Raw genomic sequence first — 54,851 nt, 5'->3', positions numbered from 1 at the left:
CGCCGCAACGAAGGCAATCAAAGCAACTTTCGGCAATGTGAGTTTCATGGAAATTCTCCAGCCTCGGTTCGGCGAGACCAGAACGGCCCGCACGGTTCTTCGACGGAGGCTGGTTGAAACCGGTTCGAGCGGGTGGGTTCACGCCCGCGTGAGCCGCGAGCGGGGAGGACGTCACGTTGCAGCGAGATCGCGCTGGGATCAATCCAGCTTCGGATATTCCAGCTGCATCGCCACGAAGTCGGCGGTGCGCGATCCGTAGCGTGCATCGATCGCACGCAGCGTTTCATCCAGCGCCTGTGCCGGCGGCGAGGTGCCGGCTGCCGGCAGCGTCTGCTGCGCAGGCCAATCGTCCGCGATCCGGTCCGGCAGGATGCCAAGGCCTCCGCGGCTCGTGCGCGCCTCTGCCGTGGCGGCGAAGGTGAGGGCGCGTGAGCGATAGGTCCGCGACCATGCATCGGCGACCAGTGCGAGCGAGACCTCGTCGACACCTGGCGTCAGTGCGATACCGAGCTGCTCGCGCTTCCAGAAGGCGAGCGTGTTCGCGATCGCCGTCAGTGCGAACGGGCGCGTGAAGCTGAACGCGTCGCTGCGGTGGCGCGCATCCCAGGCCGCAAGGCCGATGTCGCGGGCGACCGCCTCGGCCTTGGCGCGACCGGCAATGGCCTCGATCAAGGTGAGGGCCATCGGCATGGATGCGGTGATGCCGGTGGTCGTTGCGACGCCCCGGTCGACGACCAGCCTGCGGTCCGCCGTATAGCGGATCGTCGAATGCTTCTGCAGATCGCGCACCGAATACCAATGCGTCGTGGCTCTCTTGCCGTCGAGCAGCCCGGTGTTGGCAACGACCGTGGCGCCGACGCAGACGCCGATCACGATCGCGCCCTTGCCGGCCTGGCTCCTGATCCACTGCAGGACGACTGTGTCGTCGTCGCGGCTCATCGCGGGCACGATGACGTAATCGGCGCCGTCGGGATTCGCGGCGTCGAACTCGGCGATGGTCGCATGGGGCTGCACCCTGAGTGCGGGATAGAGCGTGACCGGTCTCGGCTGCGTCGCCAGGGTGAGGACGTCGGCGATGTCCGCCCGCGCGAGGATGCCGTAGGGCATCAGATAGTCGGTGGTCTCGCTCATGTCGTTGATGCCGACGATGGCGATCAGGGGGCGCTGTCGCTTCGGCGGTTTCAGCGCGGCCAGCGTCGCCTCGGCTTCGTCTTTGGAGATCGCAGGCGCGGTTCCCGATGCCGGCGCGCCTGGCAGCAGGAGCAGCCACGTTCCGCCGATCGCCACGAGCAATGCCACGCTGCCAAGGAGGGTCCATGCCAGAATGCGCCAGCTCATGATGATGTCACCCGCTCGTCATCTCACGCGGCGCGGAAACTATCCGGTCGGGACGACTTCGGGAATGACGCAAATCCGGCAAAAACGGTCATGCCGCGCGCGACGATCCATCGCGCGATCGGCACCTGCGCAGGAGCTTTCGAAGTCTACCGCAGCCCCTCATACACCATCAGCCCGCGAGCGATCTGCAATTTGCGGATCGCGCGCGGCAGCAGTTTCTCCGGCTGATGCAGATAGCGCCAGGAGGTGAGGGTGAAGGCACCGAGCACGCCGCATTCATCGTCGAACGGTGCGAGCACGCCGATCACGCTGACAGGCGTATGCGGGCGGGCATTGAAGGGCAGCAGCAGCAGCTCGAGATGCGCCTTGCTGCCGTTTTCGCGTTGAGCCGTGACACCGGCAATCGCACCCAACGTCTCGTCGGCGACGATCGTGGTGATCTCCTCGATCTCGCCGCGGCTGGCTTGCGTGAACAGCGCCGCAAAGCTCCGGTCCTTGAGATCGCCCCCGGCGAGCGCACAGACGCGCGTGCCGGCGACGCGGAACGGGAAGCCGAGCTTCTGCTCGCAGGACAGCACGAAGATGTCGCCGAGCAGGTCGCGGACGGCGGCCGGATCGATGTCGGCCCGATCGGGGGCCCGTGCTGCGCCGCGCTTGTTGTCCCAATACGCGAAGAACTCGCGGCTCGACGGATGTTTCATGACTGACGCTTATCCGGGGCGCAACCTCCCGGGACAAACCTGTCCCGCTTCAGTGCACCCGCGATCCCTTTCGTTGTTGTGCAGGAGGGGATCTGCAGCGTCCATGCCGCGGCGGTGTTTTCAGCTCCTCGGCGGCAGTCTTTGCGTTGTTAACGTTAAATTAACTATGCGCTTTCCACCGCCAGCCTGCCTGCTAAGGTGATCGCGGTCGCAAGCCTCGCCGCTTTCTCCAGGTTCTCGGCGAGGCTTGTACACAGGGCGTCAAACAGTTTGGTCGCGGGCCGCCGGGAGGGGTGGGGACACACCTTATTCCCGGAAGGTACCGGAAGGCCGACAGCACGGACAGGGAGGGCTTTCCCAGGGCCCTCCCATTTCCTTTTGTGCACTTGCGCAAGGCCGGCAAAGGCGACTATCTCCAAGCACCGCTCCGATCGCGCTGAAAGCGAAGCTGCCTTGGATTCCCCGCAAGATTTTCCGCAAGGTTCTCAACCGGACGTGCCGGCCGCCGTTGAGGAGGCTTCGCGCGAGCCGATCCTGACGCTGCCCGCGGCGCTGACCGGCTATATCGCCCTGCTGGCGCTGATCCATCTGCGGGTGCTGCTGCCGCCGGAGATCGAAAACTGGACCATCGACGTCTTCGGCTTCATCCCGAAGCGCTACGATTCCTCGCTGCTCAATCTGCAGATTCCGGGCGGGGCGGGTGCGAAGGTCTGGACCTTCGTCACCTATTCGCTGCTGCACGCCAATTTGACCCATCTCGGCTTCAACGTGCTGTGGCTGCTGCCGTTCGGCAGCGCGCTGGCGCGGCGCTTTGGCGCCATCAGGTTCTTCGTGTTCATGGCAGTGACGGCGGCGGCCGGCGCGCTCGCCCATCTCGTCACCCATGAGCATGCGGTGGCGCCGATGATCGGCGCGTCGGCCTCGGTGTCGGGGGCGATGGCGGCGGCGATCCGCTTCGCGTTCGCCCGCGGCAGTTTCCTGTCGTTCAGCCGTTCGGACGCCGATACCGCCGCAAAGGTTCCGGCGCTGCCGCTGTCGCGCGCGTTGCGCGACGGACGGGTGGTCGGTTTCCTCAGCGTTTGGTTCGGCGTCAACATCATCTTCGGCGTTGGCGCAATTGGCATCGATGCCGAGACCACGAGCGTGGCCTGGCAGGCCCATATCGGCGGTTTCTTCGCGGGACTGCTGCTGTTTGCGCTGTTCGATCCGGTGCCGCGCATGCGAAGCGATGCTGCGGATGCGTCATCACGGGACGTCTCAGACCGTATTTGAAGCGGCGCTTGCGGCGCGGCCCGAATTCATCCATCATTCCCGAGAAGAATGTTCCGAAGCTGCAAGCTGATCGAGCATGATCCGGAAAAGCGTTAGCGGTTTCCGGCGAGATCATGCTCAGACGGTAATAAGGCAATGCTTCGCAAGGCGCCCGAGCGTGAAACCGGAGCTGAAACTGTTAGTTGAAGACTCGCGAACAAGTTCCGGATCGCCAAAGGGCGGACGGCTCCGATTCAGGGAGGCGACAATGACGGTACGTTCCATTCTCAATACCAAGGGCCACCAGATCGTGAGCGTCGAGCCCGACGCCAAGCTGTCGGCCGCGATCAAGCTGCTCGGTGAGAAGAAGATCGGCGCGGTGCTGGTGATGAACCAGAGCCGGCTCGAAGGCATCCTGTCCGAGCGCGACATCGTGCGCGTGCTCGGCGAACGCGGCGCCGGCGTGCTGGATGAGCCGGTCGCTCAGGTCATGACCCGCAAGGTGGTCACCTGCAAGGAGACCGACACAGTCGCCGAACTCATGGAGATAATGACCACAGGCAAGTTCCGCCATCTGCCCGTGATCGACAATGGCAAGGTGGTGGGCCTGATCTCGATCGGCGACATCGTCAAGCGCCGCGTCCAGGAATACGAGGCCGAGCAAGAAGCCCTGCGCGACTACATCAAGACGGCTTGAGCGGCTTTACTCGCTGATCTTGGGCGCCGCGCCTTCGGGCGGCGGCGCCAGCACGTGGATCGCTTCCTGAATGGAGTCCAACGCACGCTCGGCGGCGCGGGTGCCCAAGGCGATGAGGTCATCGGCACGGTGGAAGTCGAACCAGCCGAAATGGCCGACCCGCGGCGTGATCAGCATATCAGGTGGATCGCCGGCGAGGCGGGCGCGGGTGATGCGGTCCTGCATGATGTTGAAGGCGTCGACCATCACCGACGAAAGGCCGGGGCGGCTGCTGCTTGCGCCGAAAAACTCGCGCTTCACCGTTTTCTCAGGCGAGAAGAATCGCGGGAAGCGCCGTTTTGACGTTGTCTCCTCAGGCACGGGCACGACCGGTTCGGGCATCGCGCCGTGGGAATAGACCGTCGTCGAATAGGTGAAGATATCGCTGGAAAGATTTGCCGCGATAACGATTTCGGCGCCGAGCGCCCGTGCCGCCGAGACCGGAACCGGATTCACCAGCGCGCCGTCGACCAGCCAGCGGTCGCCGATCAGGACGGGAGAGAAGATGCCGGGCAGCGCATAGGAGGCGCGCATCGCGTCGACCACGCGGCCGCGCGTCAGCCAGATCTCGTGGCCGGTGCGGACCTCGGTGGCGACCGCCGCGAACTTGATCGGGAGATCCTCGATCAGGGTCCGACCGCACGCTTCCTCGAGCCGGGTCGCCAGCTTCTCGCCGCCGATCAGGCCTGAGCCGTTGAGGCGGATGTCGAGATAGCCGAGGATGTTGCGCATGCCTTGCAGGCTGCGGCCCCATTCTTCCAGCGTATCGAGCTGGCCGGCCGCATAGAGGCCACCGACCACCGCGCCGATCGAGGTGCCGACCACGACGTCAGGCGCGATGCCGTTGGCGAGCAGAGTCCGGATGATGCCGATATGGGCGAAGCCGCGCGCCGCGCCGCCGCCGAGGGCAAGGCCGATGACCGGCCGGCGGATGCTGCCCAAGCCGACTTTCTCGCTATTCGAGCCGTTCGCACCCCGGCCCTTCAAGATGTCCAGCACTGAAAAACTCCCCTACGCCGGGGCCAGGCCCGTATCACTAGACTAAGCACCGCACTGGCGCTCCGCCAGAACCGGGGCAGAGCATGGTTTATGCCGCTTTGGGAAGGGCACAGGGCAGGAGTATGGCGATGGACGGTTGCTGCGAGACTAATCACGCAGGCGTCAACCGGGTTCCAAATGACCGTATTCCAGCGGGTTCCTGAGGCTTGAATTTGCCGCGTTTTCAGTGAAAAGCAGGGGCATGACACGCGGGGGTGACGGCATCATCAGATGGCGGCGCAGCGATCGGCTGCTGCCGGCGCTGACCCTTGCGGCGTGCCTTGCGTCCTTCGGCCCGGTCTCGCTTGGCCAAAACGCGGCGCAAGCGCAGCTTTTTTCCGATCGTCCGCCGCCGGTGCCCCCTGCGTCGGTGCCGGACCCCGGCGGCGCCATCAATCTGGCACCGCCCTCGGGGGCAGGCGCCGGGCCGCTGAGCCTGCCGCCGACCCTGATGCAGCCGGCTTCGCCCAGCATGCCGCCGCCCGCGGTCACGACCGTGCCGCCGGCGGCGCCGCTGAATGCCGCCGTGCCCGGCCAGGGCGTGCTGTCGCTGACCGCGAAATACGGCAAGGATGCTCCTCCGATCACCAGCGGCCTGGTCTGGCGCGTATTTGCCGACCGTCCCGACGAGAACGGCACCTTCAAGCTGATCCGCGAGGACCGCAACGCCACGCCCAACATCGTGCTGCCGCCGGGCAATTACGTCGTGCACGTCGCCTTCGGCCTCGTCAGTGCGGTGCGCACCGTCAGCCTGAAAGCGGAGACCGACCGTGAATCCTTCGTGCTGCCGGCCGGGGGCTTGCGCATCGAGGGCCGCGTCGGCACCAGCCGCATTCCGCAGAACCAGATCTCGTTCGCGATCTACAAGGGCAGCCAGTTCGAATCCGGCGAGCGGGCCTCCCTGGTGCCGAACGTCGCCGCCGGCGACGTCGTGCTGATACCGGAGGGCACCTACTACATCGTCTCCAACTATGGTGATGCCAACTCTGTGGTGCGCTCCGACATCCGCGTCCAGGCCGGCAAGCTCACCGACGTCACCATCACCCACCGCGCTGCCGTGATCACGCTCAAGCTCGTCAGCGACAGGGGCGGGGAAGCGCTGGCCAACACCGCCTGGTCGGTGCTGACCCCGGGCGGCGACGTCATCAAGGAATCGATCGGCGCCTTCCCGCGCGTCGTGCTCTCCGAAGGCGAATACCGCGCCATCGCCAAGAACGAGGGCAAGGTCTACGAGCGCGGCTTCAACGTCGTGAACGGCGTCGACGGCGAAGTCGAGGTCGTCGCGCGGTGATGCTGGCGGCGATGCCCCGCCGGTGGTGGTCTGGTCCGGATGCTGGGCTTCGCGCCTCGAAGATCCTCCGCTTCTCACATGGCGCACAAGCGCACCATCTTCCGTTACCTCTGCGATAGGTGAGCAGACGCTCACTGTTGCCGCTCCTGTGTTTTGAATCCATGGGCCTGCGCGGCCAAGCAGCGTCTCGAGGCGCGAAGCAACACCGCCATCAGCGCCTTATTCCCGAAGCGCGAGTTCACCGCACCGGTGGACGATGCTCAATTCCGATCATCAATTTTTATTCTCTTTCCATCCTGCTGGGTTATATGTCGCAGTCGGATGCGCAGATCATCGACGCCTGCGCCATCCGTAATGAGCAGGGGGCCCGGCCCGTCGGCATGTTCGAAGTGGTCCTAACAAGGCGCAAGCGGTTTGGCTGGCGATGGCAAGTGTGCGACCAGTCCGGCAAGATATTTGCGGACGGGTTCGAGCGCACGCGCCCGTCCGCCAAGTATCAAGGCGAACGCGCGCTGTTCTTCCTGCTGTCGCAGGCCCATTTGAACGACCGCTCCGCCGCCTCGAGCGAGGACTAGCGGCACACCTGCGCTTTGCACTGAATTCGTAACCGGGTGAGCGGCTTGTCCGCACTAGCTCGGCGAGCGAAGTCGGAAGCGACACTCGGGATGCACGGCAAGATTCCCGGATCTCGCTTCGCTCATTCGGATTACGAGACCTTGCGTTGCCCGCCGGGCGAAACGCCAAGCCGTGGGTCAACGTGCGCCATCCAAAATATGGCGGTCCGTGGGAGCCAACCGGCTCCCGGTCTTCCCTGCGCCCTCTTTCATGAGAGGGCAAGGCATCGAAGCAGAGCTCGGGCGAACAAGCCGCGAGGATGCGAAGGTGTGTCTGCGATTGAGCTGGGCGTTAGAGGTCGCAATGCCGACGTTGATGCAGTTGCGCGACGCCGCGTCCACGTCTCAGCATGCGTAGAAGCGCAACCGTCATAGTCTCTAACGCCCACTAACCAACACCTGACTTAAAACTGTCATAATCACCGAACGGAACCTGCGCCTGTGCGCTCTTTACACGCCGTTAAGCGCACCTGCATTGGATGCGCCCGGATAGTGCGTTGGGGACTGCCATGAGTGCCGCAAAGAAAGTGCCGGGAAAACCGGCCGTCGAAATGTTCGATGACATCCCGGTGCTTCAACGCAAATGGCGTGCCGCGTTGAAGCCGGGCGAACGGCTGCCGCGTTACGAGGACGCGATGCTCGGCAGCCTCGGACGACTCGCCGACCATATCGCGCTGCTGAAAGGTGACGGCGCGCTCGAACTGTCGCGCAGCGGACGTTACGTGCAGAAATGGCTCTGCGAGGAGCGCTGGGGCATTCCCGTCGCGGAGCTGTCGCCCGACTGCGCCACGGCGCTGACGGAAGCGGCCGCGATCGCGCTCGCAACGGGGCGGCCGCATCACGCGAGCGCGCATTGCGTGCGCGACGGCATGGTCAGGACCTACGATCTACTGGCGCTGCCGACCGCCTCGCGCTGGAGCGCGACGCTGGTCGGCACCTACATCAACGAGCGCGGGAGGGCAATATAATCTCCTCGACGCAATTTTTTCCGCGACCGATGACGCGGTCGTCTCGCTGACGACGCTGCGCGACGCAAGCGACAAGCCGTTCGATCTCCAGATCGTGCACCACAACAAGAGTGCGAGCGCGCTGCTGAAGGCCGCGACCGGAAGCCTGCTATGGCGGCGGGTCAGTGAGGCAGGCACGCTGCTGGCCGCGCCCGAGATTATGGACTTCCTGCTCAAGGCCGTCTCGGGCGGCCGCTGCGAGCAGCTCGAGATCGAGAGCGACGGACGACACCTGCGCCTCGGCACCACCGCCTTCGCCGACGTGGTCTCGTTGACGATCTCCGACGTCACCGCGTTGAAGCGGCGCGACGCCTCGTTCCGACTGCTGTTCGACAACAACCCGATGCCGATGTGGGTGTTCGACGCAAAGACTAAGCAATTCCTTGGCGTCAATGACGCCGCGGTCCAGCATTACGGTTACAGCCGCGCCACCTTCCTGCGCATGAAGCTGCACGAGATCTGGCCCGAGGACGAGTGGAAGAGCCACGCCGAGGCGCTCGAGCGCGTCGGCGATGCCTATCATTCCTCGCGCAACTGGCGGCACTTACGCGCCGACGGCAGCGAGATCGAGGTGCTCACCTTCGGCCGGCGCGTCGCCTTCGACGATCGCGACGGCTATCTGGTCGCGGTGGTCGACATCACCGAACGGCGCAAGGCCGAGGCGCGGATCGCCCACATGGCCCATCACGACGGGCTCACGGACCTGCCGAACCGCGAATATTTCCAGGAGCGGCTGAAGCAGGCGCTCGACCAGGCCGGCGGAAAGCGGGTCGGCGTGCTCTACATCGATCTCGACCTGTTCAAGAACATCAACGATTCCTTCGGGCATCCGGCGGGCGACCGCCTGCTCAAGCAAGTTGCCGAACGCCTGACCAATGCGGTTCGCGGTGCCAATCTCGCGGCGAGGCTCGGTGGTGACGAGTTCGCCGTCATCCTGGCGGCCGACGTCTCGCCGAACGAGGCCAGCGCCTGCGCGACCCTGCTGATCGACATGTTGAAGGCGCCCTATGAGATCGACGGCCAGGAGATGGTGATCGGCGCCAGCATCGGGATCGCGCTGTCACCGGGGGATGGCACGACGTCCGAGGAATTGATGCGCAACGCCGACATGGCCCTGTACCGGGCGAAGTCGGACGGCGGCGGCGTGCACCATTTCTTCGAGCGGGAGATGGACCTTCAGGCGCAGAAGCGCCGCGACATGGAGCTCGACCTGCGCCGCGCCTTTGCCAATGGCGAGTTCGAGCTGCACTACCAGCCGTTGGTGTCGATCGCGTCGGACCGCATCTCCGGTTTCGAGTCGCTGTTGCGCTGGCGGCACCCGGACAAGGGCATGATCTCGCCCGCCGAGTTCATTCCGGTCGCCGAGGACATCGGCCTGATCACCCAGCTTGGCGAATGGGTGTTGCGCGAGGCCTGCGCCGAAGCCGTCAAATGGCCTGGCGACGTCAAAGTCGCGGTCAATCTGTCGCCGGCGCAATTCCGCAGCCGCAACCTGGTTCAGGTCGTGATCTCTGCTCTGGCGCAGTCCGGCCTGTCGCCGAGGCGGCTCGAGCTCGAGATCACCGAGTCGATCTTCATGGCGGAGACCGAAGCCAACCTCGTCACGCTGCATCAATTGCGCGAGCTCGGCGTCGGCATCTCCATGGACGATTTCGGCACCCGCTATTCCAGCCTCAGCTATCTCCGCAGCTTCCCTTTCGACAAGATCAAGATCGACCGTTCCTTCATCAAGGATCTGGCGCAGCGGCCCGATTGCGGCGCGATCGTGCGCGCGATCTCCGGTCTCGGCCGTAGCGTCAACATCACCACCACGGCGGAAGGCGTCGAGACCGAGGATCAGCTCGACTGGCTGCGCGCCGAGGGCTGCAACGAGGTGCAGGGCTTCCTGTTCAGCGCGGCGCGGCCCGCCGCCGAGATCGCAAAGCTGCTCGCCGATTTCGGCCAGCGCGCCTCACGGGCGGCGTAGATCCGGAGGATAGCAATCGTAGACCAGTACCTTGAAGGCGGGTGTGATGCGGCTGCGCTCGTTCTGGGTCTGCTGCATCATGAGGTAGGCCATGTCGAGCTTGGGATCGACGCCGAAATAGGTGCCGCTGCCACTGTCCCATTTCAACTCGCCGATCGAGCCCGGCGGCGGCGGTTTCGCGTTGCCGGGATCGGTGCGCACCGCAAGACCGTAGCCATAGCCGAAGCCGTCGCCCGGAAAATAGAAATAGTCGCGTCCGACGCCGGACCCTGGTCCGATGTGGTCGGTCGTCATGGCCTTGAACGCAGCCGGGCTCAGATAACGCTTGCCCTCGAACTGGCCGCCGTTGAGCAGCATCTGCGCGAAGCGCTGATAATCGGTGATGGTCGAGAGCAGCCCGCCGCCGCCGGACTGCCATTCGGGATGGTCGAGGCGCTCGCGCTCGGCGGCGAGCAGGATGAAATCGTTCGGCAGTGGCCGCGCCATCCGCGCCAGGTCGTCCTCCGTCGCCAGCGCAAATTTGGTGCTGCTCATGCCGAGCGGATCGAAGATGCGTGCTTTCAGGAATTCGTACAGCGTCTGGCCCGAGATGATCTCGATGACGGCGCCGAGCACGTCGGTGGAATGACCGTAGCGCCACAACGTTCCCGGCTGCCGCGCCAGCGGCAGCTTCGCGATCCGGTCGGCGAATTCCCTGTTGTTGAACTGACCTTCGAAGATATTGGCGGCCTTGTAGGCCTGCTCGACCCATTTGCCGCCAATATAATCGTAGCTGATGCCCGAGGTGTGCCGCAGCAGGTCCTCGATGTTGACGGGACGGACCGGCTGCACGAGATCGAGCTCCAGCTTGCCGTCGGGCTTGGTAATCTCGAGGCCCACCTTGGTATCGGCGAAGAGCGGGACGTATTTCGACACGGGGTCGGTGAGCGCGAGCTTGCCCTCATCGATCAGCATCATCGCGCCGAGGCACGTGATCGGCTTGGTCATCGAGTGGATGGCGAAGATCGTGTCCGGCGTCATGGCAAGGCCGGTCCGGACGTCGCGCACGCCGAACGTCTTGAAAGAGACCGGCTTGCCGTGCTGCTGGACCAGGATGACGGCGCCCGGCAGCCGGCCGCTCGTTACCTCGTTGTTGAAATATGCGGTGATGCGATCGAGCCCGTCGGGCGAAGGGGAAGGGATGTCGGCGGCGCGACCTCGCGCCATCGAGCCGGCGAGCACCGCGGCTCCGACCAGAAACTCACGCCGTCTCATCCGGGCTTCCTCCCTCGGCGGGATCAAAGCCGCAAGACGCCAAGGGCGTCAACAAGACATCGATTAAAAACGCGTCACGATTTCCGAAAGGAACGGTCGCGGACGGTCTTCGCTCGGCTTGGTCGGCGTGCCGATATGGACGAAGCCGGCGAGCTTTTCGTCCGGCTTGAGGCCGAGGCCGTCCAGCACGTCGCGATCGAAGGCGAACCAGCCGGTCAGCCAGCAGGCGCCGTAGCCGAGGGCGGTTGCGGCCGTGACGATGTTCATGGCGCTGGCGCCCGCCGACAATTCCTGCTCGAAGGCCGGCACCTTCGGATGCGGCTTGGTGAAGCTGACGACGCCGATCACCAGCGGCGCGTCGGTGAGGCGCTTGCGCTCGATCTCGATGTCGGCGGTGGGCGCGCCTGGATTCTTCCGGGCAAAGACTTTTGCGATCACCTCGCCGGCGCGCTGGCGGGCATCGCCCTCGAAAATGATGAAGCGCCAGGGCGCCAGCTTGCCATGATCAGGCACGCGCGCGCCGATGGTGAGGATGGTCTCGAGCTCGGCTGCGGAGGGGCCGGGCTCGGTCATCTCGCGCGGCTTGACCGAGCGGCGGGTCTTCAGGAGTTCGATGGCATCGGGCACTGCGATATCCTCTTCAGCTGGTCGGCGGACGTGCACACCGAGATAGGCATGCACGCCCGCAACCGGAAGCGAATTTAGATCGATTTCAGGGATCAGAGGGCGCCACGCGCCCGCTGGACGTCCGGCGGGGTTGCCTCGTGGACCAGTGCGGCGATCGCCTCCTGCGTCGTCATCACGTTCTGGCCGTCGCTGCCGAGCCGGCGGACCGAGACCGAATGCGTCTCGGCTTCCTTCTTGCCGACCACGAGCAGCGCCGGGATCTTGGCCAGCGAGTGCTCGCGGACCTTGTAGTTGATCTTTTCGTTCCGCAGGTCGATCTCGACCCGAAGGCCTGCGCGCCGCGCCTGCTCGACGACCTGCTTGGCATATTCGTCGGCTTCCGAGGTGATGGTGGTGACCACCACTTGGACCGGCGAGAGCCAGAGCGGGAAGCTGCCGGCATAGTGCTCGATCAGGATGCCGATATAGCGTTCCATCGAGCCGCAAATCGCGCGGTGCACCATTACCGGCGGTTTCTTGCCGCCGTCATGGTCGATGTAGAACGCGCCGAACCGCTCGGGCAGGTTGAAGTCGACCTGGGTGGTGCCGCACTGCCAGTCGCGACCGATGGCGTCGCGCAGCACATATTCGAACTTCGGGCCGTAGAAGGCGCCTTCGCCCGGATTGATCTCGGTCTTGATGTGGTTGTTCTGCGACTGGATCTCGCGCAGCACCGTCGCCATCACACGCTCGGCGTGATCCCACATCGCGTCGGTGCCGACGCGTTTCTCCGGCCGGGTCGAGAGCTTCACGGTGAGATCGCCGGTGAAGCCGAAGTCGGCGTAGGTCGACAGGATCAGGTCGTTGATCTTCAGGCATTCCTCGGCGAGCTGGTCCTCGGTGCAGAAGATGTGCGCATCGTCCTGGGTGAAGCCGCGCACGCGCATCAAGCCGTGCATGGCACCGGAGGGCTCATAGCGATGCACCACGCCGAACTCGGCAAGGCGCAAAGGCAGGTCGCGATAGCTTTTCAGGCCGTGCTTGAAGATCTGCACGTGACCGGGGCAGTTCATGGGCTTGAGCGCAAACCAGCGCTTGTCCTCGGCCTCGTCGCCGGCCGACTGCGCCGCGAACATGTTCTCGCGATACCACCCCCAATGGCCCGAGGTCTCCCACAGCACCTTGTCGAGGATCTGCGGCGCGTTGACCTCGCTGTAGTCGCCGGTCAGGCGTCGCCGCATATAGGCGATGAGCTGCTGGAAGATGGTCCAGCCCTTCGGGTGCCAGAACACGACGCCCGGACCTTCCTCCTGGAAATGGAAAAGGTCGAGCTCGCGTCCGAGCTTGCGATGGTCGCGCTTCTCGGCCTCCTCGATCTGCTTGAGATAGGCGTCGAGGTCCTCCTGCTTGGCGAAAGCGGTGCCGTAAATGCGGGTCAGCATCGGGTTATTGCTGTCGCCGCGCCAATAGGCGCCGGCGACCTTCATCAGCTTGAAGGCATTGCCGACCTTGCCGGTCGAGGTCATATGCGGGCCGCGGCAGAGATCGAACCAATCGCCCTGGTAGTAGATCTTGATCGGCTCGTTGCCGGGAATGGCGTCGACCAGATCGACCTTGAAGGCTTCGCCCTTGTCGCGGAACACCTGTTTGGTCTTTTCGCGATCCCAAACCTCCTTGGTGAAAGGTTTGTCGCGCGCGATGATCTCGCGCATCTTCTTTTCGATCGCGGCAAAATCTTCCGGGGTGAACGGCTCGTTGCGGAAGAAGTCGTAGTAGAAACCGTTCTCGATCACCGGGCCGATCGTGACCTGGGTGCCCGGCCACAGCGATTGCACGGCTTCCGCCAGCACGTGCGCGCAGTCGTGGCGGATCAATTCGAGCGCGCGGGGATCATCGCGATTGACGAACTCGATCCGGGCGTCGGCCTCAATCGGGTCGTTGAGGTCGGCGAGCGTGCCGTCGAGTGCCATCGCCACAGTGCGCTTGGCCAGCGACGGCGAAATGCCCTTGGCGATATCGAGGCCGGTGATGCCCTTGTCGAACTGACGCTGGGCGCCGTCGGGGAAGATGAGGGTGACTCTGGGGGCGGGGGTCGCGGGCTTCAGATTGGAGAGGCTGTACTGGAAGCCGGACTCGGATTTGGGCTGGTCGGTCATTGCTTTACTCCTGAGGCTCACTCCTGCGAACGAGCGCAGGTAAGCGGGAACGAGCGATATATCAGCCGATTCGGCCTGCGCAATCCGGCAATTCCAAGAAAGTGGCGCGCAAAAGCCGGGACGGTGCACCAACTATTTCAGACCATGCCCTTTAACAGACCGCAGCTCTGCTCTACATGCACTTGCATGGAAAGATCGCCTGCTGTCCGCCGCTTCGCGCCAACCGCTCTGATGCTCGGCAACATCGTCACCGGCTGCTCGGTGCTTGCGCCGGCGGGCATGCTGCCGGAATTGGCGACCGGGCTCGACGTCAGCATCCATGCGGCCGGGCTCCTGATCACCTTTGGCGCCATCACGCTGTGCATTGGTTCGCCGCTGACGGCCTGGCTCACCAGTCGCATCGAACGGCGGACGCTGCTCACGACGACGCTGGCCGTGCTTGCCCTCGGCAATCTTGCCTCGGCCTTTGCGCCTGATTATGCGAGGCTCCTTGCGATCCGCTTGGTGATGCTTGCGATCGGCGCTCTCTATACGCCGCAGGCTGCCGGCACGGCGGCGCTGATCGTGCCGGTGGAGCGACGCGGCAGCACCATCGCCTACATCTTCCTCGGCTGGTCGCTCGCTGCCGCCGTCGGCCTGCCGCTGATCACCTTCATCGCCAGCCGCTATGGCTGGCGCGCCGCCTATGGCGAGATCGGCGCTCTCGGCTGCATCAGCTTCCTGTTGCTGCTGCTGCGCCTACCGGCGGGCCTGAAGGGCGCGCCGGTGGACATCAAGACCTGGGCCGAGGTCGCCCGCAGCAGGGCCATCCTGCTCCTGCTCGCGATCACCATGCTGCAAATGTCCGGGCAGTTCGTGGTGTTCACCTTCATGGGCCCGCTGCTCAAGAAGCTCACCGGCGCCGGACCCGATGCCATCGGCATCGTGTTTGCCCTGTACGGGGTCTGCGGCTTCCTCGGCGTCGCCATCGCGACTCGCATCGTCGATACCTGGGGGCCTTATCGCACCTCGCTGCTGTTCACCTGCCTCCTGCTTGCGGGGGTCACGGGCTGGGCGCTCGGCGCCGGCACGCTTGTCTTGATGGCGGGCGCGGTCGCGGTCTGGGGCCTTGGCTTTGCCTCGACCAATTCGATGCAGCAGGTGCGGCTGGTCGCGGCCGCGCCATCACTGGCATCGGCGACCGTCGCCCTCAACACGTCCGTCCTCTATATCGGTCAAGCGCTCGGCTCGGCCATCGGCGGATTACTGTTCGCCCGCGAGCTCCTGCACACGCTCGGCTTCGTCGCGGTCGGTTTCGTGGTGCTGGCGCTGCTGCTGGTGCTCCTGACCAGGCCCCGGCGGGCTGCCCCCGCCACAGCCTGAATCTCGCAGCTTCCTATGCGCAAGGTGCTTGGCAAACCGAGCATGAGGGCGCTAGAACGCCATGCATGGGGACCAAAGAGAGTTGACTGAAATGAGGATGATTCTGGCGGTTGCCGCGGTGCTCTATTCAGCCTCCGCATTTGCGCAAGCCGACAAGCCACCGATGGTGGGGGACAAGCCGCTGGTGCAGGTCAAGCCCAAAGGGACCAAAGAGGCTGCGGCCAAACCAGCTGCGGCGGCGAAGGGTAAGCCGCAATCGATCGCGGCGCGGCTCCAGGCCTGCCTCGAGATCGACGACGGCACCAAGGACCGCCTCAACTGCTACGACGCCGTGATCCCGCCGGCGCCGAAGCCGAAGCCGGCGAAGGCCAAGGGCTACGCAGACTGCCGTTTCTTCAAGGAAGAGGACGAGCGGCTGGCCTGCTTCAACGGCTTTGCCGAGAGCATTCCGAAGCTGCCGAAAACCTAAGCGAGAGACCGGGCCCCTCGATGGCTTTACGGTCACGTCCGTTTAGCGGCTCGATGCGGATGGATTGGTAGAGGCCACGCGCGTGAGCGCAAGCGCGGGCGTCGCCGACATCTTCACCAGCACGTCCTTGAGCGGATCCCGCGTCCAGGCCCTCGTCACGTAGTCGCGATGGGTGATGCCCTCGCCAGTCTCGACGAACACCACGCTGCCGGGCCGCAATGGCCCGTCCATGTCCTCGGAGACGCTGATGCCCTTCTGCCGCAGCAGGCTCATCAGCTCGCGGTCGCGGCGCGCGGTGTAGCGGGTGTAGGCGCTGACGAAGAAGCCGGAGCGGTGGCTCTCGATCCAGGACGCGAACTTGTCCATTTCGCCATAAACGGCATCGAGCAGCACGACGCCGCGCACGCGGTCGCTGATGCCGCCGACCTCCAGACTCCAGGCCGTCGGCAGGAAGCCGCCGCTATAGCCGACGATCACGATCGGCATGTTGGCGAAGGCCCGCGCGCTGTTGGGATCGCCGGTCAGGCGGGCGAGGTGGTTGGCCGATTCCTCCATGAAGCGCTTGAAGCCGCCTGCCTGCCAGAATTTGCCGGCGCTGGAATCGGCGGCATCGACCGCCATCTGCGGCGCAAGCAGGACGACATTGGCGCCGGAATCGGTGATCTGCTTCGGTACTAGCTGCCGGTCGCGCACATCGCGCTCGAGCGTGGCGCCATTGCCGTGGAAGAACACCACGATCACGCCCGGCTTGCGGACGTCGAAATGCTCAGGGACGTGCACCAGCACGCGGCTGTCGCTGTAGGTTTCGTCCTGCCAGTAGACGCGCCCCGAATAGCTGCGGTGGCCGCGGCGGTCGCCCTTGGAGATGTTGAGGAAGGGTGCGTCGGAGGCGGGGTTGTTGCCGAAATAGGGAAAAGCTGACGACTTCATGCTGACGAGCGTCGTCAGGTCCTCACGGGGCGGGCGCTTGTAGGGGAGTTGCGGCTCGAGCGAAGCGACCTTGTAGGGCGCCTGCTCAGCCTGCGGCTGCTGCTGGACGGCGCGCTTGGGCGAGAAGTCCGACATCTGCCGTTGCAGCAAGCTCTCGCTCGCCGAGGGGAAACGCTCCTTGAACTGCGGGGCCGGGAAGCGATCCTCGAACGTGTCGCCGCTTGCCACCTGCGCATGTGTCTTTGCGACCACCTGCACGTTAGCCTGCGAGTTCGCTGCGAGCGCCGCCGGATTGGGGGCCTTGCCGCATTGAACCAGCGTCAGCCACAGCGGCACCAGGGCTGAAAACAGGCCGACCCGGAGCACACGACCGCGCGCGCCGGACGTCGTCCGATCGGCAGGCGCGTTAGCTCTCAGTTTCGGAACGGCCCCGACCATCCACCCATGACCCCAAGTCACGTCCATCGGCAATTTCAAATCAATTCAGCCGACTGGCGTTTAGGTGACGTTAAGCGTCCAGAGAAATTTCCCCACATCCGGAACCGTCAAAGGGACCATGCAATCGTGTCGTGATTGTGGGGAAGGGAAAAGGGATTCTCGGGGGATGTGCAGCTTTATCGCCCAAGACCGGACGTGAAAGGTGTCAACATACCCGTCACGTCTGCCTCATTTAACCCTTGTTAACCCTGCTTGAATTGACTGGATTCAATCTGCACGATGTCTCCCGATGAGGCGTGACGCCTTGAGAACCCCGATGACGGCATCAGATGCGGGTACCGCGCCCTGGACTGGCCGGCTGACCGAAAGCGGGTCGGGCGTCTCTGTTCTGGTCGCAACCGCCATCGTCATTGCCGACATGATTGGGGTCGGCGTCTTCACCAGCCTCGGCTTCCAGGTCAAGGACATCCCGTCCGGCTTCTCGATCCTGCTGCTCTGGACAGTCGGCGGCATCGTCGCGCTGTGCGGGGTGTTCTCCTACAGCGAGTTGGGCGCGATGTTTCCGCGCTCGAGCGGGGAGTACAATTTCCTCGGCCGCGCCTACCATCCCGCCTTCGGCTTTCTCGCCGGCTGGGTCTCGGCGACGGTGGGGTTTGCGGCACCAGTCGCGCTCGCCGCGATGGCGTTCGGTGAATATGCCAAATCGGTCGCGGACGATCTGCCGCCGATTCCACTCGCCATCGGCGTGGTGTGGCTGGTCTCGCTCGTGCAACTGACCGGCGTCAGGCACTCCTCGACGTTCCAATTGATCTCGACGATTTTGAAGGTCGTGCTGATCGTCGCTTTCCTGGTGGCCGGCTTCGTCATCGGCGTGCCGCAGCAGATCGCCTTCACGCCGGAGCCGGGCGATCTCGCCCACATCGTCAGCGCGCCCTTCGCGATCGGGCTCGTCTTCGTGATGTACTCGTTCTCGGGCTGGAATGCCGCGACCTACATCATCGGCGAGATGACCACGCCGCAGCGGAGCCTGCCGCGCGCATTGCTCGTGGGCACGCTGATCGTGCTCGTCCTCTACGTCGCGCTGAACGCGGTGTTCCTCTACTCGACGCCGGTCAGCGCGCTGGCGGGCCAGCTCGACGTTGCCAGCGTCGCCGGCAGCGCCATCTTCGGCGGCCTCGGCGGCCGGATCGTCGGCGCGATGATCTGTGCCGGTCTGATCTCCTCGATCAGCGCGATGATGTGGATCGGCCCGCGGGTGATGATGACGATGGGCGAGGACATTCCGGCGCTGCGCGTGTTCTCGCAACGATCGGCGAACGGTGCGCCGGCGTATGCCATCCTGTTTCAGCTCGCCGTCGCGAGCCTGCTGCTGTTCACGCGCAGCTTCGAGGCGGTGCTCGACTTCATCCAGTTCGCGCTGCTGTTCTGCTCGTTCTTCACCGTCGCCGGCGTCATCAAGCTCCGCATCACCGATCCCGATTTGCCGCGGCCCTATCGCGCCTGGGGATACCCGTTCACGCCGCTCGTTTTCCTGCTCGTGACCGCGTTCATGATGTACTACCTCTTGACCGAGCGGCCGGTGCAGTCGCTGTCGGGGATGCTCGTCATGCTCTCGGGTCTGGTGATTTATGTCGTCTTCCGCAGGCGGCCGCTGACCGCTGCCGCTTCACCACATCGCTAATCGACATGATCCGACCTCTGAGCATTGCGGCCGTCGTTCTTGCCTTGCTGGCTGCGGCCGTCTCGTCCGCACGCGCCGCCGACGTCACCTTCGACGACACTGCGCGCTTCCTTGCGGGCATGCAGCCTTCGGCGGACTCGCCGCTGGTGCCGCTCACGAAGGATCCAGGCTGGCAGCGTCATGCAAAATTTTTTGACGGCGCTTTCGCCCAGCTCGAGCAGCGGCAGCTCTCGAAGATCCGCAATTGGGCCGACGTCAATCTCGCCGCGCCGCGGCCAACCATGTTCTACATGTTCAGCGGCCCGGACTTCCTCTACGCCAATGCCTTCTATGCCAAGGCGAGCACCTACGTGCTTGGCGCGCTGGAGCCGGTGGGAGCGGTGCCCGACCTGACGCGGCTGCCGCGTAGCTCGATCGGCGCTGCGCTCTACAACGTCGAGCGATCGCTCGGCTCGATCCTGAGTTTTTCCTTCTTCATTACCAAGCAGATGAAGGTCGACCTGCACGCCAATCAGGTCAACGGTACGCTGCCGATCCTCTATGTTTTCCTCGCGCGCTCCGGCAAGACCATCCGCAATGTCGAGATGATCGCGCTCGACAACAAGGGCGGGGTTCACACGGCCGGCGACAATCCGGGACCCAACGCGACGCATGGCGTCCGCATCACCTTCGCCGGCAGCGACGGGGAAGCGCGCACGCTGTATTATTTCTCGACTGATCTTTCCAATTCCGGTGCGCGCGCGGCTGGCTTCCTGAAATTCTGCGAGACGCTGGGCCCCGGCAACAGCCTGCTCAAGAGCGCGTCCTATCTGCTGCATTCCGGCAATTTCACCCTCGTGCGCGACTGGCTCCTCGCCAACAGCGCCACCATCATCCAGGACGATTCCGGCATTCCGCTCGCGAACTACAATGCACGGCAATGGCGGTTCTTTCCGTTCGGCCGCTATCTCGGTCCGATCGATGAATTCGCAAGCCGCTACCAGGAGCGCTACGCCGAATTGTTCACGCGCGCCCAGCCGATCGATTTCGGCGTGGGCTATCGCTGGCGGACGCATGAGTCGAACTTGCTGCTGTCGGTGAAGGTGCCGGGCGGCGAGATCGCGCCGGCGGAGACCACCTCGTCCGCCGAGCCGTCGTCAAGGCCGCCGAGGCCGAAGCGGCTACGCCCGCCGGAGTCGATCCCGCCGCAGTCCGGACGTTTCTTCTGGTTCCGTTAGTTACCAGTGCACATTCTGGCTCGGCACGATGAACGCTGTCGTGCTTGGCGGCGTGGCGAAGCTCGTCGCCAGATACCAGCCGGAGCTGATCACGAGCACCAGCAGGGCGACGATCGCGAGCAGATCGATGATTCTGGGATCGTGATGGCCTCTCCGGCCAGAATTCAGGCCAAGCCCGGAGGGAAAATGACGGCTGATTTTCCAGCGCATTGTTGTTTCCTCCCGATGGGGAGCATCACATCAACGCGAGGCGAGAGTTCGGGTTCCGAGCGGGACGGAAAGCACCGCAGCACTCAGGATGCGTTGACCCCGCGCCAGCGGCCGTAGCGCCAGGGCAAATACCAGCGCGCGCCTTCCGGTGCGGTGAGCGGTACGTTGTCGATGCCCGAGGTGCCGAAAGGATTGCAGCGCAATAGGCGCGCGAGTGTCATCCAGCCGCCGGCCCAGAGTCCGAACCTTTCGATCGCCTCGTCGCCATAGACGGAGCAGGTCGGCAGGTGCCGGCAATTGTAGCCGACCAGGGGCGACAGCGTGTGCCGGTACAGCCAGATCAGCGCGCGGCCGAATCGGCGCGGGAGCCGGAGCGCGCCCGCCACCGGGCTGGAACAGTGCTCGTAGGCTGAATGCTTCATGTGCGCTTTGCTGTAACGTTAAGCGAAGTATTGCTCAGTTCCGCAGCAGGGAACTGTAAGCTCTTGTTTGCGCGCCATATTTTGCCTGCTTTTTGGGAGCAGTGCAGCAAGTATCTGTGGACGATCTGTATTCGCCCGGATACCATTTTTATGACGCCCGTGTGTAGAAACATACGCCTGTATGATGGACTCAGCGGGCGCTACCGGGGATTGTTTGGGGACCTTTAGGGCTTGGGGAAGGAACCAGATTGAGACTTCTGAACTCCCTTAATCTTCGCGGCTGGTTGCTGGTGGGAACCGCCGTGTGTGGAGTCGCGCTGGCTGGCGCCGTCGCGACCCTTGGAACGTCAGCGCGAGCCGGTGCTGCGCTCGAAGAGCGCAAGCTGCCGATGAAGTTCAGCTGGGTGACCTGCGAGCCGAACTGCCGCGGCTGGGTCAGCGCGGTCGGAATCATCACCGCCGATACGCCGAAGGCTTTTGAGGAGTTTGCTCGCGGACGCCAACTGGGCGGCGCCACGGTGGTGCTCGATTCCAGCGGCGGCTCGGTCAACGACGCGATCACGCTCGGCCGACGCTTCCGCAACCTCGGACTTCTGACCACGGTCGGCATCAGCGTTCAGAACCGCGGCGGGCAAGGCGCCCGTCCGGCGGTCGCGCCGGGGGCCTATTGCGAATCCATGTGCGTGTTCCTGCTGCTCGCCGGCAAGAAGCGCTATGTGCCGGAAGCTGCCCATGTCCGGGTCCACCAGATCTGGATGGGCGACCGCGCCGACGATGCCAAGGCTGCGAGCTACAGCGCCCAGGACTTGATGATCGTGGAGCGCGACATCGGCAGGCTGGCCAAATACACGTTCGACATGGGGGGGGCCGGCGATCTGCTGTCGCTCGCACTCAGCGTGCCGCCCTGGGAAGATTTGCATGAGCTCGACGCCGGAGAGCTTAAGCTCACCAATCTCGTGACCACCGACCTCGTGGCCGACGTGTTGCCGCACGTGGATATCTCCGCACCGGCAATGGCAGAGCTTACACCGAAGACGCAGGCCAGGTACGGCGCGGAACCGGAGCAGCCGCAGCAATCTGCCAAGTCGACCAAGACCGCGGAAGCCCTGGTACCGACGGCCGGCGGCGTGGCGACACCGGCGGCGGCGGCGCAGAAGTAAGCGATATGCTTTGATGGGTCATCCGTGGCGCGCGTCGGCGCGAGCCCGGAAGATCGGCAACCTCTGGATCCGGGTTCGATGCGGAGCCTGTCGTCGGACTGGTCAATAGGCCGGGTCCGGTGGCATCGCCCCGGAATGACGGAGAGCGGTCAGCCCTGCGCCGCCGCCGGCTGCTTCGCCTTGGCCTCGATCTGGCCGATGGCATCGACCACCGCATCGAAGGTGAGAAGGGTCGAGGCATGCCGCGCCTTGTAGTCGCGGACCGGCTCGAGGAACTTGATCTCTTCCCATTTTCCTTCAGGAGGCGCACCGTTCTCCTTCAGCATCTTGCGAACGGTTTCGCGCAACTCGCGGAGTTCGCTCGCAGTAGACCCCACGATCCGACTTGCCATGATGGACGAAGAGGCCTGTCCCAAGGCGCAGGCCTTCACGTCATGGGCGAAGTCGGTGACGGTGTCCCCGTTCATCTTGAGGTCGACCTTCACGGTCGAGCCGCACAGCTTGGAGTGGGCAGTGGCGGAGGCATCGGGGTCCGACAGCCGCCCGAGCCGCGGAATATTCCCGGCCAGTTCGATGATCCGCTTGTTGTAGATGTCGTTCAGCATGTGATGGAGTCCAGCACTTCCGCACCCGATCGGTCTTGGCGGGCGGCGTCCAGGGTCCTATATAGGGTCGGAACTCGCGGAAAAACAGTCCAGCGGCCCACCGGCGGTGATCCAGAATGGTGCGGCCGGCGTGGCTACGAGCGGACCTTTTTCGCCGAGACTGTTCTGTTCAGGCGTCCGGCGGCTTGCCGCCCCGTCTGCCGGTGACACTCCGGCCCGCAAGGCCGTCGAACGGAGTCGATATGGACGCTGCAATCAAATCCATCCGCCCCAACAAGCCCTCGGACCGGCAGCCCGAGAGCCGCCCGGCCGAGCTTGATCCCGCTGAATTTCTCGCAGCCGCCGTGCGCGCCGACCAGCCGCGCCCTGCGCGCGCCGAGGCGGAAGCAGCGGTAAAGACACTGCTCGCCTATATCGGCGAGGATACCGAGCGCGAAGGCCTGCTCGACACGCCGCGCCGCGTGGTCGAGGCCTTCGACGAGCTCTATCAGGGCTACCACCAGTGCCCGGCGGAGGTCCTGGACCGCACCTTCGGCGAGACGGCGGGCTATGACGATTTCGTCCTGGTGCGGGATATCGAGTTCACCTCGCAATGCGAGCATCACATGATGCCGTTCTACGGCAAGGCGCACATCGCCTATACGCCGGTGGAGCGCGTCGTCGGCCTGTCCAAGCTCGCGCGCCTGACCGATATCTTCGCCCGCCGGCTCCAGACCCAGGAACATCTGACGGCGCAGATCGCGGCCGCCATCGACGAGGTCCTCAAGCCGCGCGGCGTGGCCGTGCTGATCGAGGCCGAGCATACCTGCATGTCCGTGCGTGGTGTCGCCAAGCATGGCGCCTCCACCTTCACCAGCCGCTTCACCGGCATGTTCCGCGACAATCCGGCGGAGCAGGCCCGTTTCCTGTCCCTTGTGCGAGGCCTGCAGCGCTGACCTCGCCAACGTTCTAAGCGAGGACGCTCGTGTCCGCCCACTCCCACGAAATCGAGGAAGGTCTCGCCTTCCAGCCGAAGTTCGACGCCGCGGGCCTTCTGACCTGTGTGGCAACCGACGTCGTCAATGGCGACGTCCTCATGGTGGCGCACATGAATGACGAGGCGCTGCGCAAGACGATCGCGACCGGCGAAGCCTGGTACTTCAGCCGCTCGCGCAATGTCTTGTGGCGAAAAGGTGAGACATCGGGTCAGACCCAGCGCGTGGTCGAGATCCGCACCGATTGTGACCAGGACGCGGTCTGGATCCGCGTCGAGCAGATCGGCGCTGCCTGCCACACCGGGCGACGTTCGTGCTTCTACCGCAAGGTCGAGGCCGAGGGCGGCGGCGCCAGGCTCGTCTTTGTCGATGCCGAACGGCTGTTCGATCCGGGCGACATCTACAAGAAGTAGCCATCCGTCATTCCGGGGCATGCGAAGCACGAGCCCGGAATCGATCGTGCGACATCATGTGCGGTGGAAATGGATTCCGGGGCTCGCAGCTTCGGTGCGCCCCCGAATGACTCGGTTCGGCGGGGCGCGAGCCAAATTTACCCCGCATTAACCATACCTGTTCCACGATGAGACGACAGGGTGCCGAATTGCCGGCGCCGCTCAATGCCGCGCGGGGCGGGCACTTCATCATGTCGGTCGACAAGTTCAGTGCGACGCAGACGGCCGGTCTCGATCCGTCGCGGGCGCGCGTCGCCGGCGCGATCAAGCAGGCCTCCAATATCTCCGGCGTCAGCTTCCAGTACATGTTGACCACCGCCAAGATGGAATCGGATTTCAATCCGACGGCCGGTGCCACCACCTCGTCCGCGCACGGGCTCTATCAGTTCATCGATCAGACCTGGCTCGGCACAGTGAAGGAGGCGGGCACTCAGCTCGGCTATGGCAGCTACGCCGACGCCATTACGAAGACCGCGTCGGGCAACTACATCGTCGATGATCCCGTGATGAAGCGATCGATCATGAAGCTGCGCGACGATCCCGAGGCCGCGTCCAGCATGGCGGCGGCGCTGACGCAGTCGAACAGTTTCAAGCTCACCGGCCTGCTCGGGCGCAGGCCGAGCGACAGCGAACTCTACATGGCGCATTTCATGGGCGTCGGCGGCGCCGCGAAACTGATCGCCAATGCCGAGGACAATCCGCAGGCCGTCGGCGCGCGGCTCTTTCCCAATGCGGCCGCCGCCAACCGCTCGATCTTCTACGCCAATGACGGCCGCGCGCGCAGCGTCTCCGAAGTCTACTCGGTGCTGGACGCGCGCTTTGCCAGCGCGGCGAATTCCAAGATCACCCGCAGTGCGATGGCGATGTATGGCGGCGCGCCCTCGACGACGCAGGTGGCGAGCGCCAACGGCGTACTGCCGACAGCGCCGGTGATCGACAACGCCGCTTATCTCCAGACCTTCCCCAATACACGCGCCGTGACGCCCGTCGGTGTGACGTCACCTACAACGCTCGCGGACAATGCGCCGACCACGCCGGCGTTTCGTTCAATCTATCAGCCCGACGACGCCACGCAGCCGGTCTCGATCGCTGTGCAGAAATTGTGGGGCAACAACGCCTCGCTCACCTCGGTGGCCTCAGCAACGCCGGACGTGCGTCCGCCGCAGCCGCTCGATCTCTTCAGCGATCGCAGCGGCACGTTCTCGAGCTAGCATCTGCTCTCCTGCCCCGGACGCTCTGCAGCGTGCAACGCTTGCTGCGCTGAGCTGGTACCATGCCGCAGCAATCCTTCCGAACAAATGGGCCCGGCTTAGCGGCGCAGCACTCGCGCGCCGCACCGTGTGCGGGATGCAAGAAAAGAGCGGCTTTGTTCCCTTAACAAAACGTCAATAATACCAGCCAGTTATGGTGAACGCTTTGTTAAGCGTCGTGGTTTATTTTGTGTTGCAGGTGACAAGCCGTCACCATTTTTCGTTTTCGTTGCGTAAGCCGGAAGCATCAATGATTGTTCGGCAGTTCATCAATTGGATCAGGACGGCGTCCGCCGGCGAGCGGGCCGAGGCGACGCGGGCGTTGGCCCGGGCCTGGCTGATTTCAGACCTTTCTCATGACGACCGCGTCGCGGCCGAAGGCGCGCTTTTGATGTTGCTCGACGATCCCTCGCCGCTGGTGCGGCAGGCGATGGCCGAGGCCTTTGCTCGCAGTAACGAGGCGCCGGCTGCAATCGTGCGGGCGCTGTCGGCGGATCAGCCGACGGTTGCGCTGCCCGTGCTCGAACACTCTCCGCTGCTGATCGATGCCGATCTCGTCGACATCATCGCCACCGGCAATGACGAGGTGCAGTGCGCGGTCGCCCGGCGTATCGCGCTGCCGGTCTCGGTCTGCGCCGCTATCGCCGAGGTCGGTTGCGCGGCGGCCGCGCTGGAGCTGATCGAAAATCCGCATGCCGAGCTCGCGCCGTTCTCGTGGAATCGTATGGTAGAGCGCCACGGCCACCTCGCCGCGATCCGCGAAGCGATGCTGGTGCTGGACGATCTGCCGGCCGCAACGCGCGCGGCGCTGGTGGCCAAGCTTTCCGAGACCCTTGCGCAATTCGTCGTGGCCCGGAACTGGCTGAGTGCCGATCGTGCCGAACGCATCACGGTCGAGGCGCGCGACCGCTCCACCATCAACATCGCGGCGCGCTCGCGCGGTGAGGACATGCAGGGCCTGGTGCGGCACCTGCGCATCACCGGCCAGCTCACGGCGGGTCTGATCTTGCGCGCGCTGCTGTCGAGCAATCTCGACCTGTTCGACGCGGCGCTCGCGGAACTTGCCGATCTGCCGCTGGCGCGCGTCTCGGCGCTGCTGCACGAGCGCGGCGGCAACACCCTGCACGCGTTGCTCCGCCGCGCCGGACTGCCCGAGGCGACATTTGCGGCATTCCAGGTCGCGCTCGACGCCTCCCACGAGCAGGGTTTTGTCGACACCGATGACAGCGCGGTACGGCTGCGCCGTCGCATGGTGGAGCGCGTGCTAACCCATTGTGAGACCGACCGCGGCGCTACTGAACCGCTGATGGTCCTGCTCCGCCGCTTCGCCACGGAGTCCGCGCGCGAAGAGGCGCGGCTGTTCTGTGACGAGCTCGTCGCCAAGGACGCGGTCGATCCGCTCTATGACGATCTGATCGCGGCGTAGCAGCGAATTCCGTCATTGCGAGCGCAGCCCGGCGAGAGCGAGGTCACCAGCCATGTCGAACGACTCAGTTCCAACGACACGAAAATTGCGCCAAACTGCGTGCGGATAGCGGCCGGTCCATCGATAGGATGATCGAGCAACATCGTCGTCTCCAGGTTGAATGGATGCAACCTCAGTCTGGCCTCAGACTTGGTCGCTATCCACCCCCATGGAATCTTCGCTGCGCTCGCAACGACGAGAGGGAAGAGCTGGGCCTTATTCCGCCGGGGCAATGCTTGGCGCCAGGATCACCTCGAGATGTTCGGGGCGATCACAGTTGACGTGGGCGAGATATTCGTCGGCGACCTTGCGCAGGCGCCGGCTGAGTTCGGCGGAGACGCTGATGCTGTCGAGCCTGGTGTTCTCGTGCGCGATGGCGAGGATTGCGTTGATGTGGTGCGTGAACAGCTCGGCCGGCACCTTCGAAAGATCCGGCGCATGCTCGATGATGCGGCACAGGCTCTCGGCGATTCCCGCTGCCGAAGGAAAGCCGAAAGTCGCCGCATCGCCTTTGATGTCGTGGGCGGCGTGGAACAGCTCGTCGCGCAGCTTCCTGGTGAAACCATCCTGCTGCACCTCGGTCCAGGCGGCGGACAATCTCTCGACCTCGATCCTCATCCAGTCCTTGAATTGGCCGGACAGGCCCGCCAGCGCCTGCTCGGCGCGGGCGACCGGATCGTCCATGTCTTTTGCTTCGACCCGGCGCAGCACTTTTCGCAAGGGATTGGGCTGCGTGATGACGTGATGCGTGGCGAAGGCCTTGACCTCGATGTCCTTTGCGCTGTTCTTCGCCATGATGCCTGCCTCGTGTGAGACGCTGCGCTAGATGGAGGAGCGGGCCTTGTCGAGCAGCGAGGGCTGCTGGAGCACCTCGTGCTTTTCGCCGACGCGACGCTCCGGGCCCATATAGGCAGAGTTGGTGTTACGGCGCCGGTCCGGGCCGAAATAGGTCTTGGTCTTGATGAAGGGACGGGGATTGGCAACCACGTTGAGGATGCGCTGGTAGAGCCCCTTGGCCGAGATCGGCTTGGCCAGGAATTCGGTGACGCCGGCATCGCGCGCGACCGTGACGCGGCGCTTCTCGGAATGGCCGGTCAGCATGATGATCGGCGCGTAGGGGTTGCCCTTGGATTCAGGCTGCCGGATCATTTGCGCGAGCTCGAGCCCGTCGAAGATCGGCATCGCCCAATCGGTGATGACGATGTCGGGCACGTAATGGCTGTACATTTCCAGCGCCGTGGCGCCGTCCTCAGCCTCGTAGACTTCGCGTGCGCCGAACGAATGCAGCAGCGTCCGCAGGATGCGGCGCATGTGCGGATTGTCGTCGCAGACGAGGAAGCGCAGCTTGTTGAAGTCGATACGGAACATGACGCCCGGGCCAAAGCGGTCAACCTTCGTTAACCATATCGTGGCGGGGGTTAACGAAGGGTTGCGATCGGCCTTTTGAGAGGGGCGGCCGGCGGCTCAGTAGCCGAACTGTTCGCGCAGGATCCGCTCTTCCAGGCTGTGGCCGGGGTCGAACAGCATGCGCATCGAGATGGTCTTGTCGGACAGGACCTCGACACGGCGGACGTCGCGCACCTCGTCATGATCGGCGACCGCCGCCACGGGGCGCTTGTCGCCCTCGAGCACCTCGATCACGACATAGGCCGTGTTGGGCAGCAGCGCGCCGCGCCACCGGCGCGGGCGGAAGGCGCTGATCGGCGTCAGCGCCAGCAGCGCGGCGTTGATCGGCAGGATCGGCCCTTGGGCGGAGAGGTTGTAGGCGGTAGAGCCGGCCGGCGTCGCCACCATGATGCCGTCGGCGATCAGCTCGGCCATGCGCTCGCGCTCGTCGATCAGGATCCTTAAGCGTGCGGCCTGGTAGGTTTGCCGGAACAGTGCGACCTCGTTGATGGCGTGGTGCAGGTGGACGCGGTCGTTGACGTCGGTCGCGCGCATCAAGAGCGGATGGATTTCGGATTCATGCGCCGCCTCGAGCCGCGTGCGCAGATCGTGCGTCGAGTATTCGTTCATCAGGAAGCCGACCGTGCCGCGGTGCATGCCGTAGATCGGCTTTCCCGTGTGCATGTTCCGGTGCAGCGTCTGGAGCATCAAGCCGTCGCCGCCGAGCGCGACGACGACATCGGCTTCCCTGGGGTCGTAATTGCCATAATCCCGAGTGAGCTGGCCGAAGGCGGCCTGCGCCTCGCTGCTCGGGCTGGCGACGAAGGCGATCCGGTCGTATCGCGAGGGCTTGGTCATGGCTTCCCGGGCAGGTGCCGCTGGCTCGAGTAAGTTCCGCCGGGCTCGTCTATACGACCTGGGCCTCGATTGTCGAGGAGGACCGCCTTTCAAGGCAAACGGGCGATTGCCCCATCCCGATTCAGGGCGAAACGGGGGCGCTTTGGGTCCGAACGACCTCTCCAGGCGCCGCCAAACCCATGATCCCCCAAACCGTCGCAATTCCTTGGCTATGATCGGTGCGCACCGGCCTCAGAGCCGGGCACGGAGAACGATCATGGTATTGAGTTTGCCGGCGCTCCGCCACGCGATGCTGGTGATGGCGGTGTCGGCTTTCGCCTTCGCAGGATGGGCGCGCGCGGAGGATCCGCCACAGCCGCGCTCCGAGACGACATCGCCGGCCGGACAGAAAGGCGGGCGTGGCGGTGGCGCGCAAAGCCCTACGCCTGGTTCGCCGTCGGCGGCCGAGCTGCATCGTCTGCCGCCGGATTCCACCACGAAGCAGACGCTCGATCTGCCTGGCCGCACCCTCAACTTCGCCGCGACCGCCGGCTCGATCCGCGTGTTCGACGGCAAGGGCGACCCGCTGGCCGACATCGCCGTCACCTCCTATGAGCTCGACGATGCCGATCGCGCGACGCGCCCCGTGACGTTCCTGTTCAACGGTGGGCCCGGCGCATCTTCGGCATGGCTCCAGTTCGGCGCCGCGGGGCCATGGCGGCTGCCGCTCGATGGCGAAGCCCTGTCGCCGTCCGCCTCGCCCGAGGTGAAGCCGAACGCGGAGACCTGGCTCGACTTCACCGATCTCGTCTTCATCGATCCCGTCAGCACCGGGTACAGCCGCTTCGTCGCGAGCGGCGAGGACGCTCGCAAGTCCTTCTATTCCGTCGACGGCGACGCCAATTCGATCGCGCTGGTGATCCGCCGCTGGCTCGAGAAGCACGACCGGCTAATCTCGCCGAAATACGTGGCGGGCGAAAGCTATGGCGGGATTCGCGGACCGAAGGTGGTGCGCCAGTTGCAGCTCCAGCATGGAGTCGGCGTCAGGGGATTGATCCTGGTCTCGCCGCTGTTCGACTTCCGCGAGTTCGCCGGCACGAGCTTGCTGCAATATGTCGCGACGCTGCCGAGCTATGTCGCGGTGGCGCGCGAAGCCAAGGCACCGGTCACGCGCGCCGATCTCGCCGACGTCGAGGCCTACGCGCGCGGCGAATTCCTGGCTGACCTCGTCAAGGGTGAGGCGGACAAGGAGGCCACCAACCGGCTGGCCGACAAAGTCGCCGAGCTCACCGGCATCGACCAGGCGGTGAGCCGCAGGCTCGCCGGCCGGCTCGACGTCGGTGAATTCCGCCGCGAGTTTGATCGCAAGAACGGCAAAGTGACGGGACGCTACGACGGCTCCGTGCGCGGCTTCGATCCCTACCCGGATTCCAGCAGCTCGCGCTTCGGCGACCCCTCGGGCGATGCACTCCAGGCGCCGCTGACGAGCGCCGCGGTCGACGTGTTGACACGCAAGCTCAACTGGCGGCCGGACGGCTCCTATGAAGTCCTGAACGGCAGCATCGAGGGACACTGGGATTTCGGCCGCGGCCTCAACCCGCCGCAATCGGTATCGGAGCTGCGCCAGATTCTCGCCACCGATGCAAAGCTGAACGTGCTGGTTGCGCACGGCCTGTTCGATCTCGCCACACCCTATTTCGGATCGAAGCGCGTGCTCGACCAGTTACCGGCCTTCGTCACGCAACGCGTGAAATTCGTCGTCTATCCCGGCGGCCACATGTTCTATTCGCGCGATGATTCGCGGCAATCGATGCGCAGCGAGGTAGAGGCGCTTATCCGGGAGTAGGCCGCCGCTTGCGTGGCGGATACCGGCGCGCGATCTCGCGCGCCACGGCGCTTGCAGGCTTGACGTTGGCACCGGCGATCCAGATGTCGCTCACCTTGCCGCGCTTGTCCCGGACGCGGCGGACCGGCTCGCCATGGCTGGAGTAACCGGCGGCCCAGGCGAGCTTGCCGCTGTCGCGGCCGGTGACCTCGATCTCGGCGGCATCCATGAATGGGTTGTTGAACTGCGGGTTGGCGACGAGCACGCGGTTGCCCGCGGGCACGAGATCTGTGGCTCCCCAGATCGTCCACCAGCGGCCGGTCCAGTCGCGCACGCGCCGGTCGGGCGCGCCGCGTGTCTTGAACGCGCGCAGGATTTGCATCGCGCCGTCCATCCAGAATGGCGCCGCGCCGTCAATGGAATTGCTGAGGATGCTGATCGCGAGCTCGCAAGCGGGGATGGAGCAGGTCCGGGAGATGTAACCCTGGAAGCCGCCGCCATGGCCGAACCAGTCCCAGCCGTCGGTCTTGCCGGCGTTGACGCCTAACCCGTAATAGCCCTCGAAGCTCTGCGGGATGCGCCAATGGTGTCGCGTCATCTCGCGGCGGCTCGCGACCGAGAGAACGCTCTTCTTCGCATTGGGCGCAAGCTGCGCGAAGAAGCGGGCGGTATCGCCGGCGGTCGCGACAAAGCCCGCCGCGGACGCCATGGCGTGCGCGGGATTGTCGCCGGGGATTACGCAGCGCTCGCCGAGCGGCAGCTTTCGGGTATGGCCGCGCGCGAACGGCGTGCCCTTGGCAAGCGGCGCGTCCGGCTCGGTCGCACGCAAGCCCACGGGTTCGACGATTTCGCGCTTGATCCAGATAGGGTAGGGCTCCTTCGTCACGGCTTCGATGACGAGGCCGATCAGGCCAAAGCCATGATTGGAATATTTGAAGCGGGTGCCGGGCTCGATTGCGGCCGGCAGCTTCAATTCCGCGAGCAGCTCGTTCGCGTCGAGATAGGGCCGGCTATCGATGAACTGACCTGAATCGGCGCCGTCACGCGTCAGTCCCGCGCTGTGCGAGAGCACCTGCGCGATCGTCGTCTCTGCCACGCGCGGATGCAGGCCGCCGACGTATTGACCGATCGGATCGTCGAGTCGGAGCTTGCGCTGCTCGCGCAGCTTCATGATGCCGGTGGAGGTGAAGCTCTTCGAGTGCGAGGCAATGCGGAAGCGGTGCCGCGGAGTGAGCTTCTCGCCGGTGTCGAGATTGGCAAGGCCGAATGCGCGCTCGGCGACGACCTCGCCGCGATGGGCAAAGGCGATGATGACGCCGGGCTGTTGGAATGTCCTCTGTTGGAATTCGATCCAGGAGCCGATGTAGTTGATCGCGGATCGCAGCCACGTATCCATTGCACACCAATTGCGAGGGATGGTGCGCGAGGCTAGCCGAGAAAGTGGAACGGGCACAACCCCGAGGTTGTGCGCGCTCGCTTCATTCAAATAGTGATGTCTCAGTAGACCAGCGTCGCGCCGGTAGGCCTGTCGAGCGCGGCGGCGAGCGAGCGATATTCGGAGCTGTCGGTGCCGGCGAGCGAGGCGATCTTGTCCAGGTGGTACTGCGCTTGTTCGCGGTTCCCCTGCTCGAGCTGCCAGAGGCCGTAATACTGCCAAGTGCGGACGTGGTTCGGATCGTCCTTCAGCGCCAGCTCGTAATAGGCCTTTGACGACTGGTAATCGCCGAGCTTGCGATAGGAGTAGCCGATCAGGTTGGCGACATCAGCGACCTCGTCGCGCTTGAGCGACTTCAGCTGGTCGATTGCGCCGGTGTAGTCGTGACGGTCGTAGATCGCAGCGTAGGCGGCGCGATAGGCCGCCACGAATTTGGGATCGCTGACGGATGAGCTCTTCTTCTTGCCCTTCTTGGTCGAAGTGTCCGACTTCGGCGGCGGCGAAGGTTCATCGCTGCCGGCGGCATAGGCGCTGGTCAGCATCGGCCCGGCCGCCAGCGCCATCGAGACCAGTCCCGGCACCAGAAGCGTTGAGAGTCTGCGCATTGATGTTCTCCCGTATGAAACGTGGCGATCCTACACGATTGCCTGAAGACCGGAACACCCATGGGGCAAAAACATTCCCGCTTCGCACGATCTATTCGTCCCGGCGCAGATGACAAACTTGTCATTGAGATGAACGGGAGCCCGCCATGGGCTTCAGACTGGGTTCAGTGGCTGCTCTCTAGGCTCGGACTTACGATCGAAGGGGTGACGAGAGGGCGCCGCCTCGAGATCCTTCCCAGAGGAGACCAACCATGTTGAAGACCATTTCCGCAGCCTTGCTCGCAGCCTCCGTGATCGCAGCCCCGGCTTTCGCCGCCGAGGCCGGCAAGACCACCACGACCGCGCCGGTGATCAAGGCGGACCAGAGCCAGACCAAGGCGGCGAATACTGCCGTGAAATCGGATGCGGGCGTCAAGCCCGACACGAAGGCTTCCGACGTCAAGGCGAATGCCAAGGTGGACACCAAGTCGAACGCGATGAACGCCAACGCCGCCGCCACGCCCGACGAGCACAAGTCCGTGCGCAAGCATCGCCATCACCACAAGCAGGTCACGGCCAAGGAATCGCTGAAGGCGCAGCCGGACGTGACCAAGCCGGCGACATCGGACAAGCGCAACTGACCACTGATCCCGCGCGGCGGCATCCCTGGCATTGCCCCGCCGCCGCGTGCGGAGTTCAGGCCCGGTCCGTTCGCCATGCCTCGTGCGAAAGCCCGAGGTGTCGGCGGCGGGCCGGCGCGCCGTTTGCGCCGTTGCAAGCGAATCCCTTCGTGCAGCCCTGCAGGTTTAGATCATGCAGGCTGAGATCATGCAGGCTTGGGTTCGTGGAAGCTTGGGGCTAGAACATCTCCGAGTCTGATCGAGCGGAGAGCGGGGCCTGTGGGGCGATTGGCGAGATATGCAGTGATCATGGCGTTGCCGTTGACGCTTGCGGCATGCTTCGGCAGCGACGGTGACCGTCCAACGCTGATAGGCGGGACCCAGGCCGGAGGGCCGCAGCCGTTTCCCGACAATTTCCGCAGCGACACGCTGGCCTTGATGCGCAGCTATCTGAACAACCCGGTCGGGGTGCACGACGCCAGCATGGCCGATCCGGTGCTGCGCGAAGTTGGCGGGCGCCAGTTCTACGTGAGCTGCCTGCATTTCACCCCGCGCGAGACCGATGGCAGCTACAAGGGCATGCGCGAGCGCGCCGTGATATTCGTCAACGGGCGGAGCGACCGCGTCATCGATGATCGGACGAGCGAGCTCTGTGCCGGTGCGGTTTACGCACCCTTTCCGGAACTGGAAAAGATGACGCGGTAGCGCAAAGCCCGCCTTCATCGCCTTGTGGTAGGACAGACCGCGCCGGAGCCGCTGATCACATCTTGGCGAGCTTTGAACGGGCGGTTTCGTCTCGCGACAAATCGTTACGGCTGGCCCTGCGCCGACGACGAGAACGGCCGGCGCAAGGCGACGTAACGGAACAAAATCGCGTTGTTGCCAACCCGTCACAGTAGCGAACGATCAACGTTCCGGCACCGCCGCGAAGCAACCAAATTCACGCCACGTTGTTTGCTGAGGGTCGAATTTGAGAGAACGGGGATGATCATGAAGACGATTTTGCTCGGTGCAGTCGCGCTGCTGGCGCTGGCCGCGCCGGCCGCTGCAGCCGACATGCAGCCGCGCCCTTACACCAAGGCACCGGCCTATACGCCGCCACAGGTGATCTACAACTGGACAGGTTTCTACATCGGCGGCCATGTCGGCGGCGCCTTTGCCGGTGACAATGGCTTCCAGTCGAGCGATGCCCGCTTCCTCGGCGGCGTGCAGGGCGGCTTCGACTACCAGTTCGCGCCCAATTGGGTGGTGGGTATCGAGGCCCAGTATTCCTGGCTGCCGACCAACAACAACGGCGTCACTTTCCCGCTGGGCACGCAGGTGACGTCCAACACCGACCAACTTGGGTCGGTGACCGGTCGCATCGGCTACACCTGGGGACCGACGCTGCTCTACGCCAAGGGCGGTTATGCCTGGCGCAATAACGGCCTTGGCGTGAACATCGCCGGGGTGCCGCAGACCTTCACCACCACCGGCAACAGCAAGGACGGCTACACCGTCGGCGCCGGCCTCGAATACATGTTCGCGCCGAGCTGGTCCGCCAAGGCCGAGTATCAGTATTACAACTTTGGCAGCACCACCTTCACCTCCGGCCCAGCCGATATCGTCGGCGTCCGCGGCCGGGAGGATGAACATACCGTCAAGGTCGGCGTGAACTACCGGTTCGGCTGGGGCGGCCCGTTGGCCTCGCGCTACTGACCTCTGCCAACGACCGCGATCTGACAAAGGCCGGCTTTCCCGCCGGCCTTTCGTTTGCCCGCCTGTTGCTCGCCGGCCTGTTGTTTGCTTTGAGTCAACCATCTGGCGCATCGTTGCAAGCAAACATTCCGGCGCGCGTCTTCTCACGCGCGTCATGGCCCGGGGGTAAAGCAAAAATAATTTTTGCCGCTTACGGAACTCGCGCTCCGGAACGCGTTATATGAGAATTACGGGCTGGTGAGACGACGGACATGCGTATCTTGGTGTCGGCAGGGGTGCTCTCGTGCGTCATCTGCTTGCCCTGCTCTGCACAGACAATCCTCAAATCCGAGCCTCTGATGCTGGCCCCTTATGAGGTGGCCTTCGTCAAGGACGCTTCCTGTCCGTCGGGCAAGGTGCTGAAGGTCACCGGCGCGATCCGCGGGCTGCATCGCCGGAAGGCCTGCGTGGCCCTGGCCGGCGAGCAGGCGTCTCTCGCGACCGCGACGCCCTGAGCCTCGCTCCGGACCTCAAGTGTTCAGCTCGAGCTCCATCTTCGACTGCTGCTCGGCCTCAGCTTTGTTTTTGGCGGGGTCCTCGCCCTGGGCAGCCTGGCAGGGCGCGATCTCGTAGTCATTGTCGAGCACCCGGCGCGGTCCCGGCTGCTCGTCGTCCGCGATCACGTCCACAACGAGACCACTTCGCTGCGCGAGTTTCCAGACGTCGGACTCGCTCGGATAGGCCTTGCTGATCTGGGCGTCGTTGCAGAACAGGGCGTAGGGCATTCTTCCCGCTCCAGGAAAGCCCGTTAACGAATTTGCGCGGAAGGGGTTCCGTCGGCTGGTCGATCACGGCGCCGTGATCGGGCAGTCGTATCCTGAGTCGTAAACGAGTCCTGAATCCCTAAAAAAAGAATCCCTGGGACTCTCCGGCTGGAATCAGCAGATGTTTTCGGCCATGACGAGCGACCTGAAAACCTCCTGCGGGCACATGCTCCTGCCCCTGACGTTGGCGCTGTTTGGCGCCTGCGCGGCCAATCTCTGGCTGGTGTGGTCCTGGCTGTAAGCCCCCGATTGGAGCGCCGGCCCTACTTTTCGGCCGGTGGACGGGGCGAGGCGTCGCTCATGGCGGCGCGCAATTTGCTCAGGGTGGCCGCGCAATACTCCTCGCGCTCGCGCGCGAACCGCTCCTGATGCTTGCGGAAATTGGCGATCCGGGCCTGCATCTCGCTGCGGAAATCGCCGCTTGTCCGTGCCGGCGGGAGCTTGACGAACTGAGCCTGCGGAGCGGGCTGGCGCGGCCCGATCTCGACCGGGGCAGTCTCGATGGTCGCCGCCGGCGAATCCGACAGCGCGGCCGGCTGAAGGAAATCAACCTTTTTGCCCGTCACCGATTGAACGAAGGCCAGTGTCTGCGCGATCAGTGCGTCGCGTTCCCTGATCCACTTCATGATCCACCTCTGCCGCGTCCCATTCCAGCAAAGCGGCCGCGCCGAATCAAGTGGTTTGAAAGGGATTGCATATTTTTCCCGATCGCCCGACATTGGTCGGATGAATGACGAAGACGAACGGGTGGACGAAGCGGAGGGCTTGAGGCTCGTCCGCGCGTTCCTGTCGCTGCCGCCCGACAAGCGGGCGGAGGTGATCGCGTTGGTCGAGGAATTGGCGCGTGCCCATCGCCGGCCCGAGAAGGGCACGGAGGCGTCGCCGGGGTGATGGCTATCGCTGGCGCGGATTGACGTTGGGCTCGAACGGTGCGCCGACCACCCGAACCGGTATCTGAGCGGTGGCGTCGATCGCCATCCGCTCGGCCACCTGCTTTGCCGGAGTCGGTGCGGGCGCCGGTTCGAACAGCGCAACTGTGCCGGCCACGACGCCACAGCACAGCGTCACCGTCACCAGCAAAAATATGTTTCGGTTTTCTTCCCTGATCCGCATGGGGCGAGAACGAGCGACGCATGGCTTTGGTTCCGGTCCGGGCGGATCAGGCGTCTCCGACTCTGCCCAACGCTGACGATCAGATCGGATGACGCTTCCGGAGGCTCGAATCGCTTGTACACTGGGCTTCCGACTTGGCTAGAGGCTCGCCCGATGACCGCCAATCGTCCTCCCGTGCTCGCCCACCAACGTTTCCACGCCGAACGCGAGAAGTTCGAGGGCCTCGATCTCGCTGCTCGGTTCGAGCGCATCGAGCGGACCAACCTTTGGGGCGCGCCAACTTCCGTCTCCGGCCTCGGCTCTGAGGACCCCGCGACCGCCGCGATCCGGGAGGGGCTTCCTCCACTGCTGCAACGCCTCGGTGCCCGCTCGCTGCTCGATGCGCCCTGCGGCGATGCCGGCTGGATCGGCCGCATGACGCTCGATGTCGATTACACCGGCATCGACATCGTGCCGTCGCTGATCGAGGCCAACCGCCGGTCGTCGGGCCGGTTTCTCGTTGCCGACATCACGCGCGATGCACTGCCGCGTGCGGATGTCATTCTGTGCCGGGACTGTCTGGTGCATCTGAGCTTTGCGAATATCGATCGCGCCCTCGCGCAATTTCAGATGAGCGGCGCGCGCTTCCTGCTCGCCACCACCTTTCCGGAATGGGATGCAAATCGCGATTGCGAGGATGGCGACTGGCGGGCGCTGAACATGGAGAAGCCGCCGTTCGACTGGCCGGCGCCGCACGCGCTGATTAACGAGCGTTGCGAGGAGGGCGGTGGCGGCTGGCGCGACAAGAGCCTCGGTCTCTGGCGGCTGGATGAGGTGTTCGGCGGTGGCCGCTGAGAAAGGTGTGACAGATCGGACGAGTGTTCCGTTGATCGATGCCAGATGCAGTTGCGGCGCGCTTGCGCTCTCTCTTCCAGGGCCATCGAGTCTCGTCGTTGCCTGTCACTGCACCGATTGCCAGCGCCGAACAGGAGCCCCGTTCGGCGTCGGTACCTTCTATCCAGCTGATGCCGTCACGTTCTCAGGGACGCCGAAGGAGTTCGTCCGCGCCGCCGCAAGCGGTGGCAAGGTCCGCAGCTATTTCTGTGCCGACTGCGGTTCGACGGTCTATTGGAAGGCCGACAATCTACCCGCGATGATCGCCGTTGCCGTCGGTGCGATCGCGGATCCGAACTACCCGGCTCCGGTCAGATCAGTGTTCGAGCAGTCGAAGCATATGTGGGTGAAGATCGCTGACGCCGAGCACTTCCAGCAAAGCAGCGCGCCGAACAATTCGAGCTGAAAGCCACATGTTCAAAGCTGGTGCCGGCTGAGGGGATTGAACCCCCGACCTTCGGTTTACAAAACCGCTGCTCTACCGCTGAGCTAAGCCGGCGAAACTTTGGTGTATCAAGAGTTTGTCGCTATTCTAGACCGAACGTTTTGGCAACATTGGTCCTAAGTTGGCCCAATGTTCAAGCCCCTCGTCAGAAGGCCGATCTTCTCGGCTGCCGACTCGTCGCCCTTTTGGGTTCTCTTAGCGTAGACCTTGAGCAAAACGCTAGGGTCGTGACCGAGCCTTTTTGCGACCACATGCACTGGCGTCCCCTGATCAAGCAACCAGGTTCCATGTGATACCCGTAGATCGTGAAGGCGGATTGAGAATCCGAGGATCTTCGCGGCGCGGTTCGTGAATTGCTTGGTGACACTGTCGGGATGGCGGGCCACGTTCGGCTGGCCGTCAGGGCTTGGGAACACCAGCCAGTCATCCGGGATGCGGACAAGGCTAAGGTCAACCTCGATGCCGTCGGGTGCACCAGCGACTAACCGCTGATAGCGCGCCCGCATCCCGAGCAGCAGCGCGACGAGAGTGTCGTCGAGTACGATCGTGCGCTTGCCGCGCTCCGACTTCGGCTCCTTGAACTGAAGCCCGTGCTTCTTTGTGTATTCCAAGGCGCGCTCAATGCGCAGTGTCTTTGCGGTCGGATTGAAGTTGGACCAGCGCAGCGCCAGCGCTTCACCGCGGCGCATGCCGGTGAACGCCATCAAGAACGTAAAATCGAAAAGCGTCGACCCGCGAAAGCCCTCAACCAATGCCGTGATTTTCTCTTGTTCGAGCGCTTGGCCGATGTCGGAGTCGCCGGCCGACGGTTTCTTGATCGCGGCCGCCGGGCTAACCTGTAGGAGCTTGCCGATGTCGACGGCCGCTTGCAGGCAAGCCTTGAGCACGGTGGCGACGTGATGTCGGGTGCGAGGCGCCAGCGCAGTCATCTCGGCATACAGCTTTTGGATCTCGATCGGCTTTATCTGCTGCAGCGGCCGCTCGCCCAATCTCGGTAGCACATGCTTTTTTAGCAAGTCCTCATAGCGCGCCACCGTCTTATGCTGGCGTTCTGCCGTTTTGAGCGCAATCCAATCGTCGACCCACTGCGACACTGTCTTCTTGTCAGGCGCGACGTGCACGCCTTTGCCTGCATCCGCCAGGAGACCGCGAAGTTTGTCTGCCGCCTCTTTTCGCGTGCCGCGGAAGGTGAGCGAGTGCCTGACGTCGCCGACGTAATAACGCAGCCGCCAGGAATTTTCGCCGCGCTTCTGAATGCTGCCTTCGCCGTGGGATCGCTTCATTTCGAACCCCCCTTGAGAATCTCGCCCCCTCCTGACTCAATTGGCCGCGATCCATGCTTCTCGATTGTCGAAAGCCACGAGTCCAGGGACGTCCTCTGTCTCGCATACTCGACCTCGGGATTGAATTCCGACTGTTTGAGCGGGCGAGGCGGTGCAATGCCGGCCAAACTTGCAAACATCTTTGCCAATTCGGTTGGTGATTTACCTTCGAAATCGCCGTGTGGCGTGTCACGCCGTTCGAGGCGGACGACATCTCGATAATTTCTGATCACCTCGGCTGTCGCCTGCGTGAATAGGGCGAAGGTTTCCTCGTCCTCGATCCATCGTTTTCCCGACCATCGTTCGATGTGCCAAAGTGTTTGACCCGCGGCTTTGGCGATTGCCAAGACATCGTGGCCTAATTCGTAAGTGAGCTCGTCGCGCCGGTTCAGCATTAACTCCAAGCGGTGCTCGACCTCTTCCGACAATGATCGGCCAGCTGCTTCTGCAGCCTTTTCTAGGTCGTCCCGGACCCTGTCTCGCAGCCTGATTGTCAGTGACCCCCTGGTCCGATCAGCGCCGAACTTCGGTTTTCGTCCGCGGCCGGGCCTCTTCTCTTTTTTCGCTGCCTTCATGATGTCCCACCTCCTGATAATTAGTGACGTTATATCACGTCAGGAATATTGACAACGCTTTTTGGTGCGTTTTATATAGTGACGTGATTTGTCGTCATTAAAAACGGAGAGAGCTGATGGAAGACCATTGCCACAGGATGTCTGTGCCTGCGGGAGGCAAGCTATGAATGAAGAGCTGCGGAACTTGCTTTCAGCTCCCACGGCCGATGTGCCGGATGTTGGCCGCATTTGTTACGACCTGAGCCGGAACGCGTCCTATGCCGCCGCTCAAAAGGGCGACATCCCGACGATCAAGGTCGGCGGCCGGCTGAAGGTGCCGACAGCGATACTGCGGCGCCAGCTCGGGCTGGATCCGGCGTAGTCGCATGCTGGTCGAGACACCGAAGCCCGCAACTAATGCAACCAGGACACGGTGCCGCCGCTGCAGCGTGAAGCTTTCCGCTCCCGTGGAGAACCCGCGCTCAGCCTTTTGCTGCTCCGGATGCCACCGCAACTTTTACAGAACTCGCTGCTTCGCCTGCGAACAGCCAATGGTGCGGAAGACGGCGCAACAGCGGCTATGTGGTCGGCGCAAATGTGCGGCCGACTTTAGGGCACTGAAACGGCATTCAACCCTGGGCCGGTACCAGACACCGCACCACGTCAACAGGGGCCACGGGAACTCTACAAATATAGGGGTTCCCGAGCGCGCCAAAGCCGACCGACCGTGGCGCATCGTGGCTGGTCCGCCGACGTCCCCAGAGCAACTGCGTTTGGCGACCGTGGGATCCGCCATCGAACTCGACAGGAGGTTGAATAGACGTCACCGGCTCGAGGACGAGCGGGCTGAGATTGAGGCGAACGGCCACTTCGAGAATACCGAGTGGCACGAGATCACTAGCTCTGACGGCGTTCGATGCTTCGTCGCCGAGGTCGACGCGCCGTGATGCACCACCTGTCGATAGTCCAGCGAGTGGCCGCCGCACATGAGGTCGCGCGGGCCGCGTGGCTGCGGCGAAACACCAGATACTTGGAGCTTAGTCTCCGAAACGACCCATGAACCGCGGAACCGGGTCCGCAATGTACAACGAGCAACGCCCACCAGCGGCAAACTGGCAGACGTTGGAATTGGGTATCGAAGCAATCTTGGATAACCGCATTATGCCAGTCACGAGCCTGGCAGGCAAGCGTTCGATGCCCTCACGCGATGAGGGCCAACGATGGCCGGAATATTTGCGGTCGCGCAGCCGCGATACGCCGCAATGAATATCGCCACCTTTCCGTTTGACGCGACCCAAGAGACCAAGCGCGGTCCGCTGGTGTCGCACTACAAACGCATGGGCTTACAGGCAAGTCGTCAGATCGCGCTGCGCTTCCCCGATGCACCAGGGGTTGCTGCAATGGCTGGCGCGCGCAATCGCCTTGCCATCGTCGACATTGACGAGCGCGGTCCAGCCGGCGAACGACTGCTTGACGACACACAGCGCCAGTTTGGCACCGCCAAGTTTGTCGTCAGGACGGGGTCGGGCGGCTTCCACGCCTACTATTCGCACAATGGCGAGGGCCGGAAGATCCGCCCCGATCCGCGCAGGCCGGTCGACATCATCGGCGATGGCCCGATCGTGCTGCCGCCGTCACGCGGCTTCCGCGGCACCTATGAAATCATCCATGGCCGCCTGGACGATCTCGCAGCACTCCAGCCCATGCGGCCCGCCCAACCAACAACCACGGCCGGTCCAGGCTTTGATCCGCGGTCGCTCCGCGTGGGTGAACGTGACGAGAAGTTCTGGCGATACATCAAACGTTACGCGCACCAGGCGACGAGCCACGAGGCCTTGCTCGGCCATGCCCGGGAGATCAACGAGATGATGCCTGTTCCTTTGACCGACGCAGAGGTCGTCGCCAAGTGTAAGCATTGGTGGCGCAAGACAGAACGCGGCGAAAATCGGTGGGGATTTGGCCAGTTCACGACGGTCGACCACGGGCTGATTGATAGCCTGATGATGTCGGACCCCGACGGCTTTGCCTTGCTCATGTTTCTACGCCGGCACCATTGGGGCCGCCCCTTCTACCTTGCCAACGAAATGCACGCCTCCATGCCCGGAGGCGGTTGGCGCCGTCAGCGATTCACCTCAGCGAGGGCAAGACTCATCAAGTCGGGGATTATCCAAGTGCTCGAGCCGGCTTCATTCAAGCCGAATAGGCCAATGCTCTGCAGTCTCGAACAACCAGGAAGGGGGGTGTCCAGAAATGGCCAGCAATAAGAATATATACACCTCCCCCCCGATCTTTCTTCCACACCTTACCCCCACTCTGAGAGAAACTGGCTGGTACGCGACCTCAGGAAGAAGGCCTCCCCATCTCAATAGGGCGAAACAGGGAGCCGACGACCAGGTCAAGGCTGCCTATCGCGCGCATGCAGATGCGCTTGAGATCGAAGCAGGAGCGAAGCGCCGTCTCGCCGACGAGTACGACGCGGCGCAGGAGCGGGGTGAAGTTGCCCGCGTCGGCGACAATCTCCCTAGCGTTCCAGAGCGAAACTCTAGGCCTACCGCCGCCGACATCGGCATCTCCCGCAAAGAAATTCACGAAGCTCGCATCATCCGTGATGCCGAGAATGTTGATCCAGGCATCGTTCGCCGCAGCACCCCACAGGGGCCAGCATGCCTTGCCATACGCCACCGATGCTGTAGCCCGCAGCCCATCCGCTCTACGGCACCGCATCTGAGCCGAACCCGCGCCAGAAGCCACCTAATCGCGAGCAATTGGCATCGTGGGAGGGCCGCCGGTGAGCGCTCGATCGCAGGCCGGTGTTCTTCGCGTCGAGAGCGATCGAACGCGCCACGGGGCACGGCTGGCCCGGTAATCGGTCGAATACGCGCAAATTTTCCAAGGTACCTTTCGGCAGGTCTCGCCACTGCGCGCCGGACGCGCCCAGCATTTCTGCATATTCCGGATTCTGAAAATGCCGCTTTTCTTGTCAGGACGAGATCTTCTGATGTACGGCCCGCGCCACAGAAATAGGTTTCCATATCGCCCCAAAGGTTTGCGGCGGGCCATCCTCGCTGTCCTCGAGCGAAGCAGCGATTTGAACGCCGCGGAAATTGCGGGCTGCGCCTTTTCCTTCGGTGGGCCGATGGTGAGGCCGGGGTGGAAAATTCCCAGCGCCTCGCAGGTCGTCTCGGTGCGCCGAGCGCTCCGGCGTCTGGTGGCCACCGGCAAAGTAAAAAAATGCGGCCGGGCCCGTCGCTGCGCGTCTCAGCGCCGCAGAGATACGTTCGAGCTCGCATCGAAGGGGCGGCAATGATCGACGACGAGCGTATCGCCGCGGCAATCGAGGTTCACCGGGCGGCGATCTTGGCCCTCGAAGCCATGCGGTCACGGGCCCGCACCCCGACGGCACCGGTCAAACCGGCGCCCGCTACACGGAGAAATCAGCCGACAGCACGCCCCCGATGGGAGTTGGCCGCGAGGGCATTTCGGCGCTTTCCGTTCGAGCCGCATACGGTTAGGCGAATCTGCGCCGATCACCCTGAGTGGGCCAAGAAGTTTCGAGATGGCCAATGGTTCGTCAACGTGGATTTGTTCGATCCGTTCGCGGATCTGGTCGAGGCTGGCGTGGCATCGTTCGCGGTGTCCGCGAAGTTCGCGGTGTCGGTGGCGGAGGACGCGCAGCTTGCGATAAGTTTTGATCAGCAATCAGATGCACATGGAAACGAGAGCGTCACGTGACAAAGATTCAGCGACAGCTCGAACAGGCCCGCGCCGATCTAGCAGCGGCAACCGCGGCGCTGACGGCCTCGGACGAGCAGCAGGCCGAGGCCGTCAAAAGCTCGAAAACATATTCGCAGTGGCGCCTATCGCACGAGGCAGCAGCACTTGAAGCCGAGCGGCTGGCGCTTCTCGTTGAGAGGCTCGAGGCCGACCTACAGCAGGAACAAACCGATGCCGCCGTCGCAGCCAGGGCAGCGCGCCGCGTAGAACTAGAACAGCAATCGAAGGCGCTCGCCAGCCGCATTGCCGAGGAAGGCGCACAGGCGGCAGCGGTTCTGTTGGCGCTGGCCGAGCAGGCAAAGCTCAATGCCGAGGCCGTCGAGCTGTTCAATCGTGAACTTGGTGACGACGATGCGCCTCTGCTTTCTGGCGACCACATCGCCCGCTATCGCGCCCCAGCTCCCCGACAGAATCTCGCAGAGGACGTCATCGACCTGTGGGTCTTCGAGAGCAGTGGCGAGTTGGTCAACGATCAGGACGCCGTGATCGAGACGGCCGACGGGCGCGGGAAAATTCCCGGCGGCATGGTCAACCGACATCCGACGTTTGTGGTTCGTAGGCGCTTTAAGCAGGTCCGTTACCTCGAGCCTGGTGACCGCCAACATCTCGAGCCATTGTCGGCGGCACTGCGGCTGCCGCGATTCGACGGTCCGACAATGCTTTTCGATCGCGGTCGGGCAGTGAAGCCCGCGGAGCGGCGCGAGCTATTGGAACTCGTCCCTGCCGACGATGCTCCCGCCGAGTCGGTGGAGAGCGTGGCAGCCTGACCTGAGCCCCGAAATCAGTCGCCGCCGGTGGGCACGCATCTCGAAGCTGCCGGCGTCCGCGCCGCGCGGTTGTCAGACGCCGCGCGGCGCCACGAATTCAATAGGAAACGATTGGTTAAATGTCCAAGACGATTGTCGCCACCGCTATTATCCAGGCCTCGGACAAAACCGGGTCGACGCTCGACAAGATCGCGTCCAAGTTCAAGAGCCTGGAAAAGAACGCGAAGGCGTTGGAGGGTGTCAAGCCGCCGAAGTTCCTCGGCAGCCTCGAAGAGGAATTGCGCCGGCTCAAGCTGTCCGAGAAGGAGTTGCAGGGCGTCCGCAAGGAGATGGCGGCGTTCGATGCGCAACTCAAGTCAGGCTCGTTCGGGCCGATGCGGTCCTCGCACTACTTCCGTGCGCTAGATGATTGGAAGACAAAGACGGTCAACCACTGGCGCGAGATCAAGGCCAATGTCGACGAGACCGACAAGGCGCACAAGAAGTTCTTCGCCAACGCGGGCAGGGCGGCACTGCGGTGGGGCATGATTGCGGGGGGTGTTGGCAGCGGTGCCTACGCCGCCAGCCGGATCGGGCGCGCAGCGATCGAGGCTTCTGCGACATCGCAGCGTGAGACCGCGCGCGACTATCTGGCCGGAATGTCGGACGCCGACAGTCAGCGCATCAAGGACGAGGCGCTGCGCATTTCGGGCCGCTATCAATCGGTCGACGCCTCCACCATGCACGAGCGGCTCCGCGACACCGCGATGAGCACGCGATCGACCGAGAAGGCGCTGGAGCTGAGCGAGACCATCGCGCAGGGCACCACGGTGCTGCAGTCGCTGAAGGGCAAGGACCAGGCGATAGAGGAGGGTCGCAAGTTCTTCTCGGCGCTCGACGTGCTCGGAAAAAATATCGACCCGAAGGAGGTCAAGGAGCTCTTCAACGGCTACATCAAGGCGCTTGGCGTCGAAGGTGCCGACATGGACCTGGGCGGCGCGCTGACGTTCGCGCGCCAGTCCCGTGCTGCCGGCGGCATCCTGTCCAATCGCTTCCTGATGACAACTGCGCCCGGTCTAGCGCGCGATCTCGGCGACCCGCAACTCGGAACGGCGCTGGCCTCCGCGCTATCGCAGAACATCGGCGGCCGCGCCACCAAGGCCTCGAAGGCGGCCCAGATGGAATGGGGCCTCCGCCACAAAAACGGCCAGTTCCTCGACAGCAGCCTTGCAATGACCGACCCCGATAAGTGGGCGTGGGAGAGGCTGATCCCGGCGCTGCAAAAGAAGGGCGTCGACGTCAACGACAACGTCAAGGTCTCGGAAGTCCTCTCCAAACTGTTCTCGAACCGCGTCGTCGGCGACGTGTTCTCCAAGCTGATTACGCAACGGGAGCAGTATCAGGCCAAGGCTGGGCAATACGCAAAGGCGCCGGGCCTCGATGCCGCGGCGAACCTGCCAGGCAAAGACCCGTTCGTCGCCTACGAGGGCGTGTTCGCGCAGTTGCGCAACCTCGCAACTCAGGCGCCGGTCATGGACTCGGCGGCGAGCGGCTTGAACAAGCTTTCCGGGTCGATCGCCAGTTTGAACGACGCCGTCGGTAAGGGAGAATTTTCTGGGTTCTTCTCTTGGATATCCAAGACGATGGGCGAATTTTCGGACCAGGCTGCCAAAAGCATTTCCGGCGACATCAAAGACGCGAAGATGTTTGGCGGCGCCATCGGTAAGTTGCTTGATTGGGATAAAGCGAGAGGCGTCGATCCGAAGTGGCTCGGTCTCGGCAAGGACGACCCGAATAAGCCTTTTGTCGGCGACCTAGATCCGATGGGATCGGACTACACTCGCAAGTCGTTCCATAGCAAGGAATACTGGGAGGGCTTGGGCCGCGAAGGCGCATCGGCGGAGAGCGCGACCAGGTTAAGGCGGGAAAGAGAGCGGCAGTTCGCGGCATCACCCTCTTTTACGGCACCCGGCGTCAGCGAGACGATGACCTACGGCACCGGGGTCAACGGCGACAAGACAGTCCAAGCACAGCTCACGGGCTCTGCCGAGGTGCACGGCGAAGTCAAGCAGATCATCGAAGTCAAGCCGTCGCAGTATTTCGAGGCGCTCGTACAGAACGTTCAGAACGCGATCAAGCTGGCCGGGCAGTATACCGCCAACGGCGTCGGCTCAACCGGTAAGTCCAGCCCCGACGCCGCGGCGCCGGCAACGCCGCACGTCGGCTCGGCTGGCAATTCGCCGCTGTGACGATGTGGAGACGACGACGAAAGCTCGAGGACCGCGTGAAGTCCCTCGAAGACCGGCTGGACCGAGTAGCAATCCGTCAGCTAGTTGGTGAAGTGATGCTGTCGACATCCCTCGGCCTGGTATTGCGTTCGGTGCCCGATGCCTTGCGCAGGGAGTTGATGCGGGAGTTGCGCGCGAACGTTCATGTTGACGCCAGCGCACCAGACTCGGGCGATGTAGAGCGCCTCGTGCTTGAAACGGAAGAGCGTTTTGAGCGACTTCTGGACCAGATCGAACACCTGTCGAGGACGAAATGAACGGCGGTACTTTGAAATTGTTCAACGACCTGAAGGGCTATGGCTTCATTCAGCCCGATGACGGCGGCGGCGATATTTTCATTCACGCGAGGGCTTTCAAAGAGATTGGCCTTATTCCCAAGCTGGGGATGCGCCTCCAGTACGAACTTTGGCCGACGCGAGACGGCCGCCGACGGGCCGGGCGGTTGCTCCCCCCGCATCGAGATGGTGACGGAGCATAGGCAATGCGGTTTGGCGTCGGCGTCCGTTTCCCTGTTCCTGGCATGATCTCGCTTGTCGGCAAGGCCTTCTCTCGCAGCCGGGTGAAGGCCGCCTCCAGCGGCACGACGCCATTGTCCGGCAAGGCAACCGCACGCTGGTCATGGCGGTCCGGGCTGGGAAGCGTCCCGGTCATCACCTCGACCTCATTCACGCTTGGCACCAACCCCGGCTTCGACGCGCTCATCGGGCACGTCGATGCCACCAACAACCCGACGTCCTACGCGATCACCGCCGGGAATCCCTCGGGCTTCTTCGCCCTCTATCCCAGCGGTAATATGCGCACCGGTCTCTCGGCGGCGCCGCCCGACAACATCTATAATCTGACGGTCACCGCATCGAACAGTTTCGGCACGAGCCCGCCGAAGGCGATCACCGTGACCGTCGGCGCCGCACCTGTTGTCGGAAACTCCACGTTCAACCTCTCGATCCCGGCGGCGGCAGGGACGGCCGTCGGGACAATGTCAGCATCAGGCGGCACCCCGACGAGCTGGGCCATCACCGCGGGCAACTCCTCCGGCTATTTCGCGATCGACAACTCCGGCCTCATCACCGTCACATCCGCCGGCGCATCGGGCCTGACGGCGCAGACGTACAATTTGACAGTTCGGGCGACCAATGCGCTCGGCAGCAACACCGGGACCGTCAGCGTTGTCGCCACGACGGGCGGTAGCGTTGATGACGGGTTCGCCAATGCGCCAACGGGCTCCGCCCAGTACCCGAGCTTTTTCGGCGGTTATCCCGCACGGCCGCCGTGGCATGTGGCCGGCGTCGATTACCGGGTAGGTCCGAATACGGGCACTGTCTTCAAAAATCCACGGACCGCCGCGCTGCCTTCTGGGGTGACTCGCGACGTTGCGGGTCAACAGTTCAATGTAACGGCGAACGATGTGACGCTTGATGCGTGGGACTTCACCGAAGGTGGTGGCTGGCGCCTCGCAGTCACCGGATCCAATTGCACGGTCACAAACTCAAAGTTCAAGGCGCGAGCCGGGACGTACGACGTCATCAGCTGCAGCGGCACCAATCTCGTCCTGCGATACTGCGACGTTGACGGCAGGGACGGCAGCAACGCCCTTCAGGCCGAGGTTCTGCTCCAGATGTTCGCCAACAATTTCACCATTGAGTACTCGTATTTCCATCACGTCAATTCGGACATCATCCAGCAGTCAAACGGCAATCTCGGCGACATCACCATCCGGTGGTCTCTCTTTGAGCAGTCCGGCCAGGCGCCGGGTACGCACGGCGACTTTCTGCAAATCTACAATCCGGACATGCGCAACGTGGTGCTGCAATTCGTGACGTCGATCCAGGTCGGAGGCTCAACGCAGGGGTGGATACTCGACAACATCCAGACCGCCGACGTCGGCTACTGCATCGTCAAGGGCAGCTGCAGCAACTGGTACTCCTGGTACAACCAGGGCCGTCCGTACAGCGTCAGCTTCCATCACAACTGGTCCGACTATTCCGACACGGCCAGCTTCATAGATTTCAATTCCACGAGTGGTTTGGTCTACGGCGCCGCTCCCACCGGACCGCCCATCGTGGATTGGCACGACAACTACAATCTCGACACCGGGCAGCTGATGCCCGCCAACATGGGAGGATAAATGGCTCTCTTACTAGACGGTTCAGTCCACGCAGTCGGCTCCGGCGCCTCGCTCGCCGTCGGCACCCTGACGACGTCGAGCGGCAACGTCGTCGTTCTGGTCGCGATCCAGCTCAACGGCACCCCGGTCGACAGCGTTACCGACACCGGGGGACACACCTGGCAGCGACGCACAACGGCCGGCGCAGACCCGTTCATCATCGAGCTGTGGTGGACCACGTCAGTTGCGGCGTTCAACAACGCCATCACGGTCAGTCTCGGTGCGGGGGACAGCAGCTTCCTCACGGCCACGGCCTGGGGCATCAGCGGGGCGGATACGTCCACGCCGTTCGACACTAACGGAGCACTGCCGAATACAGGGACGTCCGGCGCGCGATCCATCACCACGTCCAACGCCAATGACTTCCTGATCCACTGCGCGCGCCTGAACACCGGCAATGGAACGCCGGCCACCGGCTGGACGGAGATCCAGGACAACACCGACTTCTGCCTGGTCCAGTACAAGATCGTCAGCGCGACCCAGAGCGCGCTCAGCGTCGATACCGGCGGCGAAACCAACAATGGCTCCATTGCCGACGCGATCCAGCAGGCCGGTGCGCCAGTCGACAACCTGACGCCGCAGATCTGGATGTGAGGCCTTTAACCATTTGGCGGGGCGGGCTTCGCCCTAGCCATCAAACCCGGGCGACGGCGGATGTAACCGCGCCCGGGGGGCGGACCTTCTCAGCTCTGGACCCCTTATTTTACAGGGTCTGCGAAGGCCCGCTCGACCTTCAGGCTAGGTAGGTAGCCGCCGCATCAAAAAGCACGGTTTTAGGTGGGGGTTTGGCAGAACGGAATCAGCTGTGCCGACGCATTAATTAGGGAAGGCACGCGCCACTGATCGAGGCGACTTCCAGTCAAGGGCGCGCCATCGTTAGACCTGCGGTCGCGCATAATCCTGTACCGCAGTACGCAGAGTTGTTGTACGCCGATGCCTGCAATGTCCGATGTTGCCAAAATCTGCTCCGAATTTGGAATCGCCGTTGTAGCGCCTGCCCAACGTCGTCTCGGGGGCAAGGCGTTAGAAACGTGTGCGGCGGCAACGTTACAAAGGCTGCTGTTAGACTGGGGCGAGTCCCATCTACGCGAGGTTCTGCTGTCGATTGTGGAGAGCGCAGGTAACGAACGGGCGCTGACCGCACCGGTTATCTCTGCCGTGTCGGATCTCTTGCTCGCTCACCCAGCTTGGTTCGGCAGCGACTGGTTGGACGCTCTGGATAAGATCGATCTCTCCGCCCTCCACGAGAGTGTGAAGGCAAATCGCAAGGCTGTGCAGCCTCGCGCGGCTATTGCGGCAAGCCTGTTTGAACGTCTGAAAGACAGGCTGCCCGTCACCCGGCGCGCGCTTTATCGTCGATCCAGGAGCGGCCCGCCGGCGAGCGCGTCACCGGCGCCGAGATCATCCGCGCTCGCTGCTCTCGGGGCAGGCCGCCCCAGACGACTTTAGCTCGTAGCACCGATTTTCTTGGCGCCCTTGGAACTAATGTTCACTTTGGGACTTAAGCCGCTAGCGTTCCACTGGAGGAGGTGGAACGAGGGGGGAATATGGTCCCGACTGCCGAGTACTATTTGAAACAAGCCGAAATCGCAGCGCGGATGGCGTTAGCCGAACCGGACCCGGAGAAGGCCCGGGCCATGCACATCTTGGCGCTCCGCTTCTTCGATAAGGCGCACAGGGCGGTCAAAGACCCGGCACCGCCGGAGAATCTCGCCCCGCCACCGATCATCGAGAGACAGTAAAGGCCGCCTCGGTTGGCGGTCTTTTTCGGCGGACGCCACTATGGTCCCCTCGCTACCGGCGCGTAGGATGACGCCTCGCTGACCGCACCAGCAAAAGGGCGGCAAAAGTGAATATGTGCTGACATGTCGCGGCGACGTTTGGCTCGACCGTGGCCTTCTAGTCACCCGCCGGTGGCGTTTGGAGCGGGGGAGACGGTTGCCAGTTCAGACGACGGATCAGCCCTTGCGTGCCCATCCTTTCGCAAGGTTTGTTGGGCGCTGGCCTGTTTCCGACCTCAGTGGCTTATTTTGAATTTAGAAGTGGCCTAATTTCGTTCCTGTATCTGGAACTGACTATTTAGTTTAGGGTCTCGTCATCGCCGCCCCGGTCCTTGGCTTTTATCGGTGACTGAGAGTTCTGCACGCTCCCGCCCTCAACAATCGCGGTGAGCTATGTGTGAGAAGTGTGACGAGATCGACCTGCGCATTGCGCGCTACAAATACATAGCTTCACGTATCAACGACCAAATCGCGCTCGACGGCGTAGCTGAATTGATCGAGGCTGCGCTTGCCAAGAAGGCGGCGCTCCGCTGCGAACCGGCGCAAGAGTAAAGCCGCCTCAGTGGACGGGCCGCCTCAGTGGGCGGCCTCTTTCATTTTGGCTTTTCCAATCGAGGCAAATCCTCAAACGGCAGGAGGAAATTGTCTCCGTCCAGCTTGGGGTATGCAATATCCATCTTTTCCCAAAAATCGTGCTTATCGCGCGATACCTTCATTATGGCCTTGATGCCCTCAAGCATCTCCTTTAGGCGACCCTTTCCTTCTTCTGGCGTCAGGTACTGAGTCATTTTCTCGGTTGGCTTGCCCGCAGCGTTGCGCTTCACCCGCGCATGAAGAGTGGGGCGCAGACCCGGCGCAACACGATCATAGATGTTGTTCGTCCAATGTCCGAGTACGCTGGGACGAGCTGTTTTTTCGGGGTCAAATGACCAATTGTTGAGCCTGAATACTAGACGATAGAATTCGGTATCGAACATTTTTACCCACGTCAGCTTTTCGGCGCTGACGTACTTTTCCAAAATTCGGTAGATCGCTTCGCGCTTGCGGATGTCTTCAAAACCCGTAGCTCGATCAACAAGGTCCTCGATCGCGAAATTGGTTAGAGCTTTCAGGAGTGCCTGACAGGCCAATCCAATGTGCCGCTGCTTTACTGTGAGTTTTCCGGCGACGAGAGCGTCTTGGTAGACCCAACACACCCCGGGTAGGAGCGAAGCTTTGTACCCAAAGGCCCGGCCCTGGTATCCCGGGCTTTTCCAAGGGACGAATTCCAGCGGTGTTGTCGACGCTATTAAGTCATTGGAAATAAAGGGCTCTAAGTTCTTTGCACGCAAGAAAGCAGGCTTTCCGTCGACCGAAGCGCCTTCTCCGCCCTTAGCCTTTCCGGCGCGACCGATAGCGGTCAAAAACCCCTCTTGAGAAAACACCCGCGTGTTTTCAGCGTCGTCCAAAACGGCACACGCCAAACTGACGTCACCGATTTTTAGGACGCCCTCGGCAACGGCTTTCGGGAGGTCTTTACCGAACCGGGCAAGTGCAGCCCGACGAGCGATAGCACTCCGCTCCTCAGGTGAAAGAGACTTCGCCCGGGCAAGGCCGCCCTGCCTTTTAGATTCATCCATATTCAATCCATGCTTGCATGAAACTTCTGCAAGAATATGCTTGCATGGTGAATTGTGCAAGCATAGACTGCAAGCATGGACGCAGATTTGCACATACAAGAACGCCCCATCGGCCTTGCGGCTGGCGGGGCGCTTTTGCGTGCGGAAGCGTGGCAGAGTGGCCTATTGCAGCGAGCTTACCCCTCGGCCGCGCTGGCCTCCCTAGTGGCTTAGTTTGAATTTCGCAGTGGCCTGTTTTGTTCTATGCGACTTTTGACGTGTATGTTCCAGCGGAACACCCGGGGCGGCATGTACATTAATGGATTGGGAAAGGATGGACCAATTCGGGAGGTTGGCCATGGGCATCGAGCGTATACGACCGCCGAAGTACTGGCGAATGCGAGCGGAGGAGTTTCGTACCAAGGCTGATAACTGCGAGTTTCCAGAGACGAGGGAGAGCCTCCGTAAGGTCGCCAAGACTTACGAAGTCCTCGCTAGCCGCGCCGAGAAAATCCGACCCGTGCAGGACGTAGCAGAGTAAGGCCGCCTCAGTTGGGGCCTGTTCTGCGGGTGCAGGTTCACGCTGGCGGTATCACGTCGTACTCAAAAGCGACGCCCTCGGGGTCGTTCTCGTCGAGCCATGCCTGCGCAACCCCTTCGGTCGCAAAGACCTTCAGAACCTCGCCCTGATCGTGAATCCAAACGGTCATGATTCGCGCTCCGGGACGTCCGCTCTTGGTCTTGGATGCAGGCGTGCGTCAACCAGGACCTCCGTGATGGCGTCGCGGAGGCTGTCGCGATCAAGGATCTGGATTAGCCGATTGATGGTGGTCGCCGCGTCGCGCTCGCGCGTGAGATAGTCGGCCAGCGCCTTCATGGTGTCGTCGTAGCTCTGCTCGATCTGCTCGGCGGGGGTGAGGCGAGCCATCTTCACGATCCTCCCGCGCTGGACTTCTTCTCCTCCTGGCGCTTCCGGTTTTGGAGATAGCCCTGACGGCGCTGCGGCTGATAGATCAGATCAAGACCAAGCTCCTTGCATTTCTCGGTGATGTCTTCCCAGTCGCGGCAAAGGTATGTGCTCAACTCTTCGAGGTTGGCACCCGTCTTCCACGCGGCCTGCAAGTCTTCAACCGCCATCTCGGACCACGGTTCGCCGGTGTGGATGTCGGGAACGCGATCAGGAGTCACCCACGTCACGCCTAATCTCTTCGTCATTGTCTCGCGAGCGCCTTGCTTGTAAGCCATCACAGTTCCCTTTCCATCGCGGGGTGCGCCCGGTTCTTCACCTTAATCCAGTGCTTCTGCCGACCGCCACGGTACGGCCTATCGCGGTGCTTAGAGACCAGACCTTCCAGGCCCATGCGGCAGGCTGCCTGAAACAGGTCAGGCCCGATCTCGCCTCGCTCGAAGGGGGCCACACTGATCCCGTCCGGCCGCCGCGCCAACAGCTGCTGCAGGTTTGCTTTCCGCAGGTGAAGGGGTAGCGTGCGCAGGTCATCGCCGCCCATCGCGAGGGTATCGAAGGCGTAAAGCTGCACCTCATGGTCGTATTGCCGGCTGTGCAGCGCGTTGAAATCGCTGATGCCATCCACCCCGAGGATCACGGCCTCGCCATCGATCACGAAGCGCTTCTGCCGGTTCTTCAGCGCTGCCTCAGCTATCCAGGGATATCGCTTCGTCCAGTTGGTGCCATTGCGCGAGAGCAGGCGCACCCGGGTGTCCTCCCGAATGACCAGCATTCGGTACCCATCGTGCTTTACTTCATGGAACCAGTCCGGCCCTGAGGGGACCTGCTTGCCGGCCATCGCCAGGCAGAGGTCGTACGCCATACGCATGGGCGAAAGATAAGGAATTTAGGAGCTTTTTACGAGTCGGGAACAAGTGGCAATTTCGGCAATTGGGGTCTCTGCTCCGGTGTCCCCAAGAGCTCCGGAGCAGACCCTAGCGGCCTCGGCTGCGCCCAGCGCTGAGGCCGCCCTTTTGTGTCTACTGTCCCGGCGCAGGCTCCCGCAGGCGGGGGCGGGAATGCTTCATCTCTGAAAATCTGGTCTGACCTCAGCTCCGCGGCTGCCGCATCCGCCGCACAGTCGCGCATATCCAGCATCTTTTCGCAGATTGGATGATCGAAGCTATTCTTTGCTGGTGTGACGTAAATTCATACCGTTTTCAATGCAGCATCCCGCAGAACTTGGGTGTGTATACGTTAGTCGATTGTCACAGTGCTTCCAATTCTCACCAACTTTGCTGGTCAAGAAACGAGAGCAAACAAAGAGCATCGGACACGTTGTGGCCATCAAGAACATCGTTATTCCTTTGGAAGTCGAGTATCTACAGAAGGCAGCAAAGGAACGTGGAATCTCCCGCTCCAAGCTTGTGCGATTTGTAATGGAAACGGTTGTGAACGACGAACTC

General features: G+C 63.2%; 59 protein-coding genes, 1 tRNA gene and 1 pseudogene (1 of these 61 running past the window's edge). 33 read left to right on the top strand and 28 right to left on the bottom strand.

The window, feature by feature from the left end:
- From IVA87_RS09050 to IVA87_RS09040, 3 genes are all read right to left on the bottom strand, one after another.
- On the bottom strand, window positions 1-48 hold part of the coding region annotated (locus tag IVA87_RS09050) for a hypothetical protein (protein WP_247333387.1) (this coding region is incomplete at its 3' end). Its footprint begins 229 nt before the window's first position; 48 of 277 annotated nt are visible.
- Window positions 49-198: 150 nt separating this feature from the next.
- A complete protein-coding gene (locus tag IVA87_RS09045) occupies window positions 199-1,338 on the bottom strand; it encodes a DJ-1/PfpI family protein (protein ID WP_247333385.1) in 1,140 nt (379 codons plus the stop codon).
- A 146-nt stretch (window positions 1,339-1,484) separates the two neighbouring features.
- On the bottom strand, window positions 1,485-2,039 hold the full coding sequence (locus tag IVA87_RS09040) for a PAS domain-containing protein (RefSeq protein ID WP_247333383.1): 555 nt from the start codon (window positions 2,037-2,039) through the stop codon (window positions 1,485-1,487).
- A gap of 453 nt (window positions 2,040-2,492) precedes the next feature.
- Between IVA87_RS09040 and IVA87_RS09035 the strand changes: the two genes are divergently transcribed.
- Both IVA87_RS09035 and IVA87_RS09030 read left to right on the top strand, forming a co-directional pair.
- Window positions 2,493-3,311, top strand: a complete 819-nt coding sequence (locus IVA87_RS09035; protein ID WP_247298404.1) for a rhomboid family intramembrane serine protease — start codon at window positions 2,493-2,495, stop codon at window positions 3,309-3,311.
- Window positions 3,312-3,558: 247 nt separating this feature from the next.
- On the top strand, window positions 3,559-3,987 hold the full coding sequence (locus tag IVA87_RS09030) for a CBS domain-containing protein (protein WP_247298407.1): 429 nt from the start codon (window positions 3,559-3,561) through the stop codon (window positions 3,985-3,987).
- A 6-nt stretch (window positions 3,988-3,993) separates the two neighbouring features.
- Here IVA87_RS09030 and IVA87_RS09025 read toward each other — a convergent pair whose 3' ends face one another.
- A complete protein-coding gene (locus IVA87_RS09025) occupies window positions 3,994-5,025 on the bottom strand; it encodes a patatin-like phospholipase family protein (protein ID WP_247280043.1) in 1,032 nt (343 codons plus the stop codon).
- A gap of 241 nt (window positions 5,026-5,266) precedes the next feature.
- On the opposite strand from IVA87_RS09025, the gene IVA87_RS09020 reads away from it, so the two are divergent.
- The 3 genes and pseudogenes from IVA87_RS09020 (at window position 5,267) to IVA87_RS09010 (ending at window position 9,942) form a co-directional block, all read left to right on the top strand.
- Window positions 5,267-6,355, top strand: coding sequence for a hypothetical protein (locus tag IVA87_RS09020; protein ID WP_247298410.1), 1,089 nt, complete (start codon window positions 5,267-5,269; stop codon window positions 6,353-6,355).
- Window positions 6,356-6,492: 137 nt separating this feature from the next.
- Window positions 6,493-6,930 (top strand): hypothetical protein, encoded by a 438-nt coding sequence (locus tag IVA87_RS09015; protein WP_247333382.1) that lies wholly within the window; start codon window positions 6,493-6,495, stop codon window positions 6,928-6,930.
- Between the two features lie 548 nt (window positions 6,931-7,478).
- Window positions 7,479-9,942, top strand: a pseudogene (locus tag IVA87_RS09010) (EAL domain-containing protein).
- Here IVA87_RS09010 and IVA87_RS09005 read toward each other — a convergent pair.
- The 3 genes from IVA87_RS09005 to thrS form a co-directional block, all read right to left on the bottom strand.
- Entirely contained in the window at window positions 9,928-11,196 is a 1,269-nt protein-coding gene (locus tag IVA87_RS09005; RefSeq protein WP_247333381.1) for a beta-lactamase family protein, read from the bottom strand. The pseudogene IVA87_RS09010 and the gene IVA87_RS09005 sit on opposite strands and share 15 nt — an antisense overlap.
- Window positions 11,197-11,259: 63 nt before the next feature.
- Window positions 11,260-11,823, bottom strand: a complete 564-nt coding sequence (locus tag IVA87_RS09000) for a nitroreductase (protein WP_247333380.1) — start codon at window positions 11,821-11,823, stop codon at window positions 11,260-11,262.
- Window positions 11,824-11,915: 92 nt separating this feature from the next.
- On the bottom strand, window positions 11,916-13,958 hold the full coding sequence (gene thrS, locus IVA87_RS08995; protein WP_247333379.1) for a threonine--tRNA ligase: 2,043 nt from the start codon (window positions 13,956-13,958) through the stop codon (window positions 11,916-11,918).
- A 186-nt stretch (window positions 13,959-14,144) separates the two neighbouring features.
- Here thrS and IVA87_RS08990 point away from each other — a divergent pair, with 186 nt between their 5' ends.
- Both IVA87_RS08990 and IVA87_RS08985 read left to right on the top strand, forming a co-directional pair.
- Window positions 14,145-15,320, top strand: a complete 1,176-nt coding sequence (locus IVA87_RS08990; protein ID WP_247333378.1) for an MFS transporter — start codon at window positions 14,145-14,147, stop codon at window positions 15,318-15,320.
- A 91-nt stretch (window positions 15,321-15,411) separates the two neighbouring features.
- Window positions 15,412-15,789, top strand: a complete 378-nt coding sequence (locus tag IVA87_RS08985) for a hypothetical protein (protein WP_091889385.1) — start codon at window positions 15,412-15,414, stop codon at window positions 15,787-15,789.
- A 42-nt stretch (window positions 15,790-15,831) separates the two neighbouring features.
- Here IVA87_RS08985 and IVA87_RS08980 read toward each other — a convergent pair whose 3' ends face one another.
- Window positions 15,832-17,157 carry an alpha/beta hydrolase gene (locus IVA87_RS08980; protein WP_247333389.1) on the bottom strand — a complete coding sequence of 442 codons (1,326 nt, stop codon included), beginning with the start codon at window positions 17,155-17,157 and terminating at the stop codon, window positions 15,832-15,834.
- 316 nt (window positions 17,158-17,473) lie between these two features.
- Here IVA87_RS08980 and IVA87_RS08975 point away from each other — a divergent pair, with 316 nt between their 5' ends.
- On the top strand, window positions 17,474-18,838 hold the full coding sequence (locus IVA87_RS08975) for an amino acid permease (RefSeq protein ID WP_247333377.1): 1,365 nt from the start codon (window positions 17,474-17,476) through the stop codon (window positions 18,836-18,838).
- A 5-nt stretch (window positions 18,839-18,843) separates the two neighbouring features.
- A complete protein-coding gene (locus IVA87_RS08970; RefSeq protein ID WP_247333376.1) occupies window positions 18,844-20,055 on the top strand; it encodes a hypothetical protein in 1,212 nt (403 codons plus the stop codon).
- On the opposite strand, the gene IVA87_RS08965 is transcribed toward IVA87_RS08970, so the two are convergent.
- On the bottom strand, window positions 20,056-20,265 hold the full coding sequence (locus tag IVA87_RS08965) for a hypothetical protein (RefSeq protein WP_247298436.1): 210 nt from the start codon (window positions 20,263-20,265) through the stop codon (window positions 20,056-20,058).
- A gap of 83 nt (window positions 20,266-20,348) precedes the next feature.
- Entirely contained in the window at window positions 20,349-20,687 is a 339-nt protein-coding gene (gene yidD / locus IVA87_RS08960) for a membrane protein insertion efficiency factor YidD (RefSeq protein WP_247298438.1), read from the bottom strand.
- Between the two features lie 248 nt (window positions 20,688-20,935).
- On the opposite strand from yidD, the gene IVA87_RS08955 reads away from it, so the two are divergent.
- Window positions 20,936-21,847 carry a hypothetical protein gene (locus tag IVA87_RS08955; protein ID WP_247333375.1) on the top strand — a complete coding sequence of 304 codons (912 nt, stop codon included), beginning with the start codon at window positions 20,936-20,938 and terminating at the stop codon, window positions 21,845-21,847.
- A gap of 149 nt (window positions 21,848-21,996) precedes the next feature.
- On the opposite strand, the gene IVA87_RS08950 is transcribed toward IVA87_RS08955, so the two are convergent.
- Window positions 21,997-22,452: an iron-sulfur cluster assembly scaffold protein gene (locus tag IVA87_RS08950; protein ID WP_247298444.1), complete on the bottom strand. Its 456-nt coding sequence runs from the start codon at window positions 22,450-22,452 to the stop codon at window positions 21,997-21,999.
- Between the two features lie 242 nt (window positions 22,453-22,694).
- Between IVA87_RS08950 and folE the strand changes: the two genes are divergently transcribed.
- From folE to IVA87_RS08930, 4 genes are all read left to right on the top strand, one after another.
- Window positions 22,695-23,387: a GTP cyclohydrolase I FolE gene (folE, locus tag IVA87_RS08945; protein WP_247280881.1), complete on the top strand. Its 693-nt coding sequence runs from the start codon at window positions 22,695-22,697 to the stop codon at window positions 23,385-23,387.
- A gap of 29 nt (window positions 23,388-23,416) precedes the next feature.
- On the top strand, window positions 23,417-23,839 hold the full coding sequence (gene hisI / locus IVA87_RS08940) for a phosphoribosyl-AMP cyclohydrolase (RefSeq protein WP_247298447.1): 423 nt from the start codon (window positions 23,417-23,419) through the stop codon (window positions 23,837-23,839).
- Between the two features lie 167 nt (window positions 23,840-24,006).
- Entirely contained in the window at window positions 24,007-25,089 is a 1,083-nt protein-coding gene (locus IVA87_RS08935; RefSeq protein WP_247298449.1) for a lytic transglycosylase domain-containing protein, read from the top strand.
- Between the two features lie 289 nt (window positions 25,090-25,378).
- Window positions 25,379-26,554 carry a DUF2336 domain-containing protein gene (locus IVA87_RS08930; protein WP_247333374.1) on the top strand — a complete coding sequence of 392 codons (1,176 nt, stop codon included), beginning with the start codon at window positions 25,379-25,381 and terminating at the stop codon, window positions 26,552-26,554.
- A 255-nt stretch (window positions 26,555-26,809) separates the two neighbouring features.
- Here the strand turns inward: IVA87_RS08930 and IVA87_RS08925 are convergent, their stop codons facing one another.
- The 3 genes from IVA87_RS08925 to IVA87_RS08915 form a co-directional block, all read right to left on the bottom strand.
- Complete coding sequence (locus tag IVA87_RS08925; RefSeq protein WP_247333372.1) at window positions 26,810-27,388, bottom strand: Hpt domain-containing protein; 579 nt, start codon at window positions 27,386-27,388, stop codon at window positions 26,810-26,812.
- 27 nt (window positions 27,389-27,415) lie between these two features.
- The gene (locus IVA87_RS08920; protein WP_008549760.1) at window positions 27,416-27,961 is read right to left on the bottom strand and encodes a response regulator; all 546 of its coding nucleotides are present in this window, start codon (window positions 27,959-27,961) and stop codon (window positions 27,416-27,418) included.
- 96 nt (window positions 27,962-28,057) lie between these two features.
- Entirely contained in the window at window positions 28,058-28,837 is a 780-nt protein-coding gene (locus tag IVA87_RS08915; protein ID WP_247280885.1) for an NAD kinase, read from the bottom strand.
- Window positions 28,838-29,093: 256 nt separating this feature from the next.
- On the opposite strand from IVA87_RS08915, the gene IVA87_RS08910 reads away from it, so the two are divergent.
- Window positions 29,094-30,662, top strand: a complete 1,569-nt coding sequence (locus tag IVA87_RS08910; RefSeq protein ID WP_247333370.1) for a peptidase S10 — start codon at window positions 29,094-29,096, stop codon at window positions 30,660-30,662.
- Here IVA87_RS08910 and IVA87_RS08905 read toward each other — a convergent pair.
- Together IVA87_RS08905 and IVA87_RS08900 are read right to left on the bottom strand one after the other, a co-directional pair.
- Complete coding sequence (locus tag IVA87_RS08905; protein WP_247333368.1) at window positions 30,649-32,037, bottom strand: serine hydrolase domain-containing protein; 1,389 nt, start codon at window positions 32,035-32,037, stop codon at window positions 30,649-30,651. The two genes, IVA87_RS08910 and IVA87_RS08905, sit on opposite strands and share 14 nt — an antisense overlap.
- A gap of 101 nt (window positions 32,038-32,138) precedes the next feature.
- Window positions 32,139-32,681: a tetratricopeptide repeat protein gene (locus IVA87_RS08900; RefSeq protein WP_247333365.1), complete on the bottom strand. Its 543-nt coding sequence runs from the start codon at window positions 32,679-32,681 to the stop codon at window positions 32,139-32,141.
- Window positions 32,682-32,932: 251 nt separating this feature from the next.
- Between IVA87_RS08900 and IVA87_RS08895 the strand changes: the two genes are divergently transcribed.
- The 4 genes from IVA87_RS08895 to IVA87_RS35315 all read left to right on the top strand — a co-directional run bounded on the left by IVA87_RS08895 (window position 32,933) and on the right by IVA87_RS35315 (window position 35,472).
- Entirely contained in the window at window positions 32,933-33,301 is a 369-nt protein-coding gene (locus IVA87_RS08895) for a hypothetical protein (RefSeq protein ID WP_247298465.1), read from the top strand.
- Between the two features lie 285 nt (window positions 33,302-33,586).
- Entirely contained in the window at window positions 33,587-33,985 is a 399-nt protein-coding gene (locus IVA87_RS08890; RefSeq protein ID WP_247298487.1) for a hypothetical protein, read from the top strand.
- A gap of 285 nt (window positions 33,986-34,270) precedes the next feature.
- On the top strand, window positions 34,271-34,978 hold the full coding sequence (locus tag IVA87_RS08885) for an outer membrane protein (protein WP_247333363.1): 708 nt from the start codon (window positions 34,271-34,273) through the stop codon (window positions 34,976-34,978).
- A 251-nt stretch (window positions 34,979-35,229) separates the two neighbouring features.
- Window positions 35,230-35,472 (top strand): hypothetical protein, encoded by a 243-nt coding sequence (locus IVA87_RS35315; RefSeq protein ID WP_346657752.1) that lies wholly within the window; start codon window positions 35,230-35,232, stop codon window positions 35,470-35,472.
- A 15-nt stretch (window positions 35,473-35,487) separates the two neighbouring features.
- Here IVA87_RS35315 and IVA87_RS08875 read toward each other — a convergent pair whose 3' ends face one another.
- Complete coding sequence (locus IVA87_RS08875; RefSeq protein WP_247298468.1) at window positions 35,488-35,742, bottom strand: hypothetical protein; 255 nt, start codon at window positions 35,740-35,742, stop codon at window positions 35,488-35,490.
- A gap of 302 nt (window positions 35,743-36,044) precedes the next feature.
- On the bottom strand, window positions 36,045-36,407 hold the full coding sequence (locus IVA87_RS08870) for a hypothetical protein (protein WP_247333361.1): 363 nt from the start codon (window positions 36,405-36,407) through the stop codon (window positions 36,045-36,047).
- 100 nt (window positions 36,408-36,507) lie between these two features.
- Here IVA87_RS08870 and IVA87_RS08865 point away from each other — a divergent pair, with 100 nt between their 5' ends.
- On the top strand, window positions 36,508-36,672 hold the full coding sequence (locus tag IVA87_RS08865; protein WP_247298474.1) for a hypothetical protein: 165 nt from the start codon (window positions 36,508-36,510) through the stop codon (window positions 36,670-36,672).
- A gap of 3 nt (window positions 36,673-36,675) precedes the next feature.
- Here the strand turns inward: IVA87_RS08865 and IVA87_RS08860 are convergent, their stop codons facing one another.
- Window positions 36,676-36,867 (bottom strand): hypothetical protein, encoded by a 192-nt coding sequence (locus IVA87_RS08860; protein ID WP_247298490.1) that lies wholly within the window; start codon window positions 36,865-36,867, stop codon window positions 36,676-36,678.
- Window positions 36,868-37,047: 180 nt separating this feature from the next.
- On the opposite strand from IVA87_RS08860, the gene IVA87_RS08855 reads away from it, so the two are divergent.
- Window positions 37,048-37,728: a class I SAM-dependent methyltransferase gene (locus IVA87_RS08855; protein WP_247333359.1), complete on the top strand. Its 681-nt coding sequence runs from the start codon at window positions 37,048-37,050 to the stop codon at window positions 37,726-37,728.
- 31 nt (window positions 37,729-37,759) lie between these two features.
- On the top strand, window positions 37,760-38,173 hold the full coding sequence (locus IVA87_RS08850) for a GFA family protein (protein WP_247298479.1): 414 nt from the start codon (window positions 37,760-37,762) through the stop codon (window positions 38,171-38,173).
- A gap of 18 nt (window positions 38,174-38,191) precedes the next feature.
- On the opposite strand, the gene IVA87_RS08845 is transcribed toward IVA87_RS08850, so the two are convergent.
- From IVA87_RS08845 to IVA87_RS08835, 3 genes are all read right to left on the bottom strand, one after another.
- A tRNA-Thr gene (locus IVA87_RS08845) sits at window positions 38,192-38,266 on the bottom strand.
- Window positions 38,267-38,328: 62 nt separating this feature from the next.
- On the bottom strand, window positions 38,329-39,495 hold the full coding sequence (locus IVA87_RS08840; RefSeq protein WP_247333357.1) for a site-specific integrase: 1,167 nt from the start codon (window positions 39,493-39,495) through the stop codon (window positions 38,329-38,331).
- Window positions 39,492-40,109, bottom strand: coding sequence for a hypothetical protein (locus IVA87_RS08835; RefSeq protein WP_247333355.1), 618 nt, complete (start codon window positions 40,107-40,109; stop codon window positions 39,492-39,494). The genes IVA87_RS08840 and IVA87_RS08835 overlap by 4 nt, the downstream gene beginning before the upstream one ends.
- Window positions 40,110-40,272: 163 nt before the next feature.
- Here IVA87_RS08835 and IVA87_RS08830 point away from each other — a divergent pair, with 163 nt between their 5' ends.
- Entirely contained in the window at window positions 40,273-40,470 is a 198-nt protein-coding gene (locus tag IVA87_RS08830; protein WP_247333353.1) for a DNA-binding protein, read from the top strand.
- An 880-nt stretch (window positions 40,471-41,350) separates the two neighbouring features.
- Window positions 41,351-42,352, top strand: a complete 1,002-nt coding sequence (locus IVA87_RS08825) for a bifunctional DNA primase/polymerase (RefSeq protein ID WP_247333352.1) — start codon at window positions 41,351-41,353, stop codon at window positions 42,350-42,352.
- A 76-nt stretch (window positions 42,353-42,428) separates the two neighbouring features.
- On the opposite strand, the gene IVA87_RS08820 is transcribed toward IVA87_RS08825, so the two are convergent.
- Entirely contained in the window at window positions 42,429-42,770 is a 342-nt protein-coding gene (locus IVA87_RS08820; protein WP_247333351.1) for a hypothetical protein, read from the bottom strand.
- A 621-nt stretch (window positions 42,771-43,391) separates the two neighbouring features.
- Between IVA87_RS08820 and IVA87_RS08815 the strand changes: the two genes are divergently transcribed.
- The 9 genes from IVA87_RS08815 to IVA87_RS08775 all read left to right on the top strand — a co-directional run bounded on the left by IVA87_RS08815 (window position 43,392) and on the right by IVA87_RS08775 (window position 51,393).
- Window positions 43,392-43,820, top strand: a complete 429-nt coding sequence (locus IVA87_RS08815) for a hypothetical protein (protein ID WP_247333350.1) — start codon at window positions 43,392-43,394, stop codon at window positions 43,818-43,820.
- On the top strand, window positions 43,817-44,629 hold the full coding sequence (locus IVA87_RS08810) for a hypothetical protein (protein ID WP_247333349.1): 813 nt from the start codon (window positions 43,817-43,819) through the stop codon (window positions 44,627-44,629). Before IVA87_RS08815 ends, IVA87_RS08810 begins: the two co-directional genes overlap by 4 nt.
- Window positions 44,630-44,748: 119 nt before the next feature.
- Entirely contained in the window at window positions 44,749-46,857 is a 2,109-nt protein-coding gene (locus IVA87_RS08805) for a hypothetical protein (protein ID WP_247333348.1), read from the top strand.
- A 35-nt stretch (window positions 46,858-46,892) separates the two neighbouring features.
- Window positions 46,893-47,153 carry a hypothetical protein gene (locus IVA87_RS08800; RefSeq protein ID WP_247333347.1) on the top strand — a complete coding sequence of 87 codons (261 nt, stop codon included), beginning with the start codon at window positions 46,893-46,895 and terminating at the stop codon, window positions 47,151-47,153.
- Window positions 47,150-47,374, top strand: coding sequence for a cold shock domain-containing protein (locus IVA87_RS08795; RefSeq protein ID WP_247333346.1), 225 nt, complete (start codon window positions 47,150-47,152; stop codon window positions 47,372-47,374). Before IVA87_RS08800 ends, IVA87_RS08795 begins: the two co-directional genes overlap by 4 nt.
- 3 nt (window positions 47,375-47,377) lie before the next feature.
- On the top strand, window positions 47,378-49,021 hold the full coding sequence (locus tag IVA87_RS08790; RefSeq protein WP_247333345.1) for a cadherin repeat domain-containing protein: 1,644 nt from the start codon (window positions 47,378-47,380) through the stop codon (window positions 49,019-49,021).
- Entirely contained in the window at window positions 49,022-49,654 is a 633-nt protein-coding gene (locus IVA87_RS08785; protein WP_247333344.1) for a hypothetical protein, read from the top strand.
- A 953-nt stretch (window positions 49,655-50,607) separates the two neighbouring features.
- On the top strand, window positions 50,608-50,802 hold the full coding sequence (locus tag IVA87_RS08780; protein WP_247333342.1) for a hypothetical protein: 195 nt from the start codon (window positions 50,608-50,610) through the stop codon (window positions 50,800-50,802).
- 432 nt (window positions 50,803-51,234) lie between these two features.
- The gene (locus tag IVA87_RS08775) at window positions 51,235-51,393 is read left to right on the top strand and encodes a hypothetical protein (RefSeq protein WP_247333340.1); all 159 of its coding nucleotides are present in this window, start codon (window positions 51,235-51,237) and stop codon (window positions 51,391-51,393) included.
- Between the two features lie 41 nt (window positions 51,394-51,434).
- Here the strand turns inward: IVA87_RS08775 and IVA87_RS08770 are convergent, their stop codons facing one another.
- The 5 genes from IVA87_RS08770 to IVA87_RS08755 all read right to left on the bottom strand — a co-directional run bounded on the left by IVA87_RS08770 (window position 51,435) and on the right by IVA87_RS08755 (window position 54,274).
- On the bottom strand, window positions 51,435-52,460 hold the full coding sequence (locus IVA87_RS08770; RefSeq protein ID WP_247333338.1) for a P63C domain-containing protein: 1,026 nt from the start codon (window positions 52,458-52,460) through the stop codon (window positions 51,435-51,437).
- Between the two features lie 557 nt (window positions 52,461-53,017).
- Window positions 53,018-53,149 (bottom strand): hypothetical protein, encoded by a 132-nt coding sequence (locus tag IVA87_RS35115; protein WP_256466462.1) that lies wholly within the window; start codon window positions 53,147-53,149, stop codon window positions 53,018-53,020.
- Window positions 53,146-53,367 carry a hypothetical protein gene (locus tag IVA87_RS08765; protein WP_247333336.1) on the bottom strand — a complete coding sequence of 74 codons (222 nt, stop codon included), beginning with the start codon at window positions 53,365-53,367 and terminating at the stop codon, window positions 53,146-53,148. The genes IVA87_RS35115 and IVA87_RS08765 overlap by 4 nt, the downstream gene beginning before the upstream one ends.
- A 2-nt stretch (window positions 53,368-53,369) precedes the next feature.
- On the bottom strand, window positions 53,370-53,684 hold the full coding sequence (locus IVA87_RS08760) for a hypothetical protein (protein ID WP_247333335.1): 315 nt from the start codon (window positions 53,682-53,684) through the stop codon (window positions 53,370-53,372).
- Complete coding sequence (locus IVA87_RS08755) at window positions 53,684-54,274, bottom strand: RNA ligase family protein (RefSeq protein WP_247333334.1); 591 nt, start codon at window positions 54,272-54,274, stop codon at window positions 53,684-53,686. Before IVA87_RS08755 ends, IVA87_RS08760 begins: the two co-directional genes overlap by 1 nt.
- Window positions 54,275-54,851: the final 577 nt, after the last annotated feature.

It is taken from the genome of Bradyrhizobium sp. 147 (assembly GCF_023073935.1).
Taxonomy (GTDB): domain Bacteria; phylum Pseudomonadota; class Alphaproteobacteria; order Rhizobiales; family Xanthobacteraceae; genus Bradyrhizobium.
This window is presented reverse-complemented; position numbering and strand designations above follow the sequence as displayed.

What these genes read in the sequence shown, in the direction of transcription:
- IVA87_RS08975 (WP_247333377.1), top strand. Translation starts at nt 17,474, where the DNA reads ATGACGGCATCAGATGCGGGTACCGCGCCCTGGACTGGCCGGCTGACC.
- IVA87_RS35115 (WP_256466462.1), bottom strand. Translation starts at nt 53,149, where the DNA reads ATGACCGTTTGGATTCACGATCAGGGCGAGGTTCTGAAGGTCTTTGCG.
- IVA87_RS08985 (WP_091889385.1), top strand. Translation starts at nt 15,412, where the DNA reads ATGAGGATGATTCTGGCGGTTGCCGCGGTGCTCTATTCAGCCTCCGCA.
- IVA87_RS08790 (WP_247333345.1), top strand. Translation starts at nt 47,378, where the DNA reads ATGCGGTTTGGCGTCGGCGTCCGTTTCCCTGTTCCTGGCATGATCTCG.
- IVA87_RS35315 (WP_346657752.1), top strand. Translation starts at nt 35,230, where the DNA reads ATGCGTATCTTGGTGTCGGCAGGGGTGCTCTCGTGCGTCATCTGCTTG.
- IVA87_RS08765 (WP_247333336.1), bottom strand. Translation starts at nt 53,367, where the DNA reads ATGGCTCGCCTCACCCCCGCCGAGCAGATCGAGCAGAGCTACGACGAC.
- IVA87_RS08965 (WP_247298436.1), bottom strand. Translation starts at nt 20,265, where the DNA reads ATGCGCTGGAAAATCAGCCGTCATTTTCCCTCCGGGCTTGGCCTGAAT.
- IVA87_RS08870 (WP_247333361.1), bottom strand. Translation starts at nt 36,407, where the DNA reads ATGAAGTGGATCAGGGAACGCGACGCACTGATCGCGCAGACACTGGCC.
- IVA87_RS08920 (WP_008549760.1), bottom strand. Translation starts at nt 27,961, where the DNA reads ATGTTCCGTATCGACTTCAACAAGCTGCGCTTCCTCGTCTGCGACGAC.
- folE (WP_247280881.1), top strand. Translation starts at nt 22,695, where the DNA reads ATGGACGCTGCAATCAAATCCATCCGCCCCAACAAGCCCTCGGACCGG.
- IVA87_RS08785 (WP_247333344.1), top strand. Translation starts at nt 49,022, where the DNA reads ATGGCTCTCTTACTAGACGGTTCAGTCCACGCAGTCGGCTCCGGCGCC.
- IVA87_RS08830 (WP_247333353.1), top strand. Translation starts at nt 40,273, where the DNA reads ATGAATGAAGAGCTGCGGAACTTGCTTTCAGCTCCCACGGCCGATGTG.
- IVA87_RS08775 (WP_247333340.1), top strand. Translation starts at nt 51,235, where the DNA reads ATGTGTGAGAAGTGTGACGAGATCGACCTGCGCATTGCGCGCTACAAA.
- IVA87_RS08895 (WP_247298465.1), top strand. Translation starts at nt 32,933, where the DNA reads ATGTTGAAGACCATTTCCGCAGCCTTGCTCGCAGCCTCCGTGATCGCA.
- IVA87_RS08815 (WP_247333350.1), top strand. Translation starts at nt 43,392, where the DNA reads ATGATCGACGACGAGCGTATCGCCGCGGCAATCGAGGTTCACCGGGCG.
- IVA87_RS08970 (WP_247333376.1), top strand. Translation starts at nt 18,844, where the DNA reads ATGATCCGACCTCTGAGCATTGCGGCCGTCGTTCTTGCCTTGCTGGCT.
- IVA87_RS09005 (WP_247333381.1), bottom strand. Translation starts at nt 11,196, where the DNA reads ATGAGACGGCGTGAGTTTCTGGTCGGAGCCGCGGTGCTCGCCGGCTCG.
- IVA87_RS08910 (WP_247333370.1), top strand. Translation starts at nt 29,094, where the DNA reads ATGGTATTGAGTTTGCCGGCGCTCCGCCACGCGATGCTGGTGATGGCG.
- IVA87_RS08900 (WP_247333365.1), bottom strand. Translation starts at nt 32,681, where the DNA reads ATGCGCAGACTCTCAACGCTTCTGGTGCCGGGACTGGTCTCGATGGCG.
- IVA87_RS08875 (WP_247298468.1), bottom strand. Translation starts at nt 35,742, where the DNA reads ATGCCCTACGCCCTGTTCTGCAACGACGCCCAGATCAGCAAGGCCTAT.
- IVA87_RS08905 (WP_247333368.1), bottom strand. Translation starts at nt 32,037, where the DNA reads ATGGATACGTGGCTGCGATCCGCGATCAACTACATCGGCTCCTGGATC.
- IVA87_RS08950 (WP_247298444.1), bottom strand. Translation starts at nt 22,452, where the DNA reads ATGCTGAACGACATCTACAACAAGCGGATCATCGAACTGGCCGGGAAT.
- IVA87_RS08795 (WP_247333346.1), top strand. Translation starts at nt 47,150, where the DNA reads ATGAACGGCGGTACTTTGAAATTGTTCAACGACCTGAAGGGCTATGGC.
- IVA87_RS08825 (WP_247333352.1), top strand. Translation starts at nt 41,351, where the DNA reads ATGAATATCGCCACCTTTCCGTTTGACGCGACCCAAGAGACCAAGCGC.
- IVA87_RS08865 (WP_247298474.1), top strand. Translation starts at nt 36,508, where the DNA reads ATGAATGACGAAGACGAACGGGTGGACGAAGCGGAGGGCTTGAGGCTC.
- IVA87_RS08835 (WP_247333355.1), bottom strand. Translation starts at nt 40,109, where the DNA reads ATGAAGGCAGCGAAAAAAGAGAAGAGGCCCGGCCGCGGACGAAAACCG.
- IVA87_RS08930 (WP_247333374.1), top strand. Translation starts at nt 25,379, where the DNA reads ATGATTGTTCGGCAGTTCATCAATTGGATCAGGACGGCGTCCGCCGGC.
- IVA87_RS08935 (WP_247298449.1), top strand. Translation starts at nt 24,007, where the DNA reads ATGAGACGACAGGGTGCCGAATTGCCGGCGCCGCTCAATGCCGCGCGG.
- IVA87_RS09040 (WP_247333383.1), bottom strand. Translation starts at nt 2,039, where the DNA reads ATGAAACATCCGTCGAGCCGCGAGTTCTTCGCGTATTGGGACAACAAG.
- IVA87_RS08755 (WP_247333334.1), bottom strand. Translation starts at nt 54,274, where the DNA reads ATGCGTATGGCGTACGACCTCTGCCTGGCGATGGCCGGCAAGCAGGTC.
- IVA87_RS08780 (WP_247333342.1), top strand. Translation starts at nt 50,608, where the DNA reads ATGGTCCCGACTGCCGAGTACTATTTGAAACAAGCCGAAATCGCAGCG.
- IVA87_RS08855 (WP_247333359.1), top strand. Translation starts at nt 37,048, where the DNA reads ATGACCGCCAATCGTCCTCCCGTGCTCGCCCACCAACGTTTCCACGCC.
- yidD (WP_247298438.1), bottom strand. Translation starts at nt 20,687, where the DNA reads ATGAAGCATTCAGCCTACGAGCACTGTTCCAGCCCGGTGGCGGGCGCG.
- IVA87_RS09030 (WP_247298407.1), top strand. Translation starts at nt 3,559, where the DNA reads ATGACGGTACGTTCCATTCTCAATACCAAGGGCCACCAGATCGTGAGC.
- IVA87_RS08885 (WP_247333363.1), top strand. Translation starts at nt 34,271, where the DNA reads ATGAAGACGATTTTGCTCGGTGCAGTCGCGCTGCTGGCGCTGGCCGCG.
- thrS (WP_247333379.1), bottom strand. Translation starts at nt 13,958, where the DNA reads ATGACCGACCAGCCCAAATCCGAGTCCGGCTTCCAGTACAGCCTCTCC.
- IVA87_RS09020 (WP_247298410.1), top strand. Translation starts at nt 5,267, where the DNA reads ATGACACGCGGGGGTGACGGCATCATCAGATGGCGGCGCAGCGATCGG.
- IVA87_RS08760 (WP_247333335.1), bottom strand. Translation starts at nt 53,684, where the DNA reads ATGGCTTACAAGCAAGGCGCTCGCGAGACAATGACGAAGAGATTAGGC.
- IVA87_RS08980 (WP_247333389.1), bottom strand. Translation starts at nt 17,157, where the DNA reads ATGGTCGGGGCCGTTCCGAAACTGAGAGCTAACGCGCCTGCCGATCGG.
- IVA87_RS08925 (WP_247333372.1), bottom strand. Translation starts at nt 27,388, where the DNA reads ATGGCGAAGAACAGCGCAAAGGACATCGAGGTCAAGGCCTTCGCCACG.
- IVA87_RS08770 (WP_247333338.1), bottom strand. Translation starts at nt 52,460, where the DNA reads ATGGATGAATCTAAAAGGCAGGGCGGCCTTGCCCGGGCGAAGTCTCTT.
- IVA87_RS08915 (WP_247280885.1), bottom strand. Translation starts at nt 28,837, where the DNA reads ATGACCAAGCCCTCGCGATACGACCGGATCGCCTTCGTCGCCAGCCCG.
- IVA87_RS08990 (WP_247333378.1), top strand. Translation starts at nt 14,145, where the DNA reads ATGGAAAGATCGCCTGCTGTCCGCCGCTTCGCGCCAACCGCTCTGATG.
- IVA87_RS09045 (WP_247333385.1), bottom strand. Translation starts at nt 1,338, where the DNA reads ATGAGCTGGCGCATTCTGGCATGGACCCTCCTTGGCAGCGTGGCATTG.
- IVA87_RS08840 (WP_247333357.1), bottom strand. Translation starts at nt 39,495, where the DNA reads ATGAAGCGATCCCACGGCGAAGGCAGCATTCAGAAGCGCGGCGAAAAT.
- IVA87_RS08805 (WP_247333348.1), top strand. Translation starts at nt 44,749, where the DNA reads ATGTCCAAGACGATTGTCGCCACCGCTATTATCCAGGCCTCGGACAAA.